This is a genomic window from Brucella pseudogrignonensis (genome assembly GCF_032190615.1).
Lineage (GTDB): Bacteria > Pseudomonadota > Alphaproteobacteria > Rhizobiales > Rhizobiaceae > Brucella > Brucella pseudogrignonensis_B.
This window is the reverse complement of record NZ_JAVLAT010000002.1, coordinates 440,172-497,842: the sequence shown is the minus strand read 5'-3', so window position 1 is coordinate 497,842 and position 57,671 is coordinate 440,172. Positions and strand designations below refer to the sequence as shown.

The window sequence follows — 57,671 nt, the reverse complement described above, 5'->3', positions numbered from 1 at the left end:
TGGGCGGGCAATCCACACAAAGACACATCCGCTTCAGCATCGTCGCCTTTGACGCCGCGCGCTTCATTCGACGCGTGGACAGAAAAAGTACGTGGCAAATCGCGTTACTGGAATTTCAACAAGATCGATGCGATGCATCGCATAAGCCGTGTGATACTTGAAGCATATCAGCGTCGTCGGATTGACAAACTAAACCGCGAACTTCAGCGCACTTTGGACCAGCAACAAAAGCTGCTGGAGCAAAAAGATTTTCTCATGAAGGAAATCAACCATCGTGTTCAAAACAGCTTGCAGCTTGTTTCAACATTTCTCGGCATGCAAATGCGAGAGACTGATGACTTACAGATTATTCAATACCTTACTGACGCACGCAGTCGTATTGCAGCAGTAGCACTTGTTCATCGTCGCCTTTATTCTGACAGTTATGTTGGCTCTGTCGATCTGGCGCGTTATTTGGATGAACTATCGAATGAACTTTTCCAATCAATGGGCGAGGAATGGCGAAGCCGACATACCAGCAAACTCGCGCATGTGCTCATCAACGCCGACCGCGCAATTAACATTGGCTTGGTCTATTCTGAACTTGTCACAAATGCAAACAAGTATGCCTATGACGGCGCACCGGGTCCGACCGCTGTTTCGCTTGATCAGCATTTCAACCAAGCTCGCTTAATTGTTGCTGATAGTGGAACGGGCAAAACAAGAACACGAGAAGGATTTGGCAGCAAATTACTCAAGGCAATCATTCTCGGACTTGGCGGAGAAATGGAAGAAATCGATAACCGTCCAGGACTGAAGATCGTTGTCACCGTTCCAATTGAACTTTAAATCCAAGATGCTCGAGTAAAAAACGTAAGCTGCTATTTGCCTAGCACTCTATCGCGGTTCAAGAAGAGCATTACGTATTCGCTTTACGACAGTGAGTATCAACAGCAGACAAAAGACTGGCTGCACCCAAAACATCCATTGTGGCAAGGCCCCATCGATGGCGATCCACGCGCCAAGTACGCCGAAAACCACAGCGCGGTCGCTCTTGCCCATTGGACCGTCGTAACGGCGGCTTGATCCGAGCGAGGCTGCCGTGACGCCGACAAACTCAGTCAGCGTGGCAATGAAGATAATCGCGAAGATCCAGAGCGCCGAAAACGGCGCGATGATCGCAAAAGGCGCATAGAGCGCTGCGTCGGAAATCACATCGCCGATCTCGTTGAGATAGGCACCCAGCACGGATTTTTGACCGTGTTCGCGCGCCAGCATACCATCAACCGCATTGAGCGCCATGCGAAGAAACAGCCAGACTGGCACAAGCGCAAACCAGATCGGATTCCCGTTCAGGCCAAGAAAGGCACCAAGAGCGATCGAGCCCAGTGCGGCTGCAATCGTGACCTGATTGGCCGTCACACCTTTTGCAGCAAGCTGTACGACAAGAGGTCTCAACAAGATCTGGAAACGGGACTTAAGTTGATAAACAGACATAAGAAACTTTCGGGAAACTTTTGGAAATGACGATTATGTAAAAATCAGCTATTTGCGACCGGCCTTAGCTCGTTTATTCAAACATTCTATTCTACTCAATAGTAATTGGGGAGAATAAGTTGAAGGGCTTGCTGAGAGGAGTGGGAATGAACCAGCCTACGAAATTACCGGGGCATGAAACGGCGTCACATCGTGCAGCGCAAGAATCCCATTTCGTCACCCATGACGGCACTTCGCTGTTCTATCGTTTCTGGCCTGCCCGCTCTGAAAAACCGAAAGGCGTTATCGTTCTTCTGCATCGCGGCCATGAGCATAGCGGACGTGTGAGCCATCTCGTGGATGAGCTCGGGCTTGATGATTATGCATTCTATGCCTGGGACGCACGCGGCCACGGAAATTCTCCGGGCGTGCGCGGCTTTTCGCCGTCCTTTGGCGCTTCGATCCGCGATCTCGATAGTTTCGTTGCCCATATCCGCAATGAAACCGGCGTAAGAAACGAAGACGTGGCGCTTATTGCGCAGAGCGTTGGCGCCGTTCTGGCGAGCGCATGGGTGCATGACTATGCGCCCAATATCCGTGCGCTGGTCATGGCCTCCCCAGCCTTCGACATTAAGCTTTATGTGCCTTTCGCCAAAGAGGGCATCGCGCTCTGGCAGAAACTCAAAGGCACGTTCTTCGTCAATTCCTACGTCAAACCGCAGTTTTTGACCCATGATCGGGAGCGCATTGAATCCTATCGCACTGATCCGCTGATTACACGGCCGATCGCCTCGCATATTCTGCTTCAGCTTTATGAGGCGGCAAAGCGCGTGGTGGATGATGCGCGGGCGATTACCGTTCCGACACAACTACTCATTTCCGGCAGCGATTTTGTCGTGCGGCCAACTCCACAGCATCGCTTTTTTGAGAACCTCGGCAGCCGCATTAAAGAGCGCCATGTGCTCAAAGGTTTTTACCATGACACGCTGGGTGAACGGGATCGCAAACCGGCACTCGCGCTGATCCATGATTTCATCGAGGCCCGTTTTGCGGAGGCACCACAACGCGCCGATCTGACGGAAGCGCATATTGCAGGCCATACGCGCGATGAGGCTGACAGACTATCAAGTCCGCTACCGCTGCTTTCACCGCGCGGGCTTTACTGGACATCGACGCGCGCCTCTATCGGCTTCGGCTCGCTTTTGTCCGAAGGTCTGAAAGTTGGTCGTCGTACCGGTTTCGATTCAGGTTCCACGCTCGATTATGTCTATGAGAATGAAGCGCGGGGCTTGGGGCCCGGCGGCAAGCTCATCGACAAGCAGTTTCTGGAAGCCATCGGCTGGCGCGGCATTCGCCAGCGCAAAGTGCATCTTGAGGAACTGATCAGACACGCCATCAGGCGGCTGGAAAGCGAAGGTCGATCAACCAATATCGTCGATATTGCCTGTGGGCATGGCCGTTATGTGATTGATGCGGTGGTGCGGGCGGGCGAATTGCCAAACAGCATTCATCTTCGTGATTACTCGCCGATCAATGTGCTGGCTGGACGCAAGCTCATCAAGGATCGTGGTCTTGAAGCAATCGCTCATATGGAAGAAGGCGATGCCTTTGACGAGGAAAGCCTTGCAAGCATCACGCCGCAACCAGACCTTGCGATTGTGTCCGGGCTTTATGAGCTTTTCCCGGACAATGCGCTCATTAACCGGTCGCTTTCAGGCCTCGCTCGTGTGCAGCAGCCGGGCTCACTGCTCATTTACACCAACCAGCCATGGCATCCGCAGCTTGAAATGATCGCGCGTGCGCTCACGTCACATCGCGGCGGACAGGCATGGGTGATGCGCCGCCGTACACAGGGCGAAATGGATCAGCTTGTCGAAAAGGCTGGATATCGCAAAATCGAACAGCGCACCGATCAATGGGGAATCTTTACTGTATCGATTGCCGAACGCATCGGAGACGACGCAGCGTGATAACAAGACCGGCAGACCATGGTGGTTTACCACGGCGGGCTGTGATCCGCCGCGCAATCGCTTGGCTTCTGTTTCTTGGACCGTTTTTCTATCTGACCTATGGCACGGCCAACTGGCTTGCATCTCTCCATGATGACGTGCCAAACCTCGCTTTCAACTGGGAAGGCCATGTTCCCTTTATCGCGTGGAGCATCATTCCCTATTGGTCTGTCAATATGTTTTACGCGATAGCACTTTTCGTCAATGACAGCCCGGAACAGGTAGACAGGCTGGCAAAGCGTTATCTCACCGCGCAGATTATCGCTGTCCTATGCTTTGTAGCCTTTCCGCTGACAGCCACATTCGTCAAACCTGCGACCTCCGGCCTGCCGGGTTTCATGTTCGATGTGCTGGGCGGGTTCGACAAACCATTCAATCAGGCGCCTTCGCTGCATATCGCGCTTTTGATCATTATCTGGGATCAGATGCGTCGCGTGATGGGCGATGTAATGCGTGTGGTCTGGCATGTCTGGTGTCTGCTGATCGGATTGTCGGTGCTAACCACCTATCAGCATCATGCGGTTGATATTCCGGCAGGGGCTTTGCTCGGGCTGTTCGCGCTATGGCTTTTCCCACGCAACACGCCATCGCCTTTGGCAGAGTTTCACATCACATCCGACCTGAAATCGCGGCGGATCGGTCTTTATTATCTTGCGGGGGCAACAGTTTTTCTTGCGCTGGGTGTCCATGGTCTGAGCATCACCGGCTACGCGATTTTCTGGTTCTGGCCCGCAACCGCGCTTGCAATCGTGGCGCTCGGTTATTTCGGTGCGGGTGCCGGTATTTTCGAAAAACAGACAGACGGTGCGGTCAGTCTTGCGAGCCGCTTGTTGCTCTGGCCTTACCGCTTCTTTGCCCGACTGAATGTCCGCTTCTGGACGCGCAGGATTCCAGCCCATGTCGAGCTTGGCGACAATGTTTTCCTCGGACGTTTCCCAAAGGCTAGAGAACTGCAGTTTTTCTCGACCGTCATTGATCTTGCATCCGAAATGGTGCCACCCGCGCACTCTATCGACTGGAAAAGCTACGGCACGATTGATCTCATCAAGCCTCCCGCAGAAAAGCTACGGCTCGCATCAGATGCGGTCGAAGTCGCACGCCATCACGGTCCGGTGCTCATCTGTTGCGCGCTGGGCTTTCAGCGCAGCGCCACGGTTGCAGCCCACTGGCTTATCAAAACGGGACGTGTGAACAATCAACGCGAAGCCGAAGCGCTGATCCGCGCAAAAGGCTGGCCGGTGCATCTGCACACAAGTGAGGTGCATGAATGAGCGCGCAGGCATCAAGCATCGCAGCAAGTTTGCAGCGAAATGCCTATCTCGCCATTGCGGTGGCCCTATTGATATTGGCTGCCGCTCCGTTTTTGCGCGTCGTGCATGACCTCACCTTCTGGCTGGTCTGGCCGATCCTCCTTGCGAGTGGTTTGGTCACTCTCGGAATTGCCGCTCACCTGCTGTTTGATGCAGCACTTTTTCGGCTGGTTGCCGCAAATCCCATTGAAGAGGCAGGACTGATCGAACTCGACAGGACGCTCGAAAAAATGGGCCTGCGTAAAGCAATCGGCCCCACCCGCCCGCTCGTCGAACGGATTGCCGGCTCCCGGCGCATCATCGGTCGTTTGCGGTTTTTTCTGGCACTAGCCATTGTGCTGTTCATTCTTCTGGCCTTCGTGCCACATGGTCAGGAGCTTTGATATGCGGGAGCTGATCCGCCAGCAGGTGCAATCGATTTTCGGCTCGTTTCTGGCGATCCTGTCGCGCGGGATTACCGGCGTTCGGCCCATCTGGAGCGGCACCGGACCCTCGCGCAATCAGCGCATCTATTTCGCCAACCACACCAGCCATGGTGATTTCATTCTGCTTTCCTCCTGCCTCAATCAGGAAGAACGTGCGCGCACCCGCGCCGTCGCTGGTGCTGATTACTGGCGAGGCAATGCCGTGCGCCAGTTCATGGCTGAAGTGCTGTTGCGCACTGTGCTTGTGGAACGCAACTGGGTGGAACGCACACAAGATCCCATGGAGGTGATGCTGAAAGCGCTGGCCGATGGTCATTCGCTCATCATCTTTCCCGAAGGCACACGCAACATGACCGATGAGGCGCTGCTGCGTTTCCGGTCCGGCATTTACAATCTTGCGCTGGCACGACCAGATGTTGAACTGGTGCCGTGTTGGATTGAAAACATGTCACGCGTCTTGCCAAAGGGCGCAATGCTGCCCGTGCCACTGCTTTGCCGTGTGATTTTCGGTGCGCCGGTTCAGCTCCATGAGGGAGAGGATCGCAAGGAATTTCTCACACGCGCGCGCCAGAGCCTTCTCGATATTCAGCCTCAGAATGGTAATCACCCATGAGCGAAACGACCCAACTCTTCCTTGGCCTCATGGGCGTTCTGGTCACAGCCAGTGCCGTTGCCGGTGTGTTGTCATGGCGTGCGCCAAAACCGCTTTCATCCACCCTGGTCAACCTCAATGCCCGCATCAAGGCATGGTGGATCATGGTCGGCGCCATGTGTATCGCCTTTCTCTTCGGAAAAGGCGGCGTGATCGTGCTGTTTGCGCTCATTTCATTTGCGTCATTGCGCGAATATGCGACGCTTACACAAACCCGTCGCGCTGACCATCGCGTGCTGCTTGGCATGTTCCTGCTGGTCATTCCAGTGCAATACTATCTAATCTGGATCGACTGGTACGGCCTCTATTCCATCTTCATTCCGGTCTATTGCTTCCTCGCCATGCCTGTGCTGACGGCCCTTTCCGGCGATACGTCGCGCTTTCTCGAACGCATCAGCGAACAGCAATGGGGTATCATGCTCTCGGTCTATTGCATCAGCCATGTGCCTGCGCTGATGACTCTGGATATTCCAGGCTATGAGGGCAAGAAATTGCTGTTGATCGCATTTCTGGTGGCAACCGTACAGGGCAGCGACGTGCTGCAATATGTTTTCGGAAAATTGTTCGGCAAGCATCGCATTGCACCCAATATTTCGCCGTCCAAAACCTGGGAAGGCTTTGTCGGAGGAGTCGCGAGCGCATCACTTCTGGGGGCTGGACTTGCCTGGCTCACACCGTTTTCGCCATTGCAAGCTGGTGCGCTGGCCGCGACCGCTTGCGTCATGGGCTTTTTCGGCGGGCTTGTGGCATCTGCCATCAAGCGTGATCGCGGGGTCAAAGACTGGGGACACATGATCGAAGGACATGGCGGTATGCTCGACCGCGCAGACAGTCTTGTCTTCTCAGCCCCTGTGTTCTTCCACATTGTGCGGTATTTCTGGGCGTAACCCCCAGCACCGAATGTGACGAAACAAAGCCTTGAAAACCCGAAATGCAGTAAAAACTTGTTACCCGGTTTTGCAGGTCTTTATTTCGCGATGCCTTTTATGACCTTTAAGCCTTTCTGGGCGGGTTCCGTTTTACCGGACCCGCTCTATCTGTTTGCTCGGGTGGGAAATGCAAAAGAACTGAAAGGTTGAAACGATGAAAACTGCGGGTATCTGCGCTTTTATTATGACGACTCTCACGGCTGGCAGCGCTTTAGCGCAAGGTCAGGCCACAGCACCACAGATGACGCCTGAAGCGCTCTATAAAGCAGCTCAGAACCAGCTTGGCATCGTCGAGTATTGCAAAGACAAAGGCTTCGCGACACAGGAAGACATCGACAGCCAGCAGTCCATCATGAAGATCATGCAGGAACCTGCCGACAAGTCAGGCCTTGAAGAAGCGCAGGCCGCAGGCCGCAAGGGTCTTGTCCAGTCACTTGGGCAGGAAACCGACGTTGAAGATTACGCCAAAACCTCTGGCAAGAGCGTCGAGCCGTTCTGCCAGCAGATTACCACAGCCATTAAGCAGACAGCCGCGCAGCTGCCGAAATAAGCTTATTTTTGCTGCAATGGAATTCTCTCCATTGCAGCAGCCTACTTTTGCCAAAATGCAACACCGCTAAATAAGATGAGTATATTTCTCATATATTATTGTGTTTCAGCGAATGCATAACTATGGTGCCGCAACAAAATGTGGTGCCCTCCTTGAACCGATCCGACAAACACAATCTGCCTTCGGCTTTTCCTCTGCAAGAAATTGCAGATATCGATGCCGCTATTACAGATTATTACGACGAACTGTGCCGCGCAGTCCGTCGGCGTGGGCACGCCTCCTCCAATGCGAATGAAGTCGTCCACGATCTTTATGTGCGCCTGAAGGATCGCGGAACCGATCTTCAAGGCAAATCGTCGTTACGCGCCTTTCTTACACGTGCTGCGATCAATCTGGGTCTCGACCGCTTTCGCCGCGAACGCTTTGAAGCCGAACTCTTTTCCGGCACAGAGGAAGAAGCCGCAAACATTGCAAGCAAGGTTACAGATCCTGATCTGGCACTGGATATGCCACGCCGCCTCGCTCGTCTGCGCGATGCGATCATGGAACTGCCATTGAAACAGCGCCGCGTTTTCATCGCCCATCGCATTGGCAACCTACCCCCGGATGAAATAGCAATGCGCTTTGGAATCACGCGGAATATGGTGGACAGACACCTGCGAAAAGCGCTTATGCATTGCCTCATTCGACTGGACGAACTGGACCAGGCATAATGAACCCAGCATCAAAAAAAACGAACGAGGCTGAGCGACAGGTTCAGGAACAGGCAATCGACTGGCTGCTTCAATTGCAAGCCGCCCCCGATGATGAAACGCTTATCGAAGCTTGTGCACTATGGCGCGCAAGTGATACCCGACATGAACGCGCATTTGCTAAAGCCGCCCGCGTGTTCAGTGATAGTCGTTTTCTACTGTTAAACGATACAGATTTTGCAAAAAATGCTGCACGAAAGCCGAATTATCCGATTGCTGCTGCTTTAAGCTCGATGCTTTTCTTCGCTGCCCTTACCGGTGGTTTCATTGCATTTGATGGCCCGATGCGCCTGCGGGCGGATGCTATTTCGACAAGTAGCGAAATGCCCGTCATTAAATTAAGCGATGGTTCCACCGTTCAATTGAATGCCGGATCGGCAGTCGCTTTTGATATTACGAATGATGGACGTCAAGTACAGCTATTGCGCGGCGAAGCCTATTTCATTGTCGCACCAGATCCGCAGCGCCCTTTCAGGGTTAAAGCTGCAAATGGCGAAGTGACAGCCCTTGGAACTCAATTCGATGTAAAGTTAAAAGATAGTGGTGCAGATGTGGTTGTGACCGAACATGCGGTTCAGGTTCAGACAAGCGCGTCTTCATCAGCCTTCAACCCACTCGATACGTTACGGCTGGATGAAGGACAGAGCGTTTCATACGACAGCCGCAATGGCATTGGTCAGGTCGCGATGATCGATCCGGAACTCGCTGCATCCTGGAGAAGCGGTCGTCTCGTTTTTGAGGACCAGCCGCTTGAGCATGTCATCGAAGATATTGCGCGCCACCTTCCCGTTAAGGTGATGATCACAAGCAGCAACCTTGCCGAACGCCGGATAACAGGCTCATTTGATCTGACGGCCCCTTCAACCGCACTTGATGATTTTATCAAAGCTTTTGATCTCAAAGCAATACGTGTGGGATCACTCCTGACGGTACTGCATAATTAATTTTCGATCAGATGTCCCAAACATATCAACTCATTCGTCCAGTCTTTGAAAGGCAATTTGCGCGCATGCGCTAGAGCCTCAATACCAATGCCCGACACCAACGCCCTGACCGTTGAGACTGGAAACGACATGAAAATCCCCTCTTCGCGCATTCTCAACGTCTGCGCACGTCCATTGTTTGCATCGCTGCTTATGAGCGGCACCGTATTGAGCGCGTTCATTGCCACGCCTGCTACGGCGCAGGCGGCACCACAGGCAGTCGCGGTCAACATTCCGGCAGGAGGGCTTGCAAACAGCCTCAACCGTCTTGCAGTGCAAACGGGTCTTCAGATCGCTTTTGATGCGTCTGTCACCAGCGGTTTAAGCACATCCGGCGTCAAGGGAATCATGACACCTGCGCAGGCGCTTGCGACGCTGCTGCGTAACACAGATATTGACTATCGTTTCACCGGCGACCGCACGGTACGCCTTGAGCGCGAAACGGGTGCAAACAATACCGCTGCGCCTGTCAATAACGGTTTCTTGCAACTCGACACCATCACCGTCAGAAATATTACTGGTGTTGATTTTGCCGAGCTTGATCCGCGTGTGTCGCAGATCACCTCTGAACAATTGCAGTAGGCACAGGCTTCAACAATTCCTGAACTCGTGAAAAAGACACCCGGCGTTTCCATGCTTGGCGGCGTGCGTACCGAAGGTCAATCAATTGCGGTCCGCGGCTTTTCACGTCAGACCGACGTGCGCATTCTGCTCGACGGCGCACCAAAGAATTTCGAAAAATACGATCAGGGCACAATCTTTGTAGAGCCAGAATTGCTCAAGCGCGTCGAAATCGAAAAAGGTGCAACCACTGTTCGTTATGGCAATGGTGGCTTCGGCGGCACGATCAGGCTTGAGAGCAAGGATGCAGCAGATATGCTGCGGGTGGGCGAAAATTGGGGTGCATGGGGCAAGACCGCATACCAAACAGCAAACAAGCAGTTCCTGGAAACTGGCGCAGTCTATGGCCGCTCCAATCTCGGCACGGGTATTGATTTCGACGGTATTGCCAGCCTGACATGGCGCAAAGGCGACAACATGCGTGTTGGCGGCGGCGAGGTCTATAGTTACTCCAATTCCGAGCTGACTTCCTTTTCCGGCAAACTATCTGGAGAAGCGGCAGGGCATAAACTAACTGCGTCTGTACTTTACGGCGAAAGTGCCAACTGGGGACCCCTCGCCGCTATTCGCGGAGAGTTTGAGCCGAGTGTTTATCAAATCCAACGATATGGGTATCGGGGTGCCGTGCAAAGAATGCTTGCATGGCGAGAGCTGAAAGATTTCACATCGGTTGTCGAGCACACCTATGATGGTGACAGCGATCTGGTGAACACGCGGATCATGGCGAGCTATTCATCCACCGATATGCATGCAGAACGCTTTCCCGGTGTGGAAGGTTCGGCATCCCTTGGCGGGACGGAAAACGACGCAAAATATTCTGATTTTCATATCGAAGCAGAAAATACTTCAAATTTTCAGCTTGGCGGCATCGATCACAGCCTGAACTACGGTGTGCAGTTCAATCATCACGTTCGTGATGTGACAATGTTCTACAAGGGTTATGAAAATCAGGCTCAGTATAATTACGGCTATTTCGCGCCGTGGATAATGCCTGCCGGAAAACAGGACGTGACATCATTCTTTATCCGAGACAAGATCGGACTAACTGACAAACTGATCGTCACCCCGGGCATTCGCTATGATTATATTCGTTCAGAAGGCGAGCCTAATGCCGCGCCTCGTTATAATGATCCATCCGCAGGTCACGATTACTCCGCGGTAACGCATCACGGTTTCACACCGGCGGTCAGCGCGTCATACCAGATTACACCCGCAACACGCCTGTTTGTTGACTGGGCCTATGCAATGCGCGCGCCCAACATCGATGAAATCTATTCGGTGCAGAGTGCGGACACGAAAACATCCAGATCAAGTCGCGGTCTTTCGGTCGAACGCAATAACACGGTCAACATCGGCGCTGATACATCGCTCAACAGCATCTTTACAGATGGCGATATGTTGATGGTTCGCGGCTCTTTCTTCAACAACAAGGTTACAAACCCCGTCGGAAGACGCGTCGGTAGTAAAAATAATGCCGGACTAGATTACAGAGAGGCTTCCTTCTACTGGAACATGCCTTCCTACTATTCGCGCGGTTTTGAATTGGAAGCGCATTATGAAAACAGCTTCTTATTTGCAGACGCAAGTCTCACCTATATGATCGGCAGGCGTCATGGGACGCTTAATAATATCCATGGTCCCGATAGCTATATCAACGACATCATGCCAACCACTGCCATAACCACGCTTGGCTACAAACTTCCTGATTATGACATCAACTTTGGCTGGACCGGCACTTTTGTCGATCATCAGAACAGAACTGGTTACGTCAAAGATGATCTGAGTTTCAAACGACCAAATGCACCCGGCTATGCCGTCCATGACCTGTTCTTCAATTGGGCACCTACAAAAGGCGTCATGAAGGATTCTGAACTGCGGCTTGGTCTTGATAATATATTCGACAAAGAATACGAGCCTTATCTCAGCGACGGCATCACAGCTATGCCGGGCCGTAATTTCAAGGTTTCGTTTAGCCGGAAATTCTGATGAGAAAAACGGACTGAAACCACTGGTTTCAGTCCTTTATTTTTTAGCGCCGGGAAAATTTAACAGGTGCCGTAATCGTCTTGTTAGCATCCGGCGGAGGTGCTGGGACAGGCGAAGCACGCTGAACCAATGACAACACTTCACTGTCGAGCTCCGGCCATCCCGAAGATCTTGCGAGCGAAGCAGACAGAACCTTGCCGCTATCATCGATGCGGAAGCGAACATAAACAACGCCTTCTTCCCCGCGTGATTTCGCAGCAGAAGGGTATTTTTTACGACGCTCAAGATGCGCCATAAGACGTGACTGCCAGCGGGCCGGTGTCATTGAAGATGCGAATAGGCCAGACGCCGATTGGCGTGCGGCATTCCGGTTTGTCTGCGCCACCTGAGCTTGGGCCTTGACCGCCTGCTTGGACGACGCTTGCTCCTGCTGGCGTTGTTTAACGGGCGTCTTCTTAGTATCCTCTTTCTTTACAACTTCTTTTTTAACAACCGGCTTTTTCTCAATCTCTTTTTTGGGTTCCGGAGGAGTAGGCTTCGCTATCGGAAGAGGGACTTCAACATTTTCGAGTTGTGCAAGTTCTTCTTCTGGATGCACTTCTTCCGGTTCAACCGGAGTCGGTTCTTCCTGAGCACTTTCTTCTTCTTGAACTTCAGGCTCTTCTACGGGTTTTTCGACTTTCTCCGCAGGTGCACTGGCATCAGCTGTTTCCTGATCGGGGGAAATCTCGTTTTCCTCCGTCGTCATTGCTTCCGGTGTCTCAGCCAGTTCGATCATGATTGCTGCCGGAGGCGTATCATCCGCCATCGCCATTTCCGGTTCACGCATCAGCCACATTGCAGCTGCAACGTGAACCGATAGCACAACAAAACATGCCCCCGCCCAAAGTGCTAACTCACTCACGCCGCCACGCAGATCGTGGTTGTCGCTATTACCGTTCATGACAGCTCCGCCCATACAGGCGTAACAACGACCTTCTCTTTACGGCGAAAATCAGAAAGCATCTGCCCGTGATTGATCATGCTAAGCAGATCACAATCAAGGCATGCAAGGCGTCCGTCTTCCGTCTGCAAAGCAAGATCGGCAATTGTAAAATCATCAAAAGCAGCAACAAATGATCGCTGTGCGGCTTGCAACAAATGCCCGAAGGCAGACCCTGTATTATTGTCTTTTGCTGCTTCAGCCGGATTGTCAAAACCAGGCTGCATCAAACGCAGCACAGTGCCAACGTTGATGGCATCCGGCTCACAAGCAAGCCGAATGCCGCCCCCGCGCCCCCGCGTGCCGACCAGAAAACCGTGATGAATGAGATCCGAGACGATCTGCGCTGCATGATCCTTCGTCGTGCCCGTCGCTTCTGCAGCCTCACGTGTCGTGACAGCTTGGCCGCCCGAGTTACGGGCGCAGAGAACGAGCAATTCAATCGAAAGTTCGGCTTGTCTGGTAAATCGCATCACATGAATCTTTTCTGGTGTAAACCTTTTCAGAAACATGGCCCCATCAACATGTGGCCTTTACGATATGTGAGGATCAAGCGAAGATTTCACGCACCAGCGCATGAACGCGACGGAAAGCAGCTTCTGCTCCCGCAACAACGCGTTCTTCTTCAACTTCTGTGAGATCAACTTCATCCAGTGCTGCGGTAAATGTACGCCAATGCAAACCACGGCCTTCAGGCGCGCCAGCGAGATGGCGTGCGCCAAACTCTTCTGACAGTTCTAGCTTCAGTGCTTCTTTGAGGAGGAAAGCAGCGCCAAGGTTGGAACCTTCAGCAACGTAAAGCCAGCCAAGTGCGGTCGGCAGATCAATTTCAATGCCTTCTGCAAAAGCAGGTGCTGCATCGGGTGCTGGCAGCTCAAATCCAAGATCGATAAGATCCTGACCAACCTGTTCGAAGCGGCGGCGGCCCTTCAGGTCTGGAAGCAACGCATCAAGAGCGGCATCGTCATAAAGAACATTGATATCGCGGTGGAACTGATACTGCACCTGCACAAACATTGCATAGCGGTCACGGCTGGAAAATGGCTTGCCTGCCATGATGCTCTGGTCAAGGCGCTCATGCGTTCCTGTGGTACGCGCCTTTAGACGTTTCGAGCGGGGAAGAGCAACGGGCTGCTCAAGTACGGCGGCATCAGTCATATCGTATGTCCCTGTTATCTGGCATGTCTTCGGTTCGAACCGGACATTAACCTCTCCATTTACTAAGACGTTTGAGCGACCCATCTTTTGCAATCCCGAGACGGAAAAAAATGCTTCGGCACAAAATGTCGCACCTTTTAACTGCTAGAAATCGAAGTTGAAGCCCAGCTGAACAGTATGCTTGTCGATCGAGCTGGATGACTTACGGCTATTCGCGATATTCGAGCTGCCGATGTTGTTTGTATGTTCATAAGCCTTTTCTTCTTCGGTTTCGCAATTCAAACTGCCATAAAAGTCACCCAAGAACTCATTTGGTGGAATGGTGACGGGAACAACATAATGCTTCGACCGCATCACATGACGTTGCGAAACAACAGCAAGTAATTTCCGATCGATCGTCGTAATTGCTGCTATTATCAACTTAATATTGCGGGTTTTTTTAGATGAAATTCCGCAATCGGAACCGGACGGCCAAACAGCCAGCCTTGACCAATGGCATCTTTGTGCAATTCAAGCACATGCTCGGCCTGTTCCGGTGTTTCCACACCTTCAACGACCAGCTTTAGCTCAAGGCGCGCGGCAATATTACAAATATTTTCGACGATTTCTGCGCTCACGGCCTCGGTGCCAATAGCCTGTGTAAACATGCGATCAATCTTAATGCCGCTGATAGGCAATTTTGCCATATAAGCTAGATTCGAATATCCGGTACCGAAATCATCGATGAAAAACTCATAGCCTCTAGCCCGATAGGACCTCATTCCTTCGATGAGCTGTTCATGATGCGTGGTTGAGCGTTCGGTTATTTCGAGAACGATTTGCTGGGCAGAGATGTCCAGGCGGCTTCTTTCATCATCAAGAAAAACCAGGATTTTAGGGTCAACAACATCATCTACCGATAAATTGAGGCTGATATAGAAATCGCTGTGCTTTTGTAGCAGCAACCTCATTTCCTCCAGCGACTTACGGATGATTATACGTGTTAGGTTTTTGATGTCGCCTTGTTCTTCTGCTATCATAATAAATACATCGGGGGGTATCTCTGCGCCATGCTCATCAGACAGTCGCGCAAGCACTTCGGCACCCTTCACATGACCGTTGCGAAGCGACACCAGCGGCTGATAAACAACCGTAATACGTTCTTCGGTAATTGCTCGCTTTATCTGTTGTGGTAGCGACGAGTAACCATGCCGCCACCGAATAGCGGCCACGCCCAGTCCACTGCCAGCAAGCGCTCCAAAGGCCACAAGTGCCATAAAGACGCCGGTTGGTTGTTGAAAAAGGCTGACTCCCGATAACGACGCGATCACACAAATATCAATCTCGTCAGAGCAGCCTGAAACTACGCGATGAGAACGGATGTCATACCACGCCAGCTTCTCGGGCGCTTGCATTGTCAACTGGCTGGCATCACCAAATGTACGATAAATATAATTGCTGCTTCGGCTCAAAACATGAGCGCTCAAATTTGGCTCTGGCTTTTCATAAGACTCAAAGGCAACAGGTGAAGTAAACACGATCCCCGCACCATGCGTAACCATATCGACAGGCCCGAGATGTTTTCCAATGCCCCTTGCGTTGGCCCAGAGTCGGTGTCCGCCATCTACTTCCCGATCTGAGACCGGCAATTCGATGGGAGGGGATAATTTGCCCCATAACGCTGTACAGACTATATGATTATCCTCTACGCGACCGATATCACGAAGATAACGTGCGTTAAAAGCCAATCGCCTCAATTCCGTGATATTCTCGTCAGAACAAAAATCTTCGCTACTGTTGTTGACGATCGCAAGTGTATTCCTGCCAGACTTTGCGACATTTACTGAGTGTTTTAACAGGTCGTCGCGGTATTCATTCAAACGAATATAAGAGAGACGAACCAGTTCGAGCTGCCCCAAAAATATAATTATTCCCACGCCAAGACATGCGGCGAGCGCAACAAACCACCGATCTCCGTTGTTACGCAGCCTTGCCATCCGAAAGAACGTCTCCACCCGGCGAGTCAACGCCCCACATATTAGATGACGCTATACAAGTCTTTTAACGAAGCCAACGGGCGAGATACGGAATTTATCAATAAAATGCCAATAAAAATAGGTTCCTTATTAAATATTCAATTACACACTGAGTATTCGAAACCATCGTTAAAAATTTAATTTTATTAAATTTTTAACGATGGTTGACGACACGGACCAGAACCGTAAATTAGTCATCCATGAACAAAATTATGATCGACCAAGACTATCTTATTGAAAAGCTCGCTGCGTTGCTGGCAATTCCAAGCCCTACAGGTTTTACGGATGAAGCGGTGCATTTCGTTGCCCGCGAACTGGAGCGGCTCGGGCTTGAAGTTATCCTAACGCGGCGAGGGGCGATCCGCGCACGCCGCAGCGGCAAATCGAGAAAGCCTGCGCGCGGTATCGTCTCCCATGTCGATACGCTTGGTGCGCAGGTCAAGTATCTCAAGTCCAATGGGCGGCTTGAGCTTGTTTCAATCGGCAACTGGTCGGCACGATTTGCAGAAGGTGCGCGCGTTTCGATCTTCTCTTCCAAAGGCACCTATCGCGGCTCGATCCTGCCGCTGAAAGCCTCCGGCCACACCTTCAATGAGGAAGTGGATACGCTTCCCGTTGGCTGGACCTATATCGAGCTGCGCGTCGATGCGCTGGCCCGCAACAAGGAAGACCTCATTGAGCTCGGCATCGACGTTGGCGACATTGTCGCCGTCGATCCTATGCCGGAATTCATCGATAATGGCTTCATCGTCTCGCGCCATCTTGATGACAAGGCGGGCGTTGCAATCATGCTGGCATCGCTCGAAGCCATGCAGCGGCTCAATGTCGAAACACCGGTCGATACATACTGGATATTCACCATAGGCGAAGAAGTTGGCGTCGGCGCTTCTGCAGCCGTTGTGCCGGATATTGCCTCGCTGGTGGCGATTGATAACGGTACCACAGCCCCCGGTCAGAATTCGTCCGAATTTGGCGTGACACTCGCTATGGCGGACCAGACCGGGCCTTTCGATTATCATCTGACCAAGAAGCTTTACGAGCTTTGCGGCGAGCACGATATCCCGGTGCAGAAGGACGTTTTCCGCTATTATCGGTCTGACGCGGCATCTGCGGTAGAGGCTGGCCACGATGTTCGCACGGCGCTTCTGGCCTTCGGTGTCGATGCGTCGCACGGCTATGAACGCATTCATTTGAGCGCTCTTACATCGATTGCAAAGCTTACTGTTCACTATGCAATGAGCGAGGTTGAGATCAAGCGCGATGCAGAGGAAACGACCAAAGGTCTCAAGGGCTTTACGCATCAGACATCGACCACGGCCGAGCAAGATCTGAGGCCTGAAGATAGCCCGACGGAATAGCTGAAAACAGCACTGAGAATTTAAAGGCGGGGCATCCCGCCTTTTTTTCGAGCGCGTCCCTAAAAGCGTAAAGCGGGTGCGGTCACGCAAATTAATTATGATAATTTGTTGATATACGTCATTTACTCCCTATAAATAATAGCCTGACAGATTTGCAGGCAGATATGGCCAAACGAAAGGAACCGCTGATGAAGAGGTTATTTCGCGCCGTTTTGACAGCGGCCACTCTGGTTCTGGGTTCAGCGACATTTCACGCTGGCGCGCAGACACCGCCCGATGTTCTGATCGTCGGGCAGATTGCTGAACCGCAATCGCTTGACCCGCACACGGTCACGGCAACAAATGATTTCCGCATCCTTGTGAACATCTATGACGGTCTGGTCCGCTATAAGGATGGCACGCTGGAAATCGAGCCGGCGCTTGCTGAAAGCTGGACCATTTCAGACGATGGCAAAACCTATACATTCAAGCTGAGACAGGGCGTGAAATTCCATGACGGTTCGGATTTCAACGCGGAAGCGGTCAAATTCAACTTCGAGCGGATGCTGAACAAGGATCATCCGTTCTATAACACCGGACCGTTCCCCCTCTCCTTCAACTTTGAATCCATTGAAAGCGTCAATGCGCTCGATGCAAACACCGTCGAGTTCAAGCTGAAAGAACCGTTCGCGCCCTTCTTGTCAAACCTCGCCTATCCGACCGGCTTGATCGTTTCGCCAGCAGCGGTTGAACAATATGGTGCGGAGTTTGGCCGTCATCCTTCCGGCACCGGCCCATTCAAATTTGCCGAATGGCAGTCTGGCCAGCGCGTGGTGGTCGAGCGTAATCCCGACTACTGGGATACGGCGCCGACCTTGAACGCGATTGTTTTCCGTCCCATCACCGACGCCAATACGCGCGTTGCTGAAATGATGGCAGGTGGCATCGATATCATGGTCGAGGTGCCGCCGGATAATCTCGCGACCTTCAAGCAGGATGCAAATTTCGCTGTCGCAGAACAGGCGGGACCGCATGTCTGGTTCAGCATCCTCAACACCAAAAGCGGTCCGTTCGCCGACAAGAAAGTTCGTCAGGCTGCAAACTATGCAGTCAACAAGCAGGGTCTGGTCGATAATGTCCTGCAAGGTTCTGCAACTGTCGCGGCCGGTCCGGTGCCACCTGCATTCAACTGGGTTGATGATAAAACCGAGCCTTATCCCTACGATCCGGAAAAAGCCAAGGCGCTGTTAAAGGAAGCAGGCGCTACCAATCCTGAACTTACTTTCTATGTGACAGAAGGGGGCTCAGGCATGCTCGACCCGATCAATATGGGTGCGGCGATTCAGGCGGATCTTCAGGCCGTCGGCTTCAAGGTGAAGATTGAGACCTACGAGTGGAACACCTTTCTTGGTCGTGTGAACTCCGGTCTCGATGGCAAGGCAGACATGGCTGAAATGGCATGGATGACCAATGATCCCGACACGGTTCCATTTCTCACGCTTCGCACCGAAGCCCTGCCGGACAAAGGTGGCTTTAACTCGGGCTATTATTCCAATCCGAAAGTTGATGAATTGCTGACCAAGGCGCGTACATCGACCGATCAGGCAGAGCGCGGCAAGCTTTACGGCGAGATTCAGTCTATCGTCCACGACGATGCGCCATGGCTCTTTGTTGCCAACTGGAAACAGAATGCTGTCACAACAGCAGCCGTTCAGGGCTTCAAGCTCCAGCCGTCATTCCTGCTGCATCTCAAGGATGTGACCAAACAATAAAGCACTGCGCCAGCGTTTCAGTCGCTAGCGCAATTTTGCTTGAGCACATCCCGAAAAGTGGGAACCGGTTTTCGGGGCAAATGTGCGTGAAAACAAAAAGGTTTAGAGCGTCGATTTGATTTTATTAGATCGAAGCGCGTTCTAAACAGAGCGGAGGAGGGCTAATGCCAGCCTATATCTTCAAGCGGCTCATAGCGGTCGTTCCCGTTCTTTTCGGGCTGTCCATCATCGTGTTTCTGGTGATGGCATCAATTCCCGGCGATACTGCGACAGCTCTGCTCGGCTCTTATGCAACGCCGGAAAATGTCGAGCGTATCAATCGTGATCTCGGTCTCGATAAGCCACTTATTCAGCAATATTTCATCTGGATCGGCAATCTGCTGCAGGGTGATTTCGGTCGCTCCTTCGTGCTCAACCGACCTGTTCTCGATGAAGTGCTGGAACGTTTTCAGGCAACGCTCATTCTGGCGGGCGTTGCGCTTGTACTCTGTTCGATCTTCGGACTTTTTGCAGGCATTGTCTCAGCCGTTCGTCAGTTTGGCTGGGCAGATCGCACTATCACCTTCATCGTTTTGGCAGGCATTTCGATCCCGTCATTCTGGCTTGGTCTTCTGCTGATTTATCTCTTCGCAGTGCATTGGCGCATCCTTCCGGCATCGGGCATGTATGCAGTCTATGGCGGCGGCGATCTCAAAGACCTGATCTGGCATTTGATACTACCAGCATCGACGCTTGCGGTCGTTGCTGCCGGTGTGATTGCCCGGCTGACGCGCGGCGCTATGCTCGAAGTTTTGCGTCAGGATTATATCCGCACCGCACGCGCCAAAGGGCTCAATGAGCGTCGCGTTATTTACGGTCACGCCTTTCGTGCAGCCCTTGTCAGTGTCATTCCCGTTATCGGCATTCAGGCAGGCTTTGTGCTGGGCGGTGCGGTCTATATCGAGACCGTGTTTCAATGGCCCGGTATCGGCGCCATGCTTGTGAAGGCAATTTCGACCCGCGACATCCTGCTTGTGCAGGGCGGCGTGCTGATCGTGGCAGCTAGCTATGTGCTGTTCAATCTGCTCGCCGATGTCCTTCAAACCATGCTTGATCCGAGGATACGCACATGAGCGCCCTTTCGGAAACCTACACCACAGCCGCTCCTGCACGTCTGTCATCATGGCGTCTGCTGATGAGCAATCGTCTGGCAGCTTTTGGCTTTTTTCTGCTCGCGCTCATCTGCGTGCTGATAATACTCGTGCCCATCCTGCCATTGCCCAACCCGGATGCGACAGCACCTGCAAACCGGTTGCAACCCGTCTTCTCCGCAGGTCATCTGCTGGGCACAGACCAGCTTGGACGCGATATTCTGAGTCGCCTTCTCTGGGGCGCCCGCGTCTCGATCGCGGTAGGCTGTGCAGCCACGCTGATTGCTGCCGTGATCGGCTCGGCTATCGGCATCGTCGCAGGCTATGCAGGCGGGCGCACCGACAACCTTATGATGCGTGGCATCGATATGCTGATGGCCTTCCCCTATATCCTGCTGGCTCTTGCAATCGTTGCAGCGTTGGGACCGGGATTGATGAATGCGCTTTATGCAATTGCCGTGGTCAATATCCCGTTCTTTGCACGTAATGTGCGCGGCACAACACTCGGCCTTGCCAATCGCGAATTTGTCGATGCTGCCCGGCTTTCCGGCAAAGGGCATATTTCAATCCTGCTTACCGAAGTGTTGCCCAATGTGTTGCCGGTTATCGTCATCACCATGTCAACCACGGCAGGCTGGATGATCCTTGAAACGGCAGGCCTCAGCTTTCTGGGTCTTGGTGCGCAGCCGCCACAGGCTGATCTTGGCTCGATGCTCGGTGAAGGCCGCGCGCAGATGTTCACGGCACCGCATGTTTCAATCGTGCCGGGCCTGATGATCTTTCTGATTGTCATCAGCCTCAATGTGCTGGGCGACGGCATCCGCGATGTGCTTGATCCCCGTTTGCGCTCCGGTGCCCTTGCCCGCCCCGGCTCGGTAACGGCAATCGCCAAGAACAGAACCGCGCCCAAGACGAGGATGCTGGATGCAGCTCTCGCGGTCGAAAAGCTCGAAACAGGCTTCGTCAACAATAGCAACTACACGCCTGCGGTCAACAGTGTTTCCCTGCATCTTAATCGCGGCGAATGTCTTGGCCTGATTGGCGAAAGCGGCTCAGGCAAAAGCGTCACCGCGCTTTCCATCATGAAGCTGGTCGCTTCTCCACCCGGAATGATCCGCAACGGCGCCATCTATCTTGACGGCAAAGATGTACTCGACATGAGCGAAACCGAACTGGCCGCCACGCGCGGCAGCAAGGTCGCCTATGTCTTTCAGGATCCGTTGACCACGTTGCACCCGATGTACTCAATCGGCAAACAGGTCGAGGAGGCAATCGCAGCGCATAGATCGATCAGCGCATCCGAACGCCGGGTAGAAGCTATCGCCTTGCTGGAGAAAGTGGGTATTCCGGATGCAAAGGAGCGTGCAGATCATTACCCGCACCAGCTTTCCGGTGGTCAGCGTCAGCGTGTCGGCATAGCCATGGCACTCGCAAATGATCCCGACATCATCATCGCCGATGAGCCGACGACCGCACTTGATGTGACCGTACAGGCGCGCATTCTTGAGCTTTTACGCGATCTACAGCGCGAACGCGGCATGGCGCTTTTGTTTATCACTCATGATTTCGGCGTCGTTTCTGAAATCTGCGATCGCGTTGCCGTCATGAAAGACGGGGTGATCGTCGAGACCGGGACCGCCAGAGAGGTGCTCGCCAACCCGCAACACAGCTATACCAAGCGGCTGATTGCCTGCGTGCCGGAACTTGGCCACGGCAAGGACTTTTATGTGCGCGTGGCAAAGCTATTCAGCGGCAAACAGATGGAGGCCGCCACATGAGCCAGGCTGCAATCAGTGTCCAGAATCTGAGCAAAACCTTTGGTGGCGGACGCTCATTTTTCGGCAAACAGCGCCATGCTGTTGAAGCGGTCAAGTCTGTGTCGTTCAATCTCGCGCGCGGCGAAACACTGGCAATCGTAGGCGAAAGCGGCTCGGGAAAAAGCACTCTGGCGCGAATGCTGGTGGGGCTGACAGAGCCGAGCGACGGCACGATGAAAATCGCGGGACAGGATGCCAGCGTACTTCGCCGCTCTGGTCCGCGAGCTTTTGGCAAAATGATCCAATATGTGTTTCAGGACCCCGTGGCGTCGCTTAATCCGCGCAAGACCATCCGACAGATACTGGAAACACCCCTGAAGCTGCTGGGTGAATTGGATAGTCAAAAGCGCCAAACGCGTATGGAAGAACTGCTTGATGCCGTGCAGATGCCAAAAGATACTCTTCTGCGCTACCCGCATGAGTTTTCCGGCGGGCAGGCCCAGCGCATCGCGATAGCCCGCACACTAGCCGCAAATGCCGAAATCATCGTACTGGATGAGCCGGTCAGTGCACTTGATGTCTCCGTTCAGGCGCAAGTGCTGCTACTGCTCGATGAGCTTAAACAGCAGTTCGGACTGTCCTATCTCTTTATCAGCCATGATCTTGCGGTGGTGGAAGCTATCAGCGACCGCGTTGCCGTCATGTATTATGGGGAAATCGTCGAGGAAGCGACCGCCGAGGACCTTTTTGCGAACCACAACATGCCTATACACGTCAGTTGATAGACAGCGCGCCGCGTATGAAAAGAGAGTAGCAAGGTATGGCCTCCGAACGAAGCACCAAAACGCGTGCCGCCTCACTTAACAAAGCGAAACGACGCCCGGAGGTCATTGCTGAACGTATCCGGCAGGTTATTCAGACTGACGGTCTGCAACCCGGCGATCGCCTGCCGCAGGAAAAAGACCTGATAGACCAGTTTAAGGCGGCAAAAGGTACCGTGCGTGAAGCAATGAAGGCACTGGAAACGCAGGGCCTGCTTTTCACACGCACCGGCCCAGGTGGGGGTGTATTCGTTGCCGAACCATCGACACAACACGCAATGGAAATGCTCGGCAATTATTTCTTCTTCGACCAGCCAAGCCTTCAGGAAATCTACGCCATTCGTAAATTGCTGGAGCCTGAGATCGCTGTATCCCTTGCCGGCAGGTTGAGCAATGATGATCTGGAGAAACTGGAAAGCACGATGCGGTTTTACGACCGCCCTCCGACCAATCTGGACGACCAGTTTCAGCAGCGTGTGGCAGAACTCGATTTTCATACACAATTGGCGCAACTCTGTCCAAATCGGCTTCTTGGGTTCATGTGTGGTGTTTCGCACAATCTGCTGCGCAATATGCCTGTGGCGCGTGCCATTTATGCCGATCCCACACCTGCATCTCGCGAAGAAGGCCTGCTTTTTCAGCATCGCCTTTTGACGGCTCTGATGGAAAACAGGGTCGAAGATGCACGTAAAATCGCGCTGGAACATATGATTTCCGCCGAAAAATACATGCTCTCCAAAGAAAACGAACTGAAAAAAGCACCAAGCGCATAAAAATCAGAAATTTCGGAACCATACCGGCGCGCATGCATTAGCAACTATGCAGGCCGCCGCCAAAACTCACGCGACGGCCTCATTTTTGTAGATTACAATGGAGGTTTCGACCCTTTTTATGTGTGGAATTTGCGGAGAAGTCAGGTTCGATGGTGCGACACCGTCGGTTTCGGCAATCTCGAAAATGGCAGACATTCTTGCCCCCAGAGGGCCAGACGCTTCTGGCATCGTTGTGCGTGGCAATGTCGGCTTTGGACACCGGCGATTGAGAATTCTCGATCTGTCGGAGAAATCCCAGCAGCCCATGATCGACGCCGATCTTGGCATAAGCGTTGTATTCAACGGCTGCATTTACAATTTCCGCGAATTGCGTGCAGAGCTCGAAGCCAATGGCTACCGCTTCTTTTCCGATGGCGACACGGAAGTTATTATTAAGGCATGGCACGCCTGGGGCGAAGAATGCGTGACGCGCTTTTACGGCATGTTCGCCTTTGCCATCCATGAGCGCGATACCGGGCGTGTGATTTTTGCCCGCGACCGTTTTGGCATCAAGCCGCTTTATCTGGCAGAGGTCAGCGGCGCTTTGCGCTTTGCCTCAGCGCTGCCTGCCCTTGTGAAGGCTGGTGGTGTAGACACCTCAATCGACCGCGCGGCACTGCATAATTATATGAGCTTTCATGCCGTTGTACCGGCTCCCCGCACCATCTATAACGGTGTGCGCAAGCTGCCTGCGGCAACGATCCGTGTTTATCAGGCCAATGGCGAGTTTCGCGACCGCATCTATTGGCAGCCGCCGCATAGCCGTCTGGCTGGCGACAGCGCTATCAGCCGTGAAGAGTGGCAGGAGCAGCTTCTTGATATGTTGCGCATCGCAGTTAAGCGCCGCATGATTTCTGACGTTCCGGTTGGTGTTCTGCTTTCGGGTGGTGTGGATTCGAGCCTGATTGTCGGCCTTCTTGCCGAAGCAGGTCAGACCGGCCTTATGAGCTTTTCGGTCGGTTTTGAAGAAGCCAACGGCGAAAAAGGCGATGAGTTCGTCTATTCCGACCTGATTGCCAAACATTTCGGCACCGATCATCACAAGATTTTTGTGCCGAGCTCTGATTTGATGGATGCGCTTCCTGGTACGATTGCCGCCATGTCGGAACCAATGGTTTCCTACGACAATGTCGGCTTTTATCTGCTGTCGAAGGAAGTTTCCAAACATATCAAGGTGGTGCAATCCGGTCAGGGCGCCGACGAGGTCTTTGCGGGCTATCACTGGTATCCGCCGCTGGTCGATTCAAACGACGTAGTAAGCGATTATGCCAAAGCGTTCTGTGACCGCTCGCATGAGGTGCTTAAAACCCAGCTGTCTCCCGACTGGATGACAGATCGCGACCATAGCCGCGAACTTATCGAAGAGCATTTATTGCGAGATGGCGCTGACACACCCGTTGACCGCGCACTTCGTCTCGACAGCAATATCATGCTGGTGGATGACCCTGTCAAACGCGTCGATAACATGACAATGGCGTGGGGGCTGGAAGCCCGTGTGCCGTTTCTCGACCATGAACTCGTGGAACTTGCAGCACGTATGCCGCCAGAAGAAAAGCTGCGGAATGGCGGCAAGGGCATTTTGAAGGACGTCGCCCGCAAGATCATCCCAAGCGAGGTAATCGACCGTAAGAAGGGATACTTCCCGGTGCCGCAGCTTAAATATATCGCTGGTCCCTATCTCGATATGCTGCGCGATGCGCTTTCATCGCAACAAGCACGCGAACGCGGACTGTTCCAGCGTGATTATCTTGACCGCCTGTTTGCCAACCCTTCTGACCATATCACGCCTTTGCGTGGATCGGAGCTTTGGCAGGCCGGACTGCTTGAAATGTGGCTTCAGACGCAAGAGGCGGCGTGAGATGAAAAAGACAGGTGAAGTTGAAATGACGCGGCAGAAAGCAAGGGGCAGAAACGCGTTCTCGCACCGGCTGACACGACTGCGTACACCCGAAAGCGCTGGCTTTTATCAGGAACATCTGTCCCGCCAAACAGAGCAGAACGTACACAACCCCAACCGTAACACAGTGCTTGATTGCGGTTGGGGACGCCTGCTATTCGCGCAGACCTTTGAAAGCAACGAAGCGATCATTGAAGCGTTGCGCGCCGAGGCTCCTTTAAGCCGTGATATCCTGTTTTATGTTAGCGATCCACATGTGCTGCTATCGCTTGCACCACAGGAAATCTTCCTCGATCCGTCGCACACCTATCGGCTGGAGCTTTCCAATTATCGGGCAAGTAACCGCAGCACACGCGGCATCACCATTCGCCGCGCTATATCTGAGATCGACGCTGACGGCATTAATGCCGTCTATGCGGCCTGTGGTATGGTGCAGTTACGCGACGACTTCTTTTCCTGCGAGCGTGACAACCGCGCTGTTACCTATTTTGTCGCTCAGGATGACGCGACGGGCGAGATTGTCGGCACAGTCACAGGCATTAATCATCAACGCCTGTTCAATGATCCCGCTCAGGGTGGCTCACTCTGGTGTTTGGCTGTGCATCCGCAGGCACGACAACCCGGCATCGGCGAAAAGCTCGTGCGCAAGCTTGCGGAGCATTTTCAGGCTCGGGGACTCAATCATGTTGATTTGTCTGTTCTTTACGACAATGACAATGCAATCCGGCTTTATGAAAAGCTGAAATTCCGCCGTGTGCCGCTTTTTGCTATCAAACGCAAAAACGCGATCAATGAGAAGTTTTTTGCCCAGCCGATCAATTCCCTTGATGCACTGAACCCTTATGCGCGCATCATCGTTGACGAAGCGCTTCGCCGTGGTGTGCATGTGGACATTACCGATGCGGAAGGCGGCTTTTTCCGTCTCTCGCATGGCGGACGCTCAATCCACTGCCGCGAAAGTCTTTCTGAAATGACATCGGGCGTTGCTATGTCGATTTGCGATGACAAAGCCGTCACGCGCCGAACAGTGGCAAAAGCCGGTTTGAGCGTACCTGAGCAAATCGCGGCGGATGCAGATGACAAAACGCTTGAGGCTTTCCTTACCAAACATCACAAACTCGTCGTAAAGCCCGCGCGAGGTGAACAGGGTCGCGGGATTTCCGTCGGCATCACGACGATGAAAGATCTGCGCGCGGCCATCAAGCAGGCACGCGAAGTTTGTAATCAGGTTCTGCTAGAAGCCTGTTTTGAAGGTGAAGATCTGCGATTGGTAATTATTGATTACAAGCTGGTTGCCGCCGCTGTGCGTCGCCCGCCGCGCGTAATCGGTGACGGCAAATCAACCATCCGCCGTCTTATTGAAGTGCAGTCACGGCGCCGTACGGCTGCAACGGGTGGCGAAAGCCGCATCCCGCTGGATGCTGAGACCAAACGCTGTCTTGAACAGCAAGGTCTGACGCTTGATGATGTGCTTAACGACCGCCGCGAGATCACGGTGCGTAAGGCTGCGAACCTTCATACTGGCGGGACTATTCACGATGTCACGGCCACTGTGCATCCAACTCTGGTTGATGCCGCCTGCAAGGCTGCAAGCGCCATTGGGATCCCCGTAGTCGGAATTGACTTCATGGTGAAATCACCCGAGAGGTCAAACTACGTTTTCATCGAAGCCAATGAGCGGCCGGGACTTGCCAACCACGAGCCACAGCCAACTGCCGCGCGCTTTGTCGAGTGCATGTTCCCTCAACTATAAGTTATTTTTGAGATACAGTTGATTAATCCCTCAGATTTTCTAATCTGATCGGATTAATCAACGCAAAATTCATATCGGAATTTCATAATTAGATATCAAATTACAAAATAATATTGCTTATTCTATTCAGAAGTATAATATTACTTAGTTAACATACCCAAAAATACGGATTTTGCACATTCACGGGGGCCGGATGTGGATAGTCACATTAAAAATGAAAATTGCGATAATAATTCCGATCTAAGCTTCATTGAAAAGCGGATGAGAAATGAATTATGGAAATCCATAATGTCTCCCTTATATGAAGTATTTCCAATTTCCGACAATAAGCAATCAAGTATATCTGGAGATATAGAATCTAGATTGTTTGGTTATTCTCTAATCGGAAAATCAAAATATGATGCACATCTATGTGTTAGAAGTAATACTCTCATAAAAAATACTGGTATAGATCACATTTTACTTCAAGTGGTTTTAGGTGGAGAATTTCGCGGAAATTCTGACGGAGTAAACATTACGGCGCGCATGGGCGACATCGTTTTAATGGACTATGCAAAACCGTTTGAAATACAAGTATCGGAAGGCGGAACCTATTCTTTCGCATTTGATCGCACGATCATTTCCAGAATCCTAAACCCTCAATTGCTGCATGGCTCGGTCATAAGAGCAGCGACCCCATTGGCTATTATGCTCACCAACATGATTTCGACCTCCTTGAATATCGCATCAAATAGCAGCGTCATCGAAACTCGTTCACTGGAAGTAGATGTCATAGAATTTATCGGCAAAAGACTTGCACAAGAAGGCAGTAGAATAAATCTGCCAACCGAAATACAAAGACAATCCATAATAGATTTTATTGATCAAAACATATCAAATACCGCATTGGGTCCAACGTTAATAACCGAGAGATTTAATATATCGAGAGCACATCTTTATAGAATTTTCGAGAGTTACGGCGGAATAAGTAAATTAATCTGGGACAGGCGATTAAGGGCCGCTTACGTCGATGTTTCAAAATTACCCGAAGGGCAAAAAGTGTCCATTAAATCAATTTCTTATAAGTACGGCTGCACAGATCCTGTACAATTCAGCAAAAGGTTCTCTAATCGATATTCATTTGGTATCAAAGATGCATTAGGGGTAGGTATCCGATTTACTGACTTAGATGGAAGCCTTATAAAAATCCAAAGACATTTCTCCAAGATTAAAGCCGACGAATAATCGTTACGCATCCTTTTAAGGTAAAGAAAAACTGAACTATAAGATATTAAGAATTTATCTTAAACTTTAAAAATTCAGGCATTTCGATTCTATTAAAAGGTCAGGCGCAGCGTTTCCAATGAACTCTCAATCTCAGACCATTTTTCTTTCGCGCATAGCAGTCATCAGCACTGCAATGATATTTGGCCTGACCTATAGTCTCAGTGCAGCTCTCATAGCGCTGGACCTAGACGAAATGGGGTTCAGCGAGGCCGTTATCGGAACAAATGCAGCTATGCACGCAGTGGGAGTGCTATGCATGGCATTTTTGCTGCCACGCTTCAGTGCTTTGCTCGGAATGCGTCTTCTTGTCATTCTGGCCCTAACAGCTGCGGCTCTTTTACTCGGTTTGTTTCCTGCCATCCCTCTTATCTGGCTGTGGTTTCCATTGAGGATATTATTAGGCGCAGCATCCGAAACGCTCTTCGTTGTCTCTGAAACCTGGTTAAACGCTCTTAGTACCGATGAAAACAGATCCAAAAGCATGGGCATATATACTGCCGCTCTATCACTTGGATTTGCACTTGGGCCACTTACCCTTTCGATCATAGGTTCGTCGGGATTTTTGGCCTATCTTGTGGGCTCTGTGCTCGCTGTCGTTGCTGCATTGCTAATCAGCAGCCCACAAATAGCCGCGCCACCAATAACTGATAAGCCTCATGGTAACCCGCTGCGTTATATTGTTTTGGCTCCAGTAGCACTGGCAGCGACCGTTTTGAATGCGGCCATTGAATCGTCTGGCTTGTCCTTCCTCCCGCTTTATGCCGTCAATCTCGGCTGGAATGAAAATCAAGCCACTCAGCTCATGTCCGTCATGATGTTCGGAGCCATCGTCCTCCAAATTCCCATTGGATTTTTGGGGGATCGAATGAACAGACAAACACTTCTGGTAATACTGGCCGCGCTTTCGGCAGGTGGAGCTGCGGTGTGGCCTTGGGCCCTCAGTCTGCCATGGCTAACGTATTCGCTGCTATTCTTGTGGGGCGGCGCTTTTGTCGGAATTTATACAATCATGCTCAGTGTAGTGGGAAGCCAGTTCAAAGGCGCTCAGCTTGTTGGCATCTATGCCAGCATGGGCTTAATGTGGGGTGTGGGCGCATTAATCGGTCCTCTCTTCGCTGGAATAGCTCAACAGTACCTAACGCATGGGTTGCCAATCTTCGTTACGATAGCCTGTCTAATTTTTCTGACGCTCGCTCTCTTACTGCGTCCCCGCATAGATCGAACGGCCTAATAATCTTAATTTTCCGATGCTTATAACCATAAACGGCCTTCCTTGCGGAGGCCGTTTTCATTCTGAGACAAGCTTTTCTTAACCACTTATTTACCACGTTTGTAGGAAACTGAACTTAGCAAATCATTGCGTCGATCCGTTCGTGAATTCGGCTTTCGACTGTTTCTATTTTTGGAAAAGTGAATTTCACATGGCAAACAACAATCAGGCATCCGGTTCTCGTTCTATAATCGAAGAACTCAACGCCCTGCGTGAGCGTCATGTTGCCCCAAAATCAAACGCAATGAATGAGTTACACAATACATTAGCTGAGTTGGAAAAGCGGCTTGGACAAAAGGGAAGTATTTCTTCTCACCCTCGTGCGGATGAAGCGCAAAAATCTGATGAACGCATTAAGGGACTCGCAGAAATTGCTGAGCATCTGCGTCGTCTTAACGAGCAGCAAAATGAACGCGCATCGGTACCGCGCTACGCCAATACCCATCAGCAGCCTGCCTCGCCTTCCAATGAATTAAACAGCCTGCGCAACATCGACAATCGTTTAGAAGAAATCAGTCGCGCTGTAATCGCGACTAATCGCTATCAGAATACCAGCGGTGACGAGGCGCTGCGACTGGAACGTATCGAGCGCCAATTGACGGAACTGACACAGCAGCTCGATAACTCAGTGGCTGACCAGAATGCAGACACGCTTTTCCGTCGTCTCGGCGAGCTTTCGCAGCGTATTGATGCCTTGAGCGAAGGGGCGCATTTGCCTGAACAAGCACTTGATCAACTAGCCCAGCAGATTAACCTCCTTGCGCACCAAGTCGCCAAGGTTATGGAAACCTTCAGCTATTCTGATTATCAGAGTGTCGATACCCATCTAGAAGCGATTGCTGAGAAACTTGTGGCTGCGGAAAAATTCGCGCAGGAGTCCAGCCCAGCTTTGTTGGAAAAAATGGACAGTCGCTTCAAAGAACTAACGAAGCGTCTGGATGCGCAATACGCCAGCCATTATGCCGAAGGCGGCTTGCTTCATACACTTGAAGGCCGCCTTGATGACATTTCCCAGCAGATTTCACTTGGTTTGCTACAAACACCGCAACCCGACGAAATTGCCATTGCCGAAAGCGATGCTATTCGTAGCTTGGAAGAGCAGATCGCAAATTTGGCGCGCCAGTTGGCAAAGCCATCAACAGAACTTGCAGAAATCAAGCCACGCCTCGACGCTATAGAACGCTCTGTTACAGAAAGTCGCGAAAACATCCTGGACGTGGCACGCGAAGCCGCAGAAACAGCAGTGGCCCATGTAATTAAACATGGAACGGCGCAAGATAACGCTATTGCACTGCAACTCTCCAACGACATAAAGTCGCTTGAAGCGCTCGCACGTAATTCCGACGAGCGAAATGGTAAGACATTCGAAGCAGTTCACAATACATTGGTTAAGGTCGTAGACCGGTTATCAAATCTCGAAAAGCACATTGATACAGCTCCGGAAGCCGCAACGGCTACCTCCAAAGCAAAACACGTAATTAACCCCTATTCAACAGCACCACAGACACTTCCGACCTTCCCTGAGCAAAATTCAGAAAAGTTCGCGCGTAAGGTCATCGAAACAACAAATACGGAAGAAAAACTTGCAAAACTGACGCCCAAAAACCGTAGCGAGCCTGAACTCGGTGCAGCTCTCGATTCAGTTCAGCCGGATAGAGACAGTATTCTTGATCTTAACACGATCATGAAGCGCGTACGTGAGGAACGTGGTCAGCAGGATGGTACACAGACTGAGGCAAGTGTTAAGGCTGATCTCATCAGTGTCGCGCGTCGGGCTGCGCAACATGCAAGTGAAGAATCTGCCAAGCTGGGTCAAAAACAGAAAGCGGATTCTGAAAAGAAGAAAAGCGCCATCACTGACCTGTTCAGCCGCCAGCGGAAGCCAATTCTTCTCGCAATCGGCGCGGTGATGTTGGCAATCGCAGGTTTGCAGGTTGGGGCTGCATTGATACAGTCCCATGTGCAGTCAGATATAATTGCGAATACAGTCGCACCTGCGATTGATAACGGCACAACAGCCTCCATCGCCCCAATTGAGGTCAAGCATAAAGCTGCCGCAACTCAGCAAATGCCGAAAGAGCTTCCTCATGAAACCACTGTTCAAAAACCTCAACAAGAAAGCAATCTGACGACACCCAAGTTGCAAGAGCCCGATGTTAGCGACACATCAGTCGCTTCTGAATCAGAACCTTCCACGATTGATCTGCCTGTCGATGTTGGAACTGCTGCTCTGCGCGAAGCGGCGATGTCTGGTGATGCACGTGCGCTTTTCGAAATAGGCAACCGCTATATGGAAGGCCGTGGCGTCAGCGAAAATCTGCCCGCAGCGGCCAGTTGGTTTGCAAAATCTGCCCAACTAGGATTCGCGCCAGCGCTGTATCGCCTTGGAAACATGAATGAGAAGGGACTCGGGATACCCAGGAATATCGGTCAAGCCATTGATTGGTATCAGCAATCAGCACAAAAGGGCAATGCGGGAGCGATGCACAATCTAGCCGTTCTTTATGCTTCCGGTGCAGGTGGCTCTCCCGACAATGCTGCCGCTGTTCGTTGGTTTACAGATGCAGCTGAACTAGGGGTAAAGGACAGCCAGTATAATCTCGGCATTCTGGCAGCACAGGGTCTCGGAATGCCGGTCAATCTGGAAGAAAGCTATAAGTGGTTTGCACTCGCTGCAAAAGCTGGTGACAAGGATGCTGCGGGCAAGCGCGACCAAATTGGTGCAGCGCTCAATGCACAACAGCTTCAGCGCGCAAAAGACACAGTGGAACTCTGGAAGGCAAAGCCGCTTAATCAGGAAGCCAATTCGCTCGATATGCCCGAAAGCTGGTTAGATACCAAACCAGTTGTGCAAACACCGGTCGATATGAAAAAGGCAGTCCGCAACATCCAGCTTATTCTCCAGAAGAATGGCTATGATGTTGGTACCGCCGATGGCGTCATGGGCAATAAAACCCGTAACGCGATCTCGGAAATCCAGAAAGCAAATGGGCAAGAGCCGACAGGTGAAGTCAACCAGCAACTGGTCCAGCTTCTACTTGAAAAGAATAAATAATCAGTCGATCAGGGCGCGATACTGTCCTGATCGGCAATGATCGATTTTGAATCGCAATAAAGTCTTGCACTTTCATTGTCTTTGACATCGTTCGTAAATTTTTCTGTCGACGAATAGACCCGCACTTCTGCGTCTCGAATAGCCCCACCGAGACGCTTATCTTCCGTTACAACAAAGGCATACACATATGCGCCGCGCGCGTAACCCAATGCCATGGTCATATCGGTTGGATGGTCAATATTCGTGTCTTTGGTCGAAAACCACGTCGAGTTAGTTTCAAAATAGAGTTCCGACGGCTTGGTTCCGGTTACATAATTATAATAGGCTTCTTTCTTATCAGGATGGGCCTTTGGATCCGCGATACGACAAAATTCAACACGCGCATCGCGATCAGGAATATTGCAGGCAAATTGCGTTTGCCACGGCGGAATGCAATTGGCCATTGCGGGCAGTGAAAGAAATGTTGTTAGCGCCAGAACCACATATTTCATAATAACTTATCGCCTCCTGGTCTAGCCGTGCTTCACAAATGAACGGATATATTAGAATATTGGCGATATAAAAAGCGAGATAATGATTTAACTCGGGTCATTACTCGTTGCCATAACTAACAGGTTGAATCCTCTCGATACGGAATAATATTAAAAGAATAACAAGGGGAAGATTCATGCTGCTTTATGTAAATAATGAAATGGAAAATGGCATTATTGCAAAACTGCCCCTTGCTCTCGACAAGGACATTAAGGGATTTCAGGGCGACGCCATCGACTTTGAAATTTCATCCATAAAGGGGCAACTCATCCCTGTAGAGGATGTGCAACCCTATAAATCCATGTTCAGAATTAATTCTGGAAGCTCTGAATTAAAGAATATTTACATGGCGCTTTCGTTTAATCTCAACTTCGTCACTCCGGACGGCAAAAAAACGTCCTTGACGCGATCCGGTCCTACCGATGAATGGGTTATAACCAACGGGGATTATTACTGCGATACAGCAACATCTTTTGGCTTCACATCAGGCAGCAAATTTGCAGGAAATTACAGTGCAAGCCTCACCAACGCGTTTCTTTACATCATTAAAACTGGCAACCTGATTGACAGCAGAATGTCTGACCCGATTGCGATCAAAGCGCAGTTCTACCCGTCATCAGTACACGCGGTATTGACGCCCAAAAATGACATTCAGATCATAATTGGTAACCGCCAAAGCGGAGTTGAATAACACTATACAGGTGTTTTCGGTGGCTTTTCAGGGCAAATTGTTGTCCGCAAACAACAAAGTTCTATTTTCTTCGGTCATCCCACTTCTAAGTAACTCTATTTGCAATCGGCGTTTGACTTCACAACGACGAAAGAGCAAACCCATAGAGTGCGTTTTCTGTGATGATTTTCAGCTAACATGCACGCCAAATCAGATTGTTAGAACCGCGTTCTCATAAATTTCTACGAAACGGGTTTTAGCGGAATTAAAACAGACCTAGCGGCAAAGCGCGGCCGCATAGGGCTGCGTGTGGTGCGTTTTAAAACCGGGTTCGGAATTGGGTATTTACCTTCCCATTGCGGAATTGTCGGTCAACATGCTGGTTCTGCTTGGCATGGGTGCTGCCGTTGGTTTTCTTTCCGGGTTGTTCGGCGTGGGCGGTGGATTTCTTATCACGCCACTGCTGATTTTTTATAACATCCCGCCCGCTATTGCCGTTGCAACAGGTGCTAATCAGGTTATTGCCTCGTCTGTTTCAGGCGCGCTTGCGCATTTCAAACGGCGAACACTCGACATTAAACTCGGGCTGTTTTTGGTTGCAGGTGGTATACTCGGATCGCTACTCGGTATCTATGTGTTCTCGTGGCTGCGCGATCTGGGACAACTCGATCTTATCGTTTCTATCCTTTACGTCTTTTTTCTGGGCACAGTCGGCGGATTGATGCTGGTTGAAAGTGTACGCGCGCTACGCCGTGTGAAAAAAGGGCAGGCAGGCGCAATCCGCCGCTCGGGCCAGCATACCTGGATACATAAACTGCCCTTCAAGATGCGGTTCCGTGCTTCAACCATCTATGTCAGCATCATTCCTGTGCTTGCCATCGGCTTCTTCATCGGGCTGCTGTCATCGGTGATGGGTGTCGGTGGTGGCTTCATCATGGTGCCAGCTCTAATCTATCTGCTCCATGTACCAACGAATGTGGTTGTTGGCACCTCGCTATTTCAGATCACTTTTGTGACTGCTTTCACTACCGTGATGCAGGCAACGACTAATCAGTCCATTGATATTGTGCTGGCATTTCTCCTGATGCTGGGCGGTGTGATAGGCGCACAATACGGCGCTCGCGCCGGACAAAAGCTGCGCGGCGAACAGTTGCGCCTGCTACTGGCGCTACTCGTCCTCGCCGTTGGTCTGCGCCTGGCATTTGGGCTGTTTGTACGCCCTGATAATCTGTTCTCGATCTCGATAGCGGATATGTGACATGTGGAAATTTGCACTCATATCTGCGCTTTTATCCGCCTTTGCTACAATGCCAACATCCGCGCAAATCAATTCAAGCGGCGATGGCAATGGCGTTCCAAAGCTGCAAAACCCGTCGGAAGAAACCATCGAAATCGGCCTTTCAACCGAAACGATTGCCATCACATCCAATTTCGGTGGCACAGATCTCACAATTTTCGGAGCTCTCGACAATGCCGATCCCGTGATCCAGCGTCAGGGGCGTTACGACATCATTGTCGTGTTGCAAGGCCCTTCACGCGATCTTGTCGTACGCAAGAAGCAACGTTATCTCGGCGTTTGGATTAACGCGGATTCTGAAACTTTTCTTGGAGTTCCGCTATCCTATTCGCTGGCTTCAACGCGTAATTTGCAAGACATTGCTGATGAAAAGCTATACCGCCAGCTCTCAGTCGGCGTACGTAACTTTTACCTCAGACCCGAGGACCCAGCCAGCATGTCAGGCAATATCCTGAAATTCGGCAACGAGTTGCGTGAGATAAAAATGCGACAAGGGCTCTACAGCCAGCGCATTGGCGGTGTTGAATTTCTCTCGCGCACTCTCTTTCGCGCAACGCTTAACCTTTCAACCAATGTGCCTGTTGGACGTCATCGCGCGCGGGCACTGCTATTTCGTAACGGCGTTTTTCTACGCGAAGCCAATGCAAGCTTGGAAATCGTAAAAGCCGGCGTCGAGCAAAGCATTTATGATGCAGCACACAAATACAGCTTCTATTACGGCTTGTTTGCTGTTTTTCTCGCCGTCTTCACTGGGTGGGCGGGCCGCATACTGTTTAAACGGGATTAACCGTCGACCAGCGCATTATGCGCAATCGGGTAAACCTTGCCCTGCCCCAGCATATAGACACGTAGTGTTGTATGCGCAAACAGACCGCGAAATGCGCGATCCAGAACATTAAGCGCGCCTGTATAAGCACCAAAGGCTGGCATGATCAGCCGCTCACCATCGCTCGCAAAACATGGACGTCGCACCGAGCGTCCCCGCCGAACAATCCGCGCTGCCGGATGAAGATGACCTGCCACCTCTCCTTGCGCCTTTGTTCGCGATGGCTCGTGCCGGAATATAAGCGGTCCGATTGCAAGCTCCTCAACACAATCGCCCGGCAGATCAGCTGGACGCTCAGGATCATGATTACCCGTAATCCAGAACCAGTCACGGCGTTGCATCATTGATTTAAGACGGATCGCGTAAAGCGATGGCAGGCGTTCGCTGGCCTTGGCATCATGAAAACTGTCACCAAGACTGATGACCGTGCGCGGCTGATAACGCGCAATCACAGTGGCCAGCATATCGAGCGTCGCAGCGGTATCATAAGGCGGAATGAGCTGGCCACGTCGGGCAAACGACGAGCCTTTTTCGAGATGCAGGTCAGACACAACCAGCATATGAAGGTCTGGCAGATACAACGCGCCGCAGGGATCATAAATGGTCGCGACCCCGCGCACCTCACCATGCGCCAGACTATACGCCTCCCCAGTTCTCCAAACCGCGGTCATTCTATCGCTTCTCTGATCAATTCATCGGCTGCCTCTTCAAGCAGCATGTCATCGCCCTCACCTGCCACGCGTTCGCGCCCAATTTCAAGCATCACCGGCAGCGCCAGCGGCGAAATACGATCAAGCGGCTTATGCAAGAGGTGCCCCTTCACGCGCGCTAACATATCACCCAAACGCTTGATATCTAATAGACCGGTCGCAGCATCGGCACGCGTTGCCTGCAACAAAATATGATCTGGCTCATGTGTGCGCAGCACGTCATAAATCAGGTCCGTTGAAACCGTCACCTGACGTCCTGTTTTCTCGAGCCCCGGATGCCGTCGCTCGATAAGCCCGGAAATCACGGCACAATTGCGGAAGGTTCGCTTCAGAAGATAACTTTCATCAAGCCATGCTTCGAGGTCATCGCCCAGCATGTCCTCATCGAACAGGCGCGTGAGATTGAGTTTGCCCGCGCCAATCATTGCCCCCATATCTTTAAGACCCCAAAGCCCCAGTGAATAATCGGTCGCGACAAAGCCCAGCGGATGTGCGCCCATCCGCTCCAGACGACGTGTCAGCAGCATACCAAGCGTCTGATGCGCAAGCCTGCCCTCGAACGGATAGGCGACCATGTAAAAGCGTCCGCCTTTGGGAAAAGTCTCGACCAGCAATTCATCAGTGCGCGGCAGAACAGACTTGAACGCCTGCACTTCCAGCCATTCCCGCACCTGCTCGGGCAGAAACTGCCAGCGCGAACGGTCTGCCAGCATTGCACGCACCTGTGAGGCGAGATAGGTCGAAAGCGGAAATTTTCCGCCCGCATAGACCGGGATTTTAGCATCCTGTCCCGCAGCGTTAGAAGCCATGCATTCATTTTCACGAATGCCTTCAAACCGCAGCACCTTGCCTGCAAAAAGAAACGTATCACCCGGTGTCAGTGTTTCGAGGAAATATTCCTCAATCCGACCCAGAACACGTCCACCTCTCGCATTGGCTCCCTTGCCGCCGCGCGTAAGCCTGACATTCAGCTCCGGCGCTTCAACAATCGTCCCAATGTTAAGACGATATTGCTGCGCAATGCGCGGGTTTGAAACCCGCCATGTGCCATCGGCGGTCTTGCGGATTTTGGCAAAACGCTCATAGGTTTTAAGCGCATAGCCGCCAGTTGCTACAAAATCGAGAATTTGATCAAAGGTTTTGCGGGTCAGCGTTGAATAGGGCGCAGCGCTTTGCACTTCTCGATAAAGCTGATCGGCATTGAAAGGCTCAGCACAGGCCATGCCCAGCACATGCTGCGCCAGCACATCCAGTGCACCATCAATCAATGGCGGCGTATCCTGTGCTCCAATATAATTCGCATCGAGCGCTGCGCGGCATTCCATCACCTCAAAACGATTGGCAGGTACAAGAATGGCGCGGCTCGGCTCATCCATCCGGTGATTGGCGCGACCGATCCGCTGCGCAAGACGGCTGGCACCCTTTGGCGCGCCAACATGAATGACCAAATCGACATCGCCCCAGTCGATGCCAAGATCAAGCGTCGAGGTGGCAACCACAGCACGCAATGTGTTGGCTGCCATCGCCTGTTCGACCTTACGGCGCTGACTTGCATCGAGTGAGCCATGATGCAGTGCTATTGGCAACGTATCCTCGTTGACGCGCCAAAGTTCCTGAAACAGCATCTCGGCCTGGCTGCGCGTGTTGACGAACAGAAGTGTCGTGCGGTGCCTGCGCACCGCTTCATAAATATCCGGGATGGCATAGCGCGAGGAATGCCCTGCCCATGGCACGCGCTCTTCGGAATCAAGAATGGTAATTTCAGGCTTTGCCCCGCCATCAACCGTCACGAGACCAGATTTCGGCGCGGTTCGATCCTGTTCGACCAGCCAGCGACGCAACTCATCAGGCTGCGCCACAGTTGCCGACAGGCCAATTGTTTGCAGTTGTGGTTGCAAACGGCGCAAACGCGCAAGCCCCAGCGCCAGCAAATGGCCACGTTTGGAAATGACGAGAGAATGCAGTTCATCCAGCACCACATAACGTAAGCCTTTGAAAAACTGCTCTGCCCCTTTGGAAGCGATGAGCAGCGCAAGCTGTTCCGGCGTGGTGAGCAGAATATCAGGTGGTGCCAGTTTTTGCCGCTGACGCTTATGTGCGGGCGTATCGCCAGTGCGGGTCTCAATCGTAATATCGAGGCCCATTTCCTCGACCGGTATGGTCAGATTGCGATGAATATCAACCGCAAGTGCCTTGAGCGGCGATATGTAAAGCGTATGTACACCTTGTTGTTTCGCCATACCCGGCTTTTTTCTGTTCCGTTGCTCCAGATCGACCAGCGCAGGCAGAAAACCGGCCAGAGTTTTGCCAGCACCCGTGGGCGCGATCAACAGCGTCGATTGCCCTTGTTCAGCGCGTGAAAGCAGTTCCAACTGATGCGCGCGCGGCGACCAACCCTTCTGTGCAAACCATTTTACAAAACGGTCTGGCAGATCAAAAGCATCCGTGGGAGTGGTCGAGGTCAGGTTCAGCGTCACCTCACCAATCTAGTGCTCTCAACTCTTCCCGCCAAGATGTTTGTTCACTTTTGTTCTCATTTTATCGGGAGTATTTTCATCGCCTCTTTCCAGTGCGAAGGTGATGACCTATCTAACCATTTATGCGCTTCAACGAGCTTCTGCATTCCACACCTCAAGGTCTTTACTGCCCACCCGGAGATTTTTATATCGATCCGGTACGGCCAGTGGAACGCGCGCTGATTACACATGGTCACTCCGATCATGCGCGCGCTGGTCATGGCCATGTGCTCGCGACCCGGCAAACTCTCGACATTATGGCAATCCGCTATGGTGCGGATTTTGCGGGCAACTCGCAGCATGCCGATTTTGATAAATTGCTGAATATCAACGGCGTCACAGTCAGCTTTCATCCTGCTGGGCACGTACTAGGGTCTGCACAGATTAAGGTCGAGCAAAACGGCACGCGGATAGTCGCATCGGGAGACTATAAGCGCGCATCCGACCCAACCTGTGCACCTTTTAAACCCGTCGCTTGCGATGTGTTCATCACTGAAGCAACATTTGCTCTTCCGGTTTTTCGGCACCCGAAAGCGGCACATGAAATCGCGACATTGCTTAAATCTCTCAAGCAATTTCCTGAGCGGGCGCATCTTGTCGGGGCTTACTCCCTCGGCAAGGCACAGCGCGTTATAAAACTCATCCGCAATGCGGGTTATGACGAGCCGATCTATATTCACGGCAGCCTGCAAAAACTCTGTGATTATTATCAATCTCAGGGCGTCGATCTCGGCAAGCTGGAACCTGCAACGCTTGAACGCGGTGAAGCCTCGCCGGATTTTGCTGGAAAAATCGTCGTTGGTCCGCCCTCTGCGTTGGCCGACCGCTGGGCACGACGCTTTCCTGATCCTCTGCCCGCATTTGCATCGGGTTGGATGCGCATCCGGCAACGTGCAAAGCAGCGTGGCGTGGAATTGCCTCTGATCATTTCTGATCATTGCGACTGGGACGAGCTCACTGCCACCATTAGCGAGCTAAAACCTGCCGAGGTCTGGGTCACACATGGACGCGAAGAAGCGCTGGTTCGCTGGTGCGAGTTGCAGAACATTCCGGCGAGACCGTTGCATCTTATCGGCTATGAGGACGAGGGAGACTGATGCGCGCTTTCGCTGAACTTCTCGACCGCCTTGTCCTCACCCCGCAGCGCAATGGAAAATTGCGCCTGCTGGTCGATTATTTCCGCACCACGCCAGATCCAGACCGGGGGCTGGCGCTGGCTGCCATCACGCGCGATCTCGAATTGCAAAGCGTCAAACCCGCAATGCTGCGCGCGCTTATGACTGATCGCAGCGATCCAACGCTTTTTGCCTATTCCTATGACTATGTCGGCGATCTCGCCGAAACGATCTCGCTGATCTGGCCCGGTCCTAATGAAACGCCAGCGGGTGCCAATCTGCCGCTCAGCGTGGTTGTTCACGAATTACAGAATGCTTCGCGCCGGGAAGGCCCGCTACTCGTTGCGAGTTGGCTTGATGTGCTCGGCATTTCCGAACGCTATGCCCTTCTGAAACTTGTGACGGGTGGCTTACGTATCGGTGTTTCAGCACGCCTTGCGAAGCAGGCGCTAGCGAACTTCGGTGACGTAGACGTGGTTGAAATCGAAGAGCTGTGGCACGGCCAGGTTCAGCCTTACACCGCGTTGTTCGACTGGCTCGAAGATAAGGCTCCAAAGCCTGCGGCAACTGCTGATGCACCATTCCGGCCCGTCATGCTGGCAACTGCACTGGATGAAGCCGATATCCCCGTGCTTGATCCATCCGCCTATAGTGCAGAATGGAAATGGGACGGTATTCGTGTGCAGGCCGTATCCGAAAACGGCGTGCGACGGCTTTATTCGCGCACCGGCGATGATATTTCCGGCACTTTTCCCGATGTGCTGGAGGCCATGGATTTCGAAGGCTCGATTGATGGCGAATTGCTGGTGGGGCATCACGGCGAAACGGGCATCGAAACCGCAACCTTTTCGGATTTGCAACAGCGCCTTAATCGCAAAACAGTGACAGCCAAACAGTTGCGCGAATATCCGGCCTTCGTCCGCGCCTATGATCTTTTGCAGGATGGCACGCAGAAATCCGGTGAGGATTTACGCACTCTGCCTTTTGCAGAGCGGCGTGTGCGGCTCGCCCGGTTTATTGAAAAGCTCGACAAGCGCCGCTTTGATCTGTCACCCGTGCTTGAATTCTCGGATTTCAGCGAACTCGCAAAATTGCGTCTCAATCCACCGCATCCGGTTATCGAAGGTCTTATGCTCAAACGGCACGATAGCACCTATGTGCCCGGACGTCCGAAGGGCCCATGGTTCAAATGGAAGCGCGATCCGTTTACCATCGATGCTGTGGTCGTCTATGCGCAGCGCGGACATGGCAAACGCTCCAGCTATTATTCTGATTTTACCTTCGCCGTGTGGACTGGCCCGGAAGATGCGGCTGTTCTTGTACCAGTCGGAAAGGCATATTTTGGTTTTACCGATGAAGAATTGAAGCTGCTCGACAAATTCGTTCGTGAAAACACCATTGAACGTTTCGGCCCAGTACGTTCTGTGCGCGCTGAGCCTGACCACGGCCTGGTGGTAGAGGTCGCCTTTGAAGGGCTTAACCGGTCGACCCGGCATAAGTCAGGCGTTGCTATGCGTTTTCCGCGCTTCTCGCGATTGCGCTGGGACAAGCCGCCCCGCGAAGCGGACCGGCTTGAAACGCTGGAAAAACTGTTGAGTTGATTATTCAGCGGTCGCAGCCGTAACACGGATTGCAAATATATCGACCGCTTTGCCGGACCCGCTGAGATCGGAATTGATCGTAATCTTACCCGCACGTCCCGCAGATTGGCCCGCCTGAAACTCCTGATCGAACAGGAAATCACTAACGGAATCGCGAACATCATAACGCCTGCGGCCACAATCACCGAGACCCGCAAAATCACAGTTAACGGACATTTGCGTTGTTTTACCATCATCGCTACGGGCAACGATATCGAAGGTAGCCTTCTTTCCAGCAAGCTGATTAAGCACGCCTTCACCGACATCAAAACTCACGGTATCATTCATGCCGTTTGACTGCACCCGCACAAAGCTGCTTGTGCCTTCGCGCATAATGTCAGCTTTAGCTCCACCCTGCACAGACATGCGCGTAACATCAGCAGGGGTGAAAATGTTGATCCAGTTACGGCCTTCAGGATCTTCACCTTCCTTGATCGGGGCCATATTGTTCTCGGTGAGCAGCGGGCTTGAACCATTTCCGCGCGTGAAATCGGCAAAGCTGTTATAAAGCGAAAACCCGATAAGCCCCAAGACAACAATGACCAGTACAGGAACACCGACGCTGACAAACGGCGAACGACGCTTCTTTTTGCGTTCCTTGCGCGAAACTCCAGCATCATAATTCGACGCAGTCTGAGATTTAAGCAAACTGGGCTTATTCTTTTTAGGATCGGTCCGAATATCTGCTGTATCGAGAGCTGGACCAGCTTCAAAGCTGCTATCCCCCAATACCGGATCTGCGGATTCAGGAGAGCCAAGCGAGGGGCCGCGCGGGTCCGGCGCTGCCTGTGAAGACTTGAATTCACTTTCTATACCCGAGATCGCATCTTTGATTTTCTCGCGCCGTTGCCTTTTTTGCTCTTCGCTGAGTGCTGTGTTAGCCACAAGCGCACGCTCATGCGCGCCCCATGCAGCCTCATAGATACGCTGCCGCGTGGCCGGACTATGCGCATCCGACTTTGCGAATGCATTTCTTATAGCGCGCTCGATACTTTCCAAAGGGCAGTTCTTCCTCGGTTTCCAAAATCTCTTCTGCATGATTCCAAGCCGTCATAGTCTGACCGAGTCCTTAGAAAGAAGCAGATTAAATGAGCCTCAGCGAAATTAACGTCTGAATCAAGGCATTTAACTGTTCTGCAGCCATTTTGGCTACCCGCGACAGCTGATAAAGATACCAAATATTAGTTCATACCTCTTTTTCCCCCCCAGCCTTTACCAAAAGATGCTGCCGCTTCCCGGCAAACCAACTTACTCGTCTGCGCACAGGTTCTGCATATTTTCATATTGCGGGAAACCTCAGCCGTGTTAAAACTATTACGTTTACGCAAACGTCAATTTTGGAGGAAGAAATGGCATTGCCGGATATTTTGAAGAACAAACTGCGCATACCCGTTGTTGGAGCGCCACTGTTTATCATCTCCAATCCGGCCTTGGTCCTGGCGCAATGCAAAGCAGGAATTGTCGGCTCATTTCCTGCTTTGAACGCGCGCCCGGAAGCGCAGCTCGACGAATGGCTTTCCGAAATTACAGAAAGTCTGGCCGCATATAATGCCGCCAATCCTGAGCGCCCTGCGGCTCCTTTTGCCGTTAATCAGATTGTTCATCGTTCAAACAAGCGGCTCGAGCACGACCTTAGTCTTTGTGTGAAATACAAAGTTCCGATTGTAATTTCGTCGCTCGGCGCGGTTCCTGAAGTCAATGCTGCGATCCATTCTTATGGCGGCATCGTACTCCATGACGTTATCAATAACCGCCACGCCAGCTCAGCCATCCGCAAAGGTGCCGACGGCCTTATTGCAGTTGCAGCAGGCGCTGGTGGCCACGCGGGTTTGCTTTCGCCCTTCGCACTGATTCAAGAAATCCGCGAATGGTTTGATGGTCCACTGCTACTTTCCGGTGCGATCGCCAATGGCGGCGCCATTCTCGCAGCACAAGCCATGGGCGCGGACCTCGCCTATATCGGCTCTCCTTTTATCGCCACGACCGAAGCCCGCGCTTCAGATGCCTACAAACAAATGATCGTGGAATCGAACTCGTCCGACATCGTTTATTCGAACTACTTCACTGGCATTGCCGGCAATTACCTCAAGCCATCAATCACAAACTCTGGCCTCGATCCGGAAAATCTGCCGCAAGCTGACGCCACAAAAATGGACTTCGACAAAGCACAACAGGAAGGCGCAAAAGCCTGGAAGGACATCTGGGGTTGCGGACAAGGAATTGGCGCCGTGAAGGAAGTAACGACCACGTCACAACTGGTTGAGCGCCTCTCATCAGAATATACCGCAGCGTGCAACCGCATCTGTGACAGCGCATAAGTCGCACTCGCGTATCAATAGCTCCATCTTTTAAGAAGGTCTGAGACAAACATAAAGAACGTGCGTTTTGGACCTTGCTTTCCTTCCCGCTTTTAGGTATCAGCGCAGCGTTCGGTCACAATTGACTGATAGCCCTTCGGGGCACAGGAACCTTTGTTCCGGGCCGCTTTAGCTCAGTTGGTAGAGCACATCATTCGTAATGATGGGGTCAGCAGTTCGAGTCTGCTAAGCGGCACCATAAAATCAATGGCTTAGCTAATTTTCGTTTTCACCATATTGATGCTAGCAATCAAATAGCAATCACCTTCGTTACTCGTAATTTGCACTGCAAAACTGCCTTTTGATGCAGCATAAAATCCCTGTGGAAAAACGTTCGGGAAGATGCAGACACCGCCTGAGCCGCACGCCGTTTCAATTAATCCTTCTCAATTTCTGTATTGTCGAACTCGACTATTCTTGTTGTTATGTTAACAACAACTTCCATCGCGTTTCATAATCGGACAGTCGTCTTGCCGAACACGAGATGATTGAGCGGGACCGCCGCAAGGTCGAACGCCGCATCAAGGCAGCACGCTTCCCAACGGTCAAAAGTCTCGACAGCTTTGACTTCTCAGCCATCCCGAAGCTCAACATGATGCAGGTACTGGAACTGGCACGCTACGAATGGATCGAACGGCGCGAGAACGTCATCGCGCTTGGACCCAGTGGCACGGGCAAAACCCATGTGGCGCTTGGCCTTGGTCTGGCCGCATGCCAAAACGGCCTGTCGGTCGGATTCACCACCGCCGCTGCTCTGGTCAGCGAGATGATGGAAGCGCGTGATGAACGCCGACTGCTACGGTTCCAGAAGCAGATGGCAGCCTATGGGTTGCTGATCATTGACGAACTGGGCTTCGTGCCATTGTCAAAGACTGGAGCGGAGTTGCTGTTCGAGCTGATCTCGCAACGCTATGAACGCGGCGCAACGCTCATCACCAGCAATCTGCCATTTGACGAATAGACGGAAACACTCGGATCCGATCGGTTGACGGGTGCACTACTGGATCGTATCACCCACCACGTCAACATTCTTGAAATGAATGGCGATAGCTATCGCCTCGCTCAAAGCCGAGCCAAAAAGTCGCGCTAAAACACACGCAAAACTACCGACGCCGCAATCGGAAAACCTTGTCGGCTACGCCCTTCCGACGTTCCCCGATTGCGGCGTAAACTGGCCCAGTTTTACACCGCCATTTGGCATGTTTTTATTCCGCCGTTGACATTTCTTAAAGAAACGCCGTGCAGCCCCGAGGCTTCGGCGTTCAGACAGCATGAAATCAAGGGTTTGTCCGGCACGATAGACATAAGTCCATCTACTTTTGACTTTTATATATGCCTCGTCTACCCCCCAGGAGCCGAGTGTTGGGCGCTTACGCTTTTGTGCCCGATCCGAAATCTGTGGAGAATATCGAACGACCCAACGGTTCAATGTTGCATGATCACATCTACGCCTCGATCAGCCATAATTTCCTGAAGCTCGCGATACGAAACCGAATAGCGGACGTAAAAGAAAACAGCATAAAGGATGGCGCTTTTGGGAAAATGAGCCCCTTTGAAATCGATCGCCATCCCGTTTACCTCATCCATTTATGCACACCGAGGAGATAATAGCGCAGCGGAAGTGAAAAATTTGCGACAAAACCGAGTGGAGGAAAGGTGAAACTTTGTGTTTCTCTCAATCAGAAAGCATGTCCCGGTTCCGTAGTTAAAATCATTACAGCCATGGCATTATAAATACATGGCAGACGTAGATGACGTTAACAACAATCATGCAAAAAACGGCTAAAGATCCCAAATCTTTAGCATGGCGTGCAGCGGTCGAATAAGTAGGCGACACAACGTCAACGATTTCCTCAATAGCCGTATTCAATGCCTGCAGCGCAATCAAAATCAGGAACAATAGGAAAAAAACGATATGCTTTTGAATACTCACGCCTGCCAGGAAGAACCCTATAGAAACTAACATGAAGCCAGCCAATTCATGTTTTGCCGCCTCTTCTTTTAAGAGACGGCGGGCGACGCCGAGAGAGTAGGTGGTGGAAGCAAAGAGATGAGCAACACCTTTTTTCTTAGATGGAATAAACTGTTTCATTACGACTTATTACTCCGGCATGATGAGAGGGTATCCAGATCATGCAGATAAACTTCCGTTTCCACATGCATTAACCCCAGAACGGTATGAAACAGGTTGTCATGACTTTGAGACTTTTTCGTTTCAAGGCGGATACACGCATCCTGGCGGCTAGGTATCCTTTTATCGCCCAGCCAGAGGAGATACGGTACATATGTTTGTTGTGAAGGGGCCATAAAGTAAGGGGCGCCATGAAGATAGATGCCAAACTCTCCAAGTGACTCACCGTGATCCGACATATAAACCAACGACGTCTCAAGTGCCTCTTGGTGATGACGAAGCTTCTGTATCAAAGATGCGAGAATATGGTCTGTATATGCAATTGTGTTATCGTAAGAATTGACAATTTCTTGCTTTGTACACTTCGAAAAATCTGAGGTCCGGCAGTCAGGTGTGAAGCGGCGATACTCCTCTGGATATCGCAAATAATACGCAGGCCCATGGCTACCTAATTGATGTAAAACCAGTACGGTATCCTGCTTAACATTATTAAGGTACTCATCTATTTTCTCCAAGAAAATGCCATCCTGGCACTCTCCATTTTTGCAGTACCCCGGATATTCAGAATGTGACATTGACTGACTTCCGGTTCGGTTCGCAACACCCTTATGTCCGGTGTTATTTTCCCACCAATCCACTTGAATGCCTGCGTGAACCAAGACGTCAAGGAGGTTCTCCGTCTCAAGTCCTTTTTGATGGGAATAATCAGAATGGGTGTATGAAGAAAACATGCATGGAAGGGAAACTGCAGTGATCGTCCCACAACTCGATGTTTTTGAGAAATAAAAGATGTTTTCTCTCTCTAATGCTGCATTTGTGTTTCTGCTGTAACCGTTTAAAGAAAACGACTCTGCTCGCGCTGTTTCGCCTGCCACAACGACGACAAGCCGGGGTTTGCGTGATTCAGTAAGATTTCGTGTGACCCTGGCATCCATTCCGATCGGTTGCACGACAGTATTTTTGCTCTTACTGGCCCTTAAGGCAAGCTTAACAGCATTTCCAACTGGCATTACAGGATTAAGCTTGGCGATCCAGTCACGATGCTCACGGCCCAAAGATGTGAATGTGCCAGCCTGGCTTAAAAATACCGCAACTGCCGTCAACAAAGCCCCCAAAATATAGACAGAGTTTTGCCTGATCTTGGCCGCTATTGGTCGATGCTTAATTTTGACTGAAGCCACGAGAAGAGCGGGCAGGAAGCCAAAAAGCGCGAGATGAACAACAAAACCAAAGCTTATTAGATGTCCAGCTTCGGCCGGAGTAGTATCAGCAATACTCTGCAGCATTTCGACATCGATAATTGTACCAAACCTGTCGACGAACCAAGACGCTGACGCCGAAGTTACAATCAGAAAAATAAATATCGGCTTAGTAATGTACTTCGCGGAAAACGCGACACATAGCGCGAATATCAGACAGAATAAGAATGTGAATAGAGCTAAAATGTTGTATGTAGATAGCAATTCGGAAGAGCGAATCCAGAATGCATTATTGTTAAAGACAATAAGATATAAAGTGACGAGAAAACCTAGTGTGATACTGTTAACACTTATTCGCCAATTTGTTTTTGGTCGTGAGTTCATAATGCGCTTTTTCTACGTTAATCAGCTTCTAAAACTCGAAAGGCGCTTATCTGGCGGGGATGCTGGCGAGCGCTCAGCGCCCTTCAACACCATGTTCAGCAAGATAAAGTTGAGAAATTATCGAGAAATCATGGAGCGCCTGTTTATATACAGAGCGTGCGTTATGAGACTTAACGAACGTTCACATATCTTCGTTTGACGCCAATTCATTCGTTAGGAAAAACGAGACAGAACATCAGAACAGGATGAAGGGGAATAATCATTCACCTAGTCGCGAAGGCCGATGTTTCAGCCGAGCTTATTTTCAATAATGCTAACCGCTTATTGCCGATAAATATGGAGCGGCAGCATTATGCCGCCGCTCCTGTCGCAAGTCTAAGGACTGGAGGTCAACTTTTCCTTCACGACAATTTCAAATCAGAACGAACGCTGAAAACGCACCATGCCTTGCCAGGCTGATTTTCCTTTGAGGTCCGAAAGTTTGTCGTTCCATTTGGTGTAAGACACTTCAGGTGTAACGGTGAAACCAGGCACCATTTCATAAGCAATGTTTGCTGTCGCTGCGAGTGTCTTCGCATCTTCATAGGCCAGTTGCACATTAAAGCTAGCCTTGTCCGTAGCCTTGAACTTAGCGCCGCCCCAAACTGCCCAGTCTCCACCCCAGGTGCCGTAGAAGCTGTCACGCAGACGAATTCCGCGATAGAATGAACCATCAGAATTAAGCTCAGTAGCAAGATACCGGTCTTTATTTGACTTATAGCCACCCATCACCCACAGTGACAGCTGATCAGTGACGTTCACATCAAGACGAACTTTTCCTGCCCATTTCTCATTTTTTGAATCATACGCCGCTACAGTCGACAATGCACCCCAACCTTGTTCATAACGAAGGCCTGCAACAACGTGCGGCGTGTAATTGTCGATACGTCCATCAATAGTATAGGCGCGACCATTTAAGGTATATTTGCCGGCATCTATGTCACCATTGCCACCCTGCTCCAGAGCGATAATAGCTGAGAAGCCATTGCCACCCGTGAATGTGTAGCTGATCGCGTTCGTGCGATATCCGCCAAACATGATAACATCGTCGTTGATCACACTTCCAGCATAGCCGGTGAAAGTTGTAAACGCCGATTCATCCAGTCCAATACGCAGACCGCCAAGCTGAATATAGCCGAAACGCAGAGAACCTGACGATTTAGAATCTGCACCATTTTCATACTGAAAACGAGTTTCGGCATATGTACGCAAAGTGCCAAGTTCAGTTTCTGAGGTGGTCGAGAAACGCAAGGTGAAGCGGCTCAAAAAGTTGTAAGTGTCGCGGCTGTTGTTCGTAAAGCCTGGAACATTGTGGCGTGTCCGTCCATATACATTATCGCCGCCCTTCAGGTCAGCGCGAACATAGCCGTGAGTACGCAGGCAAGTTTCCGTACCAGGAATATAGAAGTAACCAGCACCATATGCATCGCATACACGAACGTACTGGACCGATTCTGGCTCTGGTGAAACAATATAATCAGCAGCGTTTGCGGATGTAATGGTTACAAGTGATGCCATCGATGAGAAAAGAATAAGTTTAGCGTTCAATTTGCTTCTCCTTTGTTTTGAGGCAGATCCTTGTAGTAAGATTCGCTAAATATTTTCAACTTTCTAATCATCTATAATATTTATACAATATTCTGTGTGTTAATATTGCATCACTAACATTCAGGCAATACTTTGTATTTACATTCAATAGAATGTATTTATATAATTTTGCAATTTATATTTAGAGATTCTACGAAAAGTATATTACTCTTTTCGAATACACTTTAAAAATATAATCGTCTCTTCGTCTCTTTCTTTACAAAGCTCAAATGGCATTATCAGAGCTAACAACCCTTGATCGAGATTACGTGGACAAAGATTGGAGATTAGTTGAATGCTAGGAATTTTATCTTCCGCAGAATGTGAACGTGCAAGCTCACTTATTTGGCGGCGTTTCGACCTATTTAGCCTTGTTGGATCGTGTTCGATCAACGCCTTAAAATCTGTCAATCTGGCGAGAGAGTTCTCAACTCAATGACAGAAAACACGACATTAAATTTGCGCTGGCTTGATTGCGCCGCAAATTAATGTCGTCAGTACCCAATGCAACAGAATACGGATTTTAATTATGAATTGTGCAGCAATTCTGCATAGGCTCCGTTAAGCGCCAAAAGTTCATCATGGCTGCCCTGTTCCACTATTCGCCCTGCATTCATAACCACAATTATGTCAGCGTGACGAATGGTAGACAAACGATGGGCAATTGTAATTGTGGTACGCCCTTTCGACATGCGTGCCAAAGCCTCTGACATTGCACGTTCCGTGCGGGTATCAAGTGCACTTGTGGCCTCATCCAACAAAAGCACCGGAGGATTTCGGAGAATAGTTCTGGCTAAAACCAAGCGTTGCTTTTCACCACCCGAAAAGCGATAGCCATCTTCCCCTACGATTGTGTCGTAACCGTCGGGTAAACCGATGATATGGTCATGGATCTGGGCGGTCTTAGCCGCAGCATAAAGTTCCTTATCGGTTGCTTCAGGTTTCGCGAAACGCAGGTTTTCTGCGACTGTAGCGTGCAGAAGATAGGGCTTTTGAGAAACAACCCCCAGCATTTCTGATAGAGACTGGAAGCTGAGGTCACGCAAATCAACGCCGTCAAATCGGATGGCGCCGCTATCGACGTCATAAAGCCGCGCCAAAAGGTAGCCAAGCGTCGTCTTTCCGGAACCGGTTTGTCCCACAATCGCGACATTGCTGCCCGCTTTAATGGTAAAACTGACGTCGTGCAAAGCAGAACGGCCCTCCTCGCCATAATTAAAGCTGACATGGTCCAGTTCCACCTCTCCCTTCATCGCAGACCGAGGAATAGTTTTCGCATTTGCTCGTTCGGTGATTTCCACTGGCTTGTCTAAATACTCAAATATTCGCGCGAATAATGCCCGTGTCTTGCGCGCATCACGGCCGATTTCGAGTAATTGTTCAAATGGCCAAAGCAATTGCTCTTGAAGAGCGATCATAGCCACAAGTGTCCCTATGGTTGCCGGGTTCTGTGTTTGCATCAACACGCCGCCTGCAAGCAAAGTAAATGCCGGTAAAACAGCAAGAGCGAAGCCGATCAGGGACCACTGCCATTCACCAGCTGTGCGCGATCTCACCTCAAGTTGCGCGAGATCACCTGAGATGCGGTTAAATCGCTGATTTAAGTGCGCGGCACGGCCCATTGTGCGAGCGAGTATGATACCGGAGGCAGAAAGTGTTTCTTGCACGGCAACCGACAAATCGGCAGCGCGGCCCTGTTGCTGAAAGGTGAGAGCCTCGCGTGCCCGGGCAACACGGCCGCTGATAATAAGTGTTCCTGGCACGATAAACAGTACGAGGAGCGCCAATCGCCAGTCGAGAATAATAATGGCGATAGACGTCATAATGACAGAACTGAGCGAGCGCCCGAGCTCATTAGCCGTATCACTGACAAGCGATTGAAGGCCGTCGACGTCATTTGCAATTCTGGACTGCACCTCCCCTACACGGGTGCCCGTGAAAAACCGAAGTGAAAGATTCTGGAGATGGGCGTATAATCTCACCCTCAAGTCATGCAGTACAGCCTGTCCGATACGTGAACTTAGAACCACCTGCCATGCGCCGATTATGGCTGACACGAGCGCGACAAGGATCATACCTGCCACAAGCAAGCTCAACAGTTTAAGGTCATTTCGGGGCAATGCGTCATCGATAATCGCACGCAAAAGAAAAGGCCCTGCCAATCCGGTTGCCGATGCGATCAACATCAGCACAATAACAGTCGCGATCCTTTTCCGGTAAGGCCTGAAGAGTGCTAACACACGCCGCAATGAGACGTGCTGCGCGGCAAGACTATCATAATCGTCTGGGTTTTGAGGCGCTGGAGACATTGGTTCTCTCAATTCGAAGCCGTGGTTTCTCGGATCGGAATGCGGATTTCGATCCCAAAGCCGGAGTTTTTAAGGGGGAGAATACGGGCGTCCCCTCCATGTGCCTGTGCAATCGCTTTCACAATTGATAGGCCGAGACCGGATCCGCCCCTGCCCCGCCCCCTCGAATCGTCAGCGCGCCAGAAGCGTTCGAAAGCCCGTAATCGGCTTTCCTCGGAGAGGCCTGGCCCCGTGTCGCCACAGCGGAAAAAAACGTGTTCGCCTGCGACGCCGGTCTCGACGGAAACGGTGCTTTGCGGTGCGTAACGGCAACAATTCTCAAGCAAGGCTATGAAAGCCTGCCGCACACGCCAACGGTCAGCGACTGTAACTGCTTGGCCAAGCGCGGACACCGTTTTGATCCCAGATTTTTCGAACTGATCTTCCAGCGATGCAAGAACGCTCTCAGCCTCTGTCGCTAAGTCAAATTGGGTGCACTGCAGGTCAAGTTTGCCAGCGTTACCAAGTGCGAGTGTGCGCAATTCCTCGACAATTGCCGACAGGTCGTCAACATGCCCGATAAGGCGTGCATAGGATTCACTACTGGGTGAAAAGGCTCCATCCAGCAGACCTTGCAGGCGCCCGCGAAGTATCGTCAGCGGTGTCCGCAACTCATGCGCGATCGCTGAATTGGAATATTGCAACTCAGCCTCAGCACGCTGCAATCGCTCCGCCATTTGGTTGAAGTCATTAACCAAATCCCTTGCCTCGCCGAAGTTTTCGTGTCGTAAACTGGCGCGTGCAGAGAAATCACCATTTGCAATCTTGCGCGCCGCATTCGCAACCGACTTCAACGGGTCGACAATCCGCTTTGCAAGAACCCATCCAAGCACTGAAGCTGTCGATATACCCACTCCTAAGAGAAGACCCAGAGTTATGATATCGCCCGTCCGAAGCACGTCATCATTGGTGAAATCGGGATAAAGCCATTCATAAATGAAAAAAAAGTAAGTCGTCAGCCCGAAGTAAACCACAGCGAACGCCAACAGCGTAAGCATTATCATCGCACGCACAATCAATGAGTTTAAGTTTTTACCCATTTGTATTGTCCAAGCGGTATCCAACGCCGCGCACTCCAGTAAGCAATCCATCAGCTCCGGCGGCAGCTAACTTGCGGCGTAAATTGCTCACATGGCTATCCACAGTCCGGTCGAGCGCTTCACCTTCGGGCAGACACGCATCAACCAACTCCGAGCGCTCAAAAACCTTCCCCAGACTCGCAGCCATATGGGATAGAATACGGAACTCTGTCTTTGTTAACTCAAGCGTGAGAGGACCTGTGTCCCTTTCAATCGTGACACGATACGCCTGTAAATCCACGGTTACCGGCCCCACGCGCAACAAACGTTCAGTCGGCACGCCCATACTTCTTCGCAGGACGGCTTTCACACGCGCTACGACCTCAAGCGGATTAAAAGGCTTAACAACGTAGTCATCGGCTCCGATACGTAAAGCTTGCAGCTTATCCAAGTCTTCGGCCAACGCAGTCACCATAATGACTGGCGTATTGCCACGGCGACGGATTGCAGCCAAAACCTCATAGCCGTCCTGTCCCGGCAATTTAATATCGAGGACCACGAGATCAGGGCGAAGACGAAGATGGTGCCCTAACCCGACAGTTCCGTCACCTGCCGTGACAACACGAAACCCCTCGCGAGACAGATACGTCTCGATGATTTCAGCAATTTCGGGCTCATCCTCAACAATAAGAATTAAAGCATTGTTCATGGCTATCTACCATCTCTGAAACGTTTTAGACGGGTGTTTATTTAAGGCACCGACTGGGTTCGGCGGACGGGTGTTATTTTCTTACTCTGATTAGTCGGCTGATTGTTACATATAACAAGGGTACAAAGAAAACAGCCAGGACGGTTGCGGATAACATTCCTCCAAAAACCCCTGTTCCTATTGCATTCTGAATTTCAGAACCGGCCCCGCGCGCGATCATGAGTGGCACGACCCCCAAGATAAAGGCCAGTGAAGTCATCAGAATTGGCCGGAATCTCAATCGTGATGCCTTAAGCACTGCTCTGTTGAGGCTTTGCCCCTCGTTGCGCAGATGGCGGGCATATTCAATCAACAAAATGGCGTTCTTTGCAGAAAGTCCGATTATCGTAATGACGCCAACCTTGAAAAACACATCATTTTCCATGCCCCGCGCCAGCACAGCCAGCACAGCCCCGAGCACGCCAAGCGGCACAACCAACATAACGGCCAGCGGGATTGTCCAGCTTTCGTAAAGTGCGGCCAAGACCAGAAATACCACGAGCATCGATGCGGCTAAAAGAATTGGCGTCTGGGTTGCGGATTGTCTTTCCTGTAGCGATTGCCCCGTCCACGCAACTGCAAATCCTGACGGTAACTGTTTTGCCAATCGCTCCATCTCGGACATTGCCACTCCACTCGAAACGCCCGGCGCAGCTGAACCTGAAAGACGAGCAGCGGGGTAGCCGTTATAGCGCGCCAATTGAAGCGGCGTCGTTTGCCAGACGGGCTGGACAAACTCCGACAGGGGAACCATTGCGCCATCAATATTGCGCACTTCAAGGCGAAGCACATCATCAATATGCATACGATGCTGTGCATCGGCTTGCACGACTACCTGTTGAAGGCGGCCGTCTTTCGGAAAATCGTTGACATAAGTTGACCCGATTGCTGTCGAAATCATGTCGCTCACGGTTGAAAAAGAAACACCAAGAGCCAGCGCCTTCTGGCGATCAATATTCAACGCAATACTCTGCCCATCTGGAAGCCCATCCGTCATCACGCCCGTGAGCAATTTGCTCTTGGAGGCGAGCCTTATCAACTCGCTCTCGGCCGCTTTCAGTGCTGTTGGCCCGGCATTACCCCTATCCTCCAAGCGAAGGGAGAAACCAGATGTTGTTCCCAGCGATTAAATTGCCGGTGGTTTCATTATCATCGCAGTTCCCTCCGTAATATTCGCCATCGCCGCTTGCGCCGCCGCGATCTCTTCGTTCACCGTTGTCTTACGATCACTCCAATCCTTAAGACTGGTAAACGCCTGAGCAGCATTCGGACCAGAGCCGGAAAATCCGAAACCTTGAATAACGATGCTCTCCGTAATATCAGCACGCGATCCCGTGTGTTTTTCATATTTTGCAATAATCTCCCGCGTGCGCTCTGCTGTGGCACCAGCCGGCAGCTCGAACATTGCCATGAAATTTCCCTGATCTTCTTCAGGCACGAACGACGTCGGCAGTTGAGAGTAACCAACGCCCAGTACTCCCAAGAGCAAAATGTAAACCAACAATATCCCAACACCACGCCGTAAAATCCAGCCGATAGCGCCGGTATAGCGTGCACTTAAACGGTCAAACTTGGTATTAAACCACGAAAAGAAACGGACTTCTGCGTGGGGGGCGACAGGTTTGAGGATAGTAGCGCACAAAGCAGGTGTAAGGGTAAGTGCGAGGAAGGCTGAGAACAGGATCGACACTGCCATCGACATTGTGAATTGGCGGTAGATTGCTCCTACAGAACCATCGGACAATCCCATAGGGATAAAGACGGCGACCAAAACCAATGTGATCCCGACGATAGCGCCCGAAATTTCGCGCATTGCTTTGCGAGTAGCCTCCTTCGGCGAGAGCCCCTCCCTTGCCATGATCCGTTCTACGTTTTCAACGACGACAATGGCGTCGTCAACAATGATACCGACTGCCAAAACCATGCCAAACATGGTCAAAACATTGATCGTGTAACCGGCAACCAGCATCACCGCGAATGTGCCAAGCAGCGCGATCGGCGCGACAATTGTTGGGATCAATGTGTACCGCAACTTCTGCAGAAACAGCAGTATCACGAGGAACACCAGAACCATCGCCTCTACAAGAGTCTGCACCACCTTCAAAATCGACACTTTCACGAAGGGCGCGGTATTGTAGGAAATTGAGACTGAGAGATCACTCGGCATTGTAGCCTGCAGTTCACCTAACCGCTTTTCGATCGCCGCCGCAGTGCTGACGGCATTGGCACCCGGCGACATTTGTATCGCCGCTGCAGCAGCAGGCTTGCTGTTACTGCTGACGCTGAAGGCAAAAGTCTGTGCGCCAAGTTCCACACGTGCAACATCGGACAACAGCAGCCGCGCGCCATCTGTGTGGGTTTTCAATGGTATTGCTGCAAACGCCTCGGGTGAGTTCAACTGTCCATGCACAATCAGTGGCGTTGAAACTTTGGTCCCCAGAACGGTCGGTTCGTCCCCGACCCTGCCCGGCGAAACTTGAGCGTTTTCGCGGGCAATCGCGCTCGTAACGTCGGACATGCTCAGGTTGTAGGCAGCGAGTTTCGTCGGATTAACCCAAACACGCATTGCACGTTCGGAACCAAATTGTTGGGTACGTCCAACGCCGGGAACGCGTTTGAGCTCCTCGGCGATATTTCGCGTCAGATAGTCCCCAAGGCTCAGCTCGTCTGTCTCACCGCTGCGTGACTTGAGCGCAATGACCATAAGGAAGCCCGACTCTGACGCTTCCACATTTATTCCGTTACGGCGAACGACTTCTGGAAGACGAGGCTCGGAATTTTTTAACCTGTTTTGAACATCCACTTGCGCGAGTTCGGGGTCCGTTCCAGGTTTGAACGTCACCGTGATATTCGCAGCACCTGTCGAGTCGACAGTCGATTCATAATATAAAACGTTTTTGACGCTTGAGAGTTCCTTTTCGATAGGAGCAACCACACTATCATTGACCGTTTGAACAGAAGCTCCAGTATATGTTGTGAAAATACTGATACTCGGCGGTGCGATAACAGGATAACGTGAAACCGGCAGTTGTGGGATCGCAACAACACCAGCCAATGCAATGAATATGGCAATCACCCAGGCAAACACCGGGCGACTGATGAAGAATTGTGGCATGGTGATCTGGCCTTTAAATCTTGTCTTTCACAGTCGTCGCGTTTGGTGAGTTATCGGCGTTTACGAGCATCCCATCCTGCAAACGCTCCTGACCGCGAATTACGATGGTTTCACCGGGTTGAAGCCCTGCCTTGACCACCACACGACGACTGATGGCCTCTCCAAGCGTTATTTTGCGCCTTTTTACGCGCCCGTCGGGATCAACGACCATAAGACTGGCGTCGTCTCCTCCTGTCCGAACGAGAGCATATTCAGGAACAAGTATTACATCGGAGAGCAATCCGCTGGGCACTTGGGCACGAACAAACATGCCAGGCAAAAGCTGCAATTCAGGATTCTCAACGAGCACTCGGATCGTTGCGTTGCCCGTCACGGCGTCAACCGTAACATCTGAAAGTACCAGCTTCGCAGAATAGGAATAAGGCTTGCCATCGGCACGTAGTATCTCAATCTGGCCTATTTTCTCTTCTGCCGCAAATTGCACCGAATCGAGTTTTGTTGCGGGCAGGCGTAAATCCACATAAACACGTTCCAGCTGCTGAACGACTGCGAGTTCGGTCTGCCCCGAAATTGATGCGAGAGAGCCTTCGTCCGCGACGGTTCGTCCGACGTAGCCATCAATCGGCGATCTTATGGTGGCGAAGTCAAGATCAAGCTGACGACGGTTAAAAACAGCACGAGCCTCGGCCAGATTGGCTTGGGCCACCGTCATATCGTTTCGCGCATCCTCGTAGTTCTTTTG

45 protein-coding genes, 1 tRNA gene and 4 pseudogenes (2 of these 50 cut by a window edge) are annotated in these 57,671 nt (G+C 51.4%); 30 read left to right on the top strand and 20 right to left on the bottom strand.

Going from position 1 to position 57,671, the window contains the following annotated elements; translation table 11 throughout:
- A protein-coding gene (locus tag RI570_RS13665) for a histidine kinase dimerization/phosphoacceptor domain -containing protein (RefSeq protein WP_313829106.1) crosses the window boundary here: on the top strand, positions 1–828 show its 3' end. It extends 1,335 nt beyond the left edge of the window; 828 of the gene's 2,163 nt are visible here — the last part of the coding sequence; its start codon lies off the left edge, out of view; it ends in the stop codon at positions 826–828.
- Between the two features lie 48 nt (positions 829–876).
- Here RI570_RS13665 and RI570_RS13660 read toward each other — a convergent pair whose 3' ends face one another.
- Positions 877–1,476 carry a CDP-alcohol phosphatidyltransferase family protein gene (locus RI570_RS13660; RefSeq protein WP_313829104.1) on the bottom strand — a complete coding sequence of 200 codons (600 nt, stop codon included), beginning with the start codon at positions 1,474–1,476 and terminating at the stop codon, positions 877–879.
- A 146-nt stretch (positions 1,477–1,622) separates the two neighbouring features.
- Here RI570_RS13660 and RI570_RS13655 point away from each other — a divergent pair, with 146 nt between their 5' ends.
- The 8 genes from RI570_RS13655 (at position 1,623) to RI570_RS13620 (ending at position 9,026) form a co-directional block, all read left to right on the top strand.
- Entirely contained in the window at positions 1,623–3,425 is a 1,803-nt protein-coding gene (locus RI570_RS13655) for a bifunctional alpha/beta hydrolase/class I SAM-dependent methyltransferase (RefSeq protein WP_313829103.1), read from the top strand.
- On the top strand, positions 3,422–4,735 hold the full coding sequence (locus tag RI570_RS13650; RefSeq protein WP_313829102.1) for a phosphatase PAP2/dual specificity phosphatase family protein: 1,314 nt from the start codon (positions 3,422–3,424) through the stop codon (positions 4,733–4,735). The genes RI570_RS13655 and RI570_RS13650 overlap by 4 nt, the downstream gene beginning before the upstream one ends.
- A complete protein-coding gene (locus RI570_RS13645; protein ID WP_313829101.1) occupies positions 4,732–5,157 on the top strand; it encodes a hypothetical protein in 426 nt (141 codons plus the stop codon). The genes RI570_RS13650 and RI570_RS13645 overlap by 4 nt, the downstream gene beginning before the upstream one ends.
- Before the next feature lies 1 nt (position 5,158).
- Positions 5,159–5,812, top strand: coding sequence for a lysophospholipid acyltransferase family protein (locus tag RI570_RS13640; RefSeq protein WP_313829100.1), 654 nt, complete (start codon positions 5,159–5,161; stop codon positions 5,810–5,812).
- Entirely contained in the window at positions 5,809–6,738 is a 930-nt protein-coding gene (locus RI570_RS13635; protein ID WP_187547827.1) for a phosphatidate cytidylyltransferase, read from the top strand. The genes RI570_RS13640 and RI570_RS13635 overlap by 4 nt, the downstream gene beginning before the upstream one ends.
- Positions 6,739–6,964: 226 nt before the next feature.
- A complete protein-coding gene (locus RI570_RS13630; protein ID WP_313829098.1) occupies positions 6,965–7,330 on the top strand; it encodes a hypothetical protein in 366 nt (121 codons plus the stop codon).
- A 143-nt stretch (positions 7,331–7,473) separates the two neighbouring features.
- Entirely contained in the window at positions 7,474–8,043 is a 570-nt protein-coding gene (locus tag RI570_RS13625) for an RNA polymerase sigma factor (protein ID WP_313830043.1), read from the top strand.
- A complete protein-coding gene (locus RI570_RS13620) occupies positions 8,043–9,026 on the top strand; it encodes a FecR family protein (protein ID WP_313829096.1) in 984 nt (327 codons plus the stop codon). Before RI570_RS13625 ends, RI570_RS13620 begins: the two co-directional genes overlap by 1 nt.
- Here the strand turns inward: RI570_RS13620 and RI570_RS13615 are convergent.
- Positions 9,023–9,157 (bottom strand): hypothetical protein, encoded by a 135-nt coding sequence (locus RI570_RS13615; protein WP_313829095.1) that lies wholly within the window; start codon positions 9,155–9,157, stop codon positions 9,023–9,025. The genes RI570_RS13620 and RI570_RS13615 overlap by 4 nt on opposite strands.
- Between RI570_RS13615 and RI570_RS13610 the strand changes: the two genes are divergently transcribed.
- A complete protein-coding gene (locus RI570_RS13610) occupies positions 9,156–9,647 on the top strand; it encodes an STN domain-containing protein (protein WP_313829094.1) in 492 nt (163 codons plus the stop codon). The genes RI570_RS13615 and RI570_RS13610 overlap by 2 nt on opposite strands.
- 15 nt (positions 9,648–9,662) lie before the next feature.
- Positions 9,663–11,672: a TonB-dependent receptor domain-containing protein gene (locus RI570_RS13605; protein ID WP_313830042.1), complete on the top strand. Its 2,010-nt coding sequence runs from the start codon at positions 9,663–9,665 to the stop codon at positions 11,670–11,672.
- A gap of 43 nt (positions 11,673–11,715) precedes the next feature.
- Here the strand turns inward: RI570_RS13605 and RI570_RS13600 are convergent, their stop codons facing one another.
- The 5 genes from RI570_RS13600 to RI570_RS13580 form a co-directional block, all read right to left on the bottom strand.
- Entirely contained in the window at positions 11,716–12,615 is a 900-nt protein-coding gene (locus tag RI570_RS13600; RefSeq protein ID WP_313829092.1) for an energy transducer TonB, read from the bottom strand.
- The gene (locus RI570_RS13595; protein ID WP_313829090.1) at positions 12,612–13,166 is read right to left on the bottom strand and encodes an RrF2 family transcriptional regulator; all 555 of its coding nucleotides are present in this window, start codon (positions 13,164–13,166) and stop codon (positions 12,612–12,614) included. The genes RI570_RS13600 and RI570_RS13595 overlap by 4 nt, the downstream gene beginning before the upstream one ends.
- A 37-nt stretch (positions 13,167–13,203) precedes the next feature.
- Positions 13,204–13,812 carry a biliverdin-producing heme oxygenase gene (locus RI570_RS13590; protein WP_313829089.1) on the bottom strand — a complete coding sequence of 203 codons (609 nt, stop codon included), beginning with the start codon at positions 13,810–13,812 and terminating at the stop codon, positions 13,204–13,206.
- A 144-nt stretch (positions 13,813–13,956) separates the two neighbouring features.
- A complete protein-coding gene (locus RI570_RS13585) occupies positions 13,957–14,232 on the bottom strand; it encodes a hypothetical protein (RefSeq protein ID WP_313829088.1) in 276 nt (91 codons plus the stop codon).
- Entirely contained in the window at positions 14,229–15,788 is a 1,560-nt protein-coding gene (locus tag RI570_RS13580; protein WP_313829087.1) for an EAL domain-containing protein, read from the bottom strand. Before RI570_RS13580 ends, RI570_RS13585 begins: the two co-directional genes overlap by 4 nt.
- 239 nt (positions 15,789–16,027) lie before the next feature.
- On the opposite strand from RI570_RS13580, the gene RI570_RS13575 reads away from it, so the two are divergent.
- The 11 genes and pseudogenes from RI570_RS13575 (at position 16,028) to RI570_RS13525 (ending at position 32,697) form a co-directional block, all read left to right on the top strand.
- On the top strand, positions 16,028–17,185 hold the full coding sequence (locus RI570_RS13575; RefSeq protein WP_313829086.1) for an osmoprotectant NAGGN system M42 family peptidase: 1,158 nt from the start codon (positions 16,028–16,030) through the stop codon (positions 17,183–17,185).
- Between the two features lie 188 nt (positions 17,186–17,373).
- Complete coding sequence (locus RI570_RS13570; protein WP_313829085.1) at positions 17,374–18,936, top strand: ABC transporter substrate-binding protein; 1,563 nt, start codon at positions 17,374–17,376, stop codon at positions 18,934–18,936.
- A 164-nt stretch (positions 18,937–19,100) separates the two neighbouring features.
- Positions 19,101–20,048 (top strand): ABC transporter permease, encoded by a 948-nt coding sequence (locus RI570_RS13565; RefSeq protein WP_313829084.1) that lies wholly within the window; start codon positions 19,101–19,103, stop codon positions 20,046–20,048.
- A complete protein-coding gene (locus RI570_RS13560; protein WP_313829083.1) occupies positions 20,045–21,844 on the top strand; it encodes a dipeptide/oligopeptide/nickel ABC transporter permease/ATP-binding protein in 1,800 nt (599 codons plus the stop codon). The genes RI570_RS13565 and RI570_RS13560 overlap by 4 nt, the downstream gene beginning before the upstream one ends.
- Positions 21,841–22,637, top strand: a pseudogene (locus RI570_RS13555) (ATP-binding cassette domain-containing protein). The gene RI570_RS13560 and the pseudogene RI570_RS13555 overlap by 4 nt, the downstream one beginning before the upstream one ends.
- A 6-nt stretch (positions 22,638–22,643) precedes the next feature.
- Positions 22,644–23,417 carry an FCD domain-containing protein gene (locus tag RI570_RS13550; protein ID WP_313829082.1) on the top strand — a complete coding sequence of 258 codons (774 nt, stop codon included), beginning with the start codon at positions 22,644–22,646 and terminating at the stop codon, positions 23,415–23,417.
- Positions 23,418–23,535: 118 nt separating this feature from the next.
- On the top strand, positions 23,536–25,314 hold the full coding sequence (locus RI570_RS13545; RefSeq protein WP_313830040.1) for an N-acetylglutaminylglutamine amidotransferase: 1,779 nt from the start codon (positions 23,536–23,538) through the stop codon (positions 25,312–25,314).
- Position 25,315: 1 nt separating this feature from the next.
- Entirely contained in the window at positions 25,316–27,106 is a 1,791-nt protein-coding gene (gene ngg / locus RI570_RS13540) for an N-acetylglutaminylglutamine synthetase (RefSeq protein ID WP_313829081.1), read from the top strand.
- 195 nt (positions 27,107–27,301) lie between these two features.
- Entirely contained in the window at positions 27,302–28,330 is a 1,029-nt protein-coding gene (locus RI570_RS13535; RefSeq protein WP_313829079.1) for a hypothetical protein, read from the top strand.
- 118 nt (positions 28,331–28,448) lie between these two features.
- Entirely contained in the window at positions 28,449–29,603 is a 1,155-nt protein-coding gene (locus tag RI570_RS13530) for an MFS transporter (protein ID WP_313829078.1), read from the top strand.
- A 190-nt stretch (positions 29,604–29,793) separates the two neighbouring features.
- A complete protein-coding gene (locus tag RI570_RS13525; RefSeq protein ID WP_313829077.1) occupies positions 29,794–32,697 on the top strand; it encodes a peptidoglycan-binding protein in 2,904 nt (967 codons plus the stop codon).
- An 8-nt stretch (positions 32,698–32,705) separates the two neighbouring features.
- Here RI570_RS13525 and RI570_RS13520 read toward each other — a convergent pair whose 3' ends face one another.
- Complete coding sequence (locus tag RI570_RS13520) at positions 32,706–33,188, bottom strand: hypothetical protein (protein ID WP_313829076.1); 483 nt, start codon at positions 33,186–33,188, stop codon at positions 32,706–32,708.
- 176 nt (positions 33,189–33,364) lie between these two features.
- Between RI570_RS13520 and RI570_RS13515 the strand changes: the two genes are divergently transcribed.
- The 3 genes from RI570_RS13515 (at position 33,365) to RI570_RS13505 (ending at position 35,982) form a co-directional block, all read left to right on the top strand.
- On the top strand, positions 33,365–33,919 hold the full coding sequence (locus tag RI570_RS13515; protein ID WP_313829075.1) for a hypothetical protein: 555 nt from the start codon (positions 33,365–33,367) through the stop codon (positions 33,917–33,919).
- Positions 33,920–34,235: 316 nt separating this feature from the next.
- Entirely contained in the window at positions 34,236–35,156 is a 921-nt protein-coding gene (locus RI570_RS13510; protein WP_313829074.1) for a sulfite exporter TauE/SafE family protein, read from the top strand.
- A 1-nt stretch (position 35,157) separates the two neighbouring features.
- A complete protein-coding gene (locus RI570_RS13505) occupies positions 35,158–35,982 on the top strand; it encodes a TIGR02186 family protein (RefSeq protein ID WP_313829073.1) in 825 nt (274 codons plus the stop codon).
- On the opposite strand, the gene pdeM is transcribed toward RI570_RS13505, so the two are convergent.
- Entirely contained in the window at positions 35,979–36,692 is a 714-nt protein-coding gene (gene pdeM, locus RI570_RS13500; protein ID WP_313829071.1) for a ligase-associated DNA damage response endonuclease PdeM, read from the bottom strand. The genes RI570_RS13505 and pdeM overlap by 4 nt on opposite strands.
- Positions 36,689–39,208 carry a ligase-associated DNA damage response DEXH box helicase gene (locus RI570_RS13495; RefSeq protein ID WP_313829070.1) on the bottom strand — a complete coding sequence of 840 codons (2,520 nt, stop codon included), beginning with the start codon at positions 39,206–39,208 and terminating at the stop codon, positions 36,689–36,691. Before RI570_RS13495 ends, pdeM begins: the two co-directional genes overlap by 4 nt.
- A 122-nt stretch (positions 39,209–39,330) precedes the next feature.
- Here RI570_RS13495 and RI570_RS13490 point away from each other — a divergent pair, with 122 nt between their 5' ends.
- Positions 39,331–40,344 carry a ligase-associated DNA damage response exonuclease gene (locus RI570_RS13490; RefSeq protein ID WP_313829069.1) on the top strand — a complete coding sequence of 338 codons (1,014 nt, stop codon included), beginning with the start codon at positions 39,331–39,333 and terminating at the stop codon, positions 40,342–40,344.
- Positions 40,344–41,963 carry a cisplatin damage response ATP-dependent DNA ligase gene (locus RI570_RS13485; protein WP_313829068.1) on the top strand — a complete coding sequence of 540 codons (1,620 nt, stop codon included), beginning with the start codon at positions 40,344–40,346 and terminating at the stop codon, positions 41,961–41,963. The genes RI570_RS13490 and RI570_RS13485 overlap by 1 nt, the downstream gene beginning before the upstream one ends.
- Here RI570_RS13485 and RI570_RS13480 read toward each other — a convergent pair whose 3' ends face one another.
- A complete protein-coding gene (locus tag RI570_RS13480) occupies positions 41,964–43,001 on the bottom strand; it encodes a hypothetical protein (protein ID WP_313829067.1) in 1,038 nt (345 codons plus the stop codon). It lies immediately after the preceding gene.
- A 350-nt stretch (positions 43,002–43,351) separates the two neighbouring features.
- On the opposite strand from RI570_RS13480, the gene RI570_RS13475 reads away from it, so the two are divergent.
- From RI570_RS13475 to istB, 3 genes and pseudogenes are all read left to right on the top strand, one after another.
- Positions 43,352–44,320 carry a nitronate monooxygenase family protein gene (locus RI570_RS13475; protein WP_313829065.1) on the top strand — a complete coding sequence of 323 codons (969 nt, stop codon included), beginning with the start codon at positions 43,352–43,354 and terminating at the stop codon, positions 44,318–44,320.
- 162 nt (positions 44,321–44,482) lie between these two features.
- Positions 44,483–44,558, top strand: a tRNA-Thr gene (locus tag RI570_RS13470).
- Between the two features lie 264 nt (positions 44,559–44,822).
- A pseudogene (gene istB, locus RI570_RS13465) lies at positions 44,823–45,449 on the top strand (IS21-like element helper ATPase IstB); the annotation flags it as partial.
- Between the two features lie 132 nt (positions 45,450–45,581).
- Here the strand turns inward: istB and RI570_RS13460 are convergent.
- The 9 genes and pseudogenes from RI570_RS13460 to RI570_RS13420 all read right to left on the bottom strand — a co-directional run.
- Positions 45,582–45,928 (bottom strand): annotated as a pseudogene (locus tag RI570_RS13460) (IS6 family transposase); the annotation flags it as partial.
- A gap of 145 nt (positions 45,929–46,073) precedes the next feature.
- Positions 46,074–46,451: a diacylglycerol kinase gene (locus RI570_RS13455; protein ID WP_313829064.1), complete on the bottom strand. Its 378-nt coding sequence runs from the start codon at positions 46,449–46,451 to the stop codon at positions 46,074–46,076.
- Complete coding sequence (locus tag RI570_RS13450; protein ID WP_313829062.1) at positions 46,451–48,073, bottom strand: phosphoethanolamine--lipid A transferase; 1,623 nt, start codon at positions 48,071–48,073, stop codon at positions 46,451–46,453. Before RI570_RS13450 ends, RI570_RS13455 begins: the two co-directional genes overlap by 1 nt.
- Before the next feature lie 417 nt (positions 48,074–48,490).
- Positions 48,491–49,660 (bottom strand): porin, encoded by a 1,170-nt coding sequence (locus tag RI570_RS13445; protein WP_313829061.1) that lies wholly within the window; start codon positions 49,658–49,660, stop codon positions 48,491–48,493.
- A gap of 566 nt (positions 49,661–50,226) precedes the next feature.
- Complete coding sequence (locus RI570_RS13440; RefSeq protein ID WP_313829060.1) at positions 50,227–52,008, bottom strand: ABC transporter ATP-binding protein; 1,782 nt, start codon at positions 52,006–52,008, stop codon at positions 50,227–50,229.
- Between the two features lie 8 nt (positions 52,009–52,016).
- Positions 52,017–53,087 (bottom strand): ATP-binding protein, encoded by a 1,071-nt coding sequence (locus tag RI570_RS13435; RefSeq protein ID WP_313829059.1) that lies wholly within the window; start codon positions 53,085–53,087, stop codon positions 52,017–52,019.
- The gene (locus tag RI570_RS13430) at positions 53,080–53,775 is read right to left on the bottom strand and encodes a response regulator (protein ID WP_313829058.1); all 696 of its coding nucleotides are present in this window, start codon (positions 53,773–53,775) and stop codon (positions 53,080–53,082) included. The genes RI570_RS13435 and RI570_RS13430 overlap by 8 nt, the downstream gene beginning before the upstream one ends.
- Positions 53,776–53,848: 73 nt before the next feature.
- Positions 53,849–56,929: pseudogene (locus tag RI570_RS13425) on the bottom strand (multidrug efflux RND transporter permease subunit).
- Between the two features lie 13 nt (positions 56,930–56,942).
- Positions 56,943–57,671, bottom strand: the 3' portion of a protein-coding gene (locus RI570_RS13420; RefSeq protein ID WP_313829057.1) for an efflux RND transporter periplasmic adaptor subunit. It continues 432 nt past the right edge of the window; only the last 729 of its 1,161 coding nucleotides appear in the window; its start codon lies beyond the right edge, outside the window — the gene reads right to left on this strand; the stop codon is at positions 56,943–56,945.

Bases quoted from the DNA above. Each gene is read 5' to 3' on its own strand.
- RI570_RS13660 (WP_313829104.1), bottom strand. From the start codon at position 1,476: ATGTCTGTTTATCAACTTAAGTCCCGTTTCCAGATCTTGTTGAGACCT.
- RI570_RS13655 (WP_313829103.1), top strand. From the start codon at position 1,623: ATGAACCAGCCTACGAAATTACCGGGGCATGAAACGGCGTCACATCGT.
- RI570_RS13645 (WP_313829101.1), top strand. From the start codon at position 4,732: ATGAGCGCGCAGGCATCAAGCATCGCAGCAAGTTTGCAGCGAAATGCC.
- RI570_RS13640 (WP_313829100.1), top strand. From the start codon at position 5,159: ATGCGGGAGCTGATCCGCCAGCAGGTGCAATCGATTTTCGGCTCGTTT.
- RI570_RS13635 (WP_187547827.1), top strand. From the start codon at position 5,809: ATGAGCGAAACGACCCAACTCTTCCTTGGCCTCATGGGCGTTCTGGTC.
- RI570_RS13630 (WP_313829098.1), top strand. From the start codon at position 6,965: ATGACGACTCTCACGGCTGGCAGCGCTTTAGCGCAAGGTCAGGCCACA.
- RI570_RS13620 (WP_313829096.1), top strand. From the start codon at position 8,043: ATGAACCCAGCATCAAAAAAAACGAACGAGGCTGAGCGACAGGTTCAG.
- RI570_RS13610 (WP_313829094.1), top strand. From the start codon at position 9,156: ATGAAAATCCCCTCTTCGCGCATTCTCAACGTCTGCGCACGTCCATTG.
- RI570_RS13615 (WP_313829095.1), bottom strand. From the start codon at position 9,157: ATGTCGTTTCCAGTCTCAACGGTCAGGGCGTTGGTGTCGGGCATTGGT.
- RI570_RS13600 (WP_313829092.1), bottom strand. From the start codon at position 12,615: ATGAACGGTAATAGCGACAACCACGATCTGCGTGGCGGCGTGAGTGAG.
- RI570_RS13595 (WP_313829090.1), bottom strand. From the start codon at position 13,166: ATGTTTCTGAAAAGGTTTACACCAGAAAAGATTCATGTGATGCGATTT.
- RI570_RS13590 (WP_313829089.1), bottom strand. From the start codon at position 13,812: ATGACTGATGCCGCCGTACTTGAGCAGCCCGTTGCTCTTCCCCGCTCG.
- RI570_RS13580 (WP_313829087.1), bottom strand. From the start codon at position 15,788: ATGGCAAGGCTGCGTAACAACGGAGATCGGTGGTTTGTTGCGCTCGCC.
- RI570_RS13575 (WP_313829086.1), top strand. From the start codon at position 16,028: ATGAACAAAATTATGATCGACCAAGACTATCTTATTGAAAAGCTCGCT.
- RI570_RS13570 (WP_313829085.1), top strand. From the start codon at position 17,374: ATGAAGAGGTTATTTCGCGCCGTTTTGACAGCGGCCACTCTGGTTCTG.
- RI570_RS13565 (WP_313829084.1), top strand. From the start codon at position 19,101: ATGCCAGCCTATATCTTCAAGCGGCTCATAGCGGTCGTTCCCGTTCTT.
- RI570_RS13560 (WP_313829083.1), top strand. From the start codon at position 20,045: ATGAGCGCCCTTTCGGAAACCTACACCACAGCCGCTCCTGCACGTCTG.
- RI570_RS13550 (WP_313829082.1), top strand. From the start codon at position 22,644: ATGGCCTCCGAACGAAGCACCAAAACGCGTGCCGCCTCACTTAACAAA.
- RI570_RS13545 (WP_313830040.1), top strand. From the start codon at position 23,536: ATGTGTGGAATTTGCGGAGAAGTCAGGTTCGATGGTGCGACACCGTCG.
- ngg (WP_313829081.1), top strand. From the start codon at position 25,316: ATGAAAAAGACAGGTGAAGTTGAAATGACGCGGCAGAAAGCAAGGGGC.
- RI570_RS13530 (WP_313829078.1), top strand. From the start codon at position 28,449: ATGAACTCTCAATCTCAGACCATTTTTCTTTCGCGCATAGCAGTCATC.
- RI570_RS13525 (WP_313829077.1), top strand. From the start codon at position 29,794: ATGGCAAACAACAATCAGGCATCCGGTTCTCGTTCTATAATCGAAGAA.
- RI570_RS13520 (WP_313829076.1), bottom strand. From the start codon at position 33,188: ATGAAATATGTGGTTCTGGCGCTAACAACATTTCTTTCACTGCCCGCA.
- RI570_RS13515 (WP_313829075.1), top strand. From the start codon at position 33,365: ATGCTGCTTTATGTAAATAATGAAATGGAAAATGGCATTATTGCAAAA.
- RI570_RS13505 (WP_313829073.1), top strand. From the start codon at position 35,158: ATGTGGAAATTTGCACTCATATCTGCGCTTTTATCCGCCTTTGCTACA.
- pdeM (WP_313829071.1), bottom strand. From the start codon at position 36,692: ATGACCGCGGTTTGGAGAACTGGGGAGGCGTATAGTCTGGCGCATGGT.
- RI570_RS13490 (WP_313829069.1), top strand. From the start codon at position 39,331: ATGCGCTTCAACGAGCTTCTGCATTCCACACCTCAAGGTCTTTACTGC.
- RI570_RS13485 (WP_313829068.1), top strand. From the start codon at position 40,344: ATGCGCGCTTTCGCTGAACTTCTCGACCGCCTTGTCCTCACCCCGCAG.
- RI570_RS13475 (WP_313829065.1), top strand. From the start codon at position 43,352: ATGGCATTGCCGGATATTTTGAAGAACAAACTGCGCATACCCGTTGTT.
- RI570_RS13455 (WP_313829064.1), bottom strand. From the start codon at position 46,451: ATGAAACAGTTTATTCCATCTAAGAAAAAAGGTGTTGCTCATCTCTTT.
- RI570_RS13450 (WP_313829062.1), bottom strand. From the start codon at position 48,073: ATGAACTCACGACCAAAAACAAATTGGCGAATAAGTGTTAACAGTATC.
- RI570_RS13440 (WP_313829060.1), bottom strand. From the start codon at position 52,008: ATGTCTCCAGCGCCTCAAAACCCAGACGATTATGATAGTCTTGCCGCG.
- RI570_RS13435 (WP_313829059.1), bottom strand. From the start codon at position 53,087: ATGGGTAAAAACTTAAACTCATTGATTGTGCGTGCGATGATAATGCTT.
- RI570_RS13430 (WP_313829058.1), bottom strand. From the start codon at position 53,775: ATGAACAATGCTTTAATTCTTATTGTTGAGGATGAGCCCGAAATTGCT.